Consider the following 57,241-nt stretch of genomic DNA (forward strand, 5'->3'; position numbering starts at 1 on the left):
ACGATCGCGAAGCTGCCGCCGATATCGTCGGTGAAGTGCTTGACCGACGCCTCGGGCGTCAGGTCGCCGAGCCGGCCGGTGACGGTTTCGACCATATAGCTGAGCGAAAACCCGGCGATCACCGAATAGAAGCTGAGCACGAAGAAGGCGCCGATGACCCCGATCCAGCCGAGCCAGGCCCAGCTTTTGTGCCGCTGCGAGCCGGCGGCCACCGTCTCGGCGGCGATCGGCGGGGCGGCGTGGCCGCGCCGGCCGACCAGCAATTCGGCGATCATCACCGGCAGGCCGATGGCGAACACGAACACCAGATAGATCAGCACGAAGGCGCCGCCGCCGCCGGCTCCCACCTCGTAAGGGAACTTCCAGACATTCCCCAGACCGACCGCGGACCCGACCGCCGCTAGAATGAACGCCGTTCGCGACGACCATGTCTTCTCCGGGGAACCAGCGGCACCGGCCATGGGCATTTCCTCCTGGGTGATTTGTTATGTTTGGTAGGGCGTCGAGACGGTAGCGTCCCGTTTCAGGCTGGGCAATGGTCGAGCGCAGCGAAACGCGGTGTCTTTCGTTGGTTGGGCAATCTTGTTGCGGGTGCTGACACAGCTCCTGGCGCGGCGGGGCATCAATCCGTTCGCCGCGCGGTCAGGCTGCCATGGTCGGGGCTGCCATGGTCGGGGCCGGTTTTGAGCGATGGTTGGTCGGTGGTCGGCGGTTGTGGCACCCGGCCGCCTGGCGTCATCGGGCCCGGGGGGTCAGCGACGCGACCCGCCGGTCTTGGCGGTTTTGGGCACCAGCCGGTCATAGGCGGCGCGCACGGCGTGAAAGCGTTCGCGCGCCGTGGCGTCGCCGGGGTTGCGGTCGGGGTGATATTGCTTGGCCAGGCGACGGAATTGCGCCTTGATCTCGTCGGTCGAGGCGCCGGGGTCCAGGTCGAGCGCATCATACGCCGCGCGGTCGGCGCGGCTGACGCCGTCGGTCTCGGCGCCGCCCCAGCCGTCGGACCAGGGGTTGGCACGGGCATAGCCAGAGGCCGAGCCATCGGCCTCGTCGGTGAACCGCCGTGCGTCCTCTTCCGAGACGCTGCGGAAGAAGTCCCAGTTGCGGTTGTATTCAGCCGCGTGGGTCTCGCAGAAATGCCAGCGCTCGTTGGAGAAGGGCGACTTGCGGGCCGGATGGTCGCCGCGTTCGGTGCAGCCCTCGGCGTCGCACTGCTGCACCGTGGCGGCGTCCTGGTCGCGGCCATAGCCGCCCCAGCGCGGGAACCCGAAATCGCTTTTCGCACGTGTGCGCGCCATGTCACCTCCGCCCTCGCGTCGCTCGGCGGTCGGGCCGCCGGGGCCGAACCATGATGGCCCCGACGGCGGGCTGGAACAAGGTTCGAGTGGCCGGTGCGCCCGCGTTATTCCGCAGCGGGGCGTTGGCCCTTGGTGGGCCCGGCGGCGCGCACGGCGTCGTCCACATGGGCTTCGAACACGGCGAAATTGTCGGCGAAGCGCGCGACCAGGTCGGCCGCCTTGGCGTCATAGGCTGCGGGGTCGGCCCAGGTGGCGCGCGGGTCGAGCAGCCGATCCTCGACGCCCGGCGCACGGGTCGGTACGTCGAAGCCGAAATGCGGGTCGCGGCGCATCGGCGCCTTGTCCAATTCGCCGTTGAGGGCGGCGGCGAGCAGCGCGCGGGTCGCCTGGATCGGCATGCGTGTGCCGGTGCCATAGGCGCCGCCGGTCCAGCCGGTATTGATCAGCCAGCAACTGACCCCGGCCTTGGCGATGCGGTCGCGCAGCAGGTTGCCATAGACGGAGGGATGGCGCGGCATGAACGGCGCGCCGAAGCAGGTGGAGAAGGTGGCGGTGGGTTCCTTCACGCCGACCTCGGTACCGGCCACCTTGGCGGTGTAGCCGGACAGAAAGTGGTACATGGCCTGCGCCGGGCTCAGCCGCGCAACCGGCGGCAGCACGCCGAACGCGTCCGCGGTCAGCATGATCACCGTGCTGGGCTCGCCGCCGCGGTTGGCGTCGCAGTGATTGTCGATGAAATCGACGGGATAGGCGCCGCGGCTGTTCTCGGCCAGGCTTGGGTCGTCCAGGTCGAGCGTGCGCCCTTCGGGCTCCATGACGACGTTTTCCAGCACCGTGCCGAAGCGTTTGGTGGTGGCGTAGATCTGCGGCTCGGCCTCGGCGCTCAGGCGGATCATCTTGGCGTAGCAGCCGCCTTCGAAGTTGAACACGCCGTCGTCGGACCAGCCATGCTCGTCGTCGCCGATCAACTGGCGCGCGGGGTCGGCCGACAGCGTGGTCTTGCCGGTCCCCGACAGGCCGAAGAAAATCGCCACGTCGCCGCGCGCGCCGATATTGGCCGAACAGTGCATGGGCATGACGCCTTGGGCCGGCAGCAGGAAATTGAGGATCGAGAACACCGATTTCTTGATCTCGCCGGCATAGCGGGTGCCGCCGATCAGCACCAGGCGGCGCTCGAAATCGACCGCGATCACGGTGTCGGACCGGGTGCCGTCGCGGGCCGGGTCGGCGGTGAAGCCGGGCGCGTCGATGACCGTGAAATCGGGCACGAATTGGGCCAGCTCTGCCACCTCGGGGCGGATCAACATGGTGCGCGCGAACAGCGAGTGCCAGGCCAGTTCGGTGATCACCCGCACGCCGATGCGATAACCGCGGTCGCTGCCGCCCCACAGGTCCTGGACGAACACCTCGCGCTCGCCCAGATAGGCCAACATGCGGCGATAGAGGCCGTCGAAGGCGTCGGGCGACATTGCCTGATTGACCGGCCCCCACCACACGGCGTCGCGGCTGGCGGCGTTGTCGACGATGTACTTGTCCTTGGCCGAGCGGCCGGTGTGGCGCCCGGTGGTCACCACCAGCGGCCCGTCGGCGGCCAATTGAGCCTCGCCGCGCGCCAGGGCGGCCTCGTAAAGCGGCGCCGTGGTCAGGTTCCAGTGGGCGGCCTTGGGCGTCAGCGGCAGGGTCGACAGGTCGTGGCGGCTCTTGCGCTCGGGGCTATGGGGCAACGGCTCTCTCCAGGTCGATCTGATCTGCCGGCCTCGCCCGTGGGTGGGATCTGTGGCCGGTCGAGGGCAAGGGGCGACCGCGCGGGGCGCCAGCCAGTTCAGGCGGTCGCCGGGCCGATGCAGCGCTCCGGGCCGACGGCCGGAGCAGGCGGTCGTAGTGCCAAGGCCTCACGATCATAGGTCAGTGTTGCTGGCGCAGGCTTACCACTCGAGTCCACAAAATCAAGGTCCAGGCCGGACCGACGACCGGTCCATGGCGTCTGTCGACTGCGTCCGGGCGTTGCGCGCACGGGTCTTTCGTCCTACTTTTGCGATCCGCATTTGTGCGCATCCGCCTCAAAATGGGCATGTTTCCTGCCAACGGTTGCCGTGGCCTTTCCGCAACCCGGACGCGGGCTCAACACGCCTTGCCGCCATCACGAACGGGATTTGGTATGACCGACACGATCGCCTTGGTGGACGATGACCGCAACATCCTGACCTCCGTGACCGTCGCGTTGGAGACCGAGGGTTTCCGGGTGCGGACCTATCCCGACGGCGAGAAGGCGTTGCAGGCGTTGACCGCGCGGCCCGCCGATTTGGCCGTGCTCGATATCAAGATGCCGCGCATGGACGGCGTCGAGGTATTGCGCCGGCTGCGTGAGACCACCGACATGCCGGTAATCTTCCTGACGTCGAAGGGCGACGAGGTGGACGAATTGCTCGGCCTCAAAATGGGCGCCGACGACTATATCGGCAAACCCTTCTCCCAGCGTTTGTTGATCGAACGGATCCGCGCCGTGCTGCGCCGGTCGCGCGCCCGCGACGGTGCGGCGGCCGACAATACCGACGAGGAACAGGAAATGCGGCGCGGTCAGCTGGTGCTTGACCCCGCCCGCCATAAGGTCACATGGAAGGAGGCGGACGTGGTGCTCACGGTTACCGAGTTCCTGATTCTGCAAACGCTCGCCCAGCGGCCCGGCCATGTGAAAAGCCGCGACCAACTGATGGATGCCGCCTATTCCGACGATATCTACGTGGACGACCGCACCATCGACAGCCACATCAAGCGGTTGCGCAAGAAATTCCGGGGCGTGGACCCGGACTTCGCGGCGATCGAGACGCTTTATGGAGTGGGCTACCGCTATAACGAAGACTGACGCGCGGGCGGGGCGACGGGCGCCGGGGGCCCGGCAGACGCTATACGACCCACGACGGGGCGCGCGATGAGCTGGCGGCGGGCCCCGGTGCCGGCGCCGCTTTTGGCCCCGCTTTTGATGGCGCGCCTGCGCTGGCTGCCGATTTCGCCGCTGACCTTGCGCATCCTGGCGGTCAATGTGTTGGCGCTGGCGATGCTGCTTGGCGGCGTGCTCTACCTCAACCAATTCCAGGACAAGATGATCGACCGGCGCATCGAGGCGCTGGCCGTGCGCGCCGAGATCCTGGCCGGGGCGATCGCCGAATCGGCCAGTGGTGGACCGGAAGCGGCGGCGGTGGACCCGACGGTGGCGCGCACGGTGATCGCCCGGCTGGTCGGGCCGACCCGGCACGAGGCGCGGCTATTCGCCATGACCGGCGAGATGATCGCCGACAGCCGGTTCCTGGGGCCGGGTAGCGGCGTGCGCGCCAACCCGCTGCCGCCGCTCGACCGGCCGCCGGATCTGGCGCAACGGTTCCGCAGCGCCGTCGACGGCGTGCTCGACGCGGTGCTGCCGGACCGCAACGCGCCGCCGTTTCCCACCGGGCTTGCCGTGCGCGCGGAAGACCTGACCGAGGTGACCGCCGCCCTCGAAGGCGATGCGGCGCGCAGCGTCCGGCGCATGGAGGACGGCACGCTGATGCTGTCGGTGGCGGTGCCGGTGCAGCGCTTCCGGCGCGTTCTCGGTGCCTTGCTGTTGTCGTCGGACACCCGCGATATCGAAACGGCGGTGCGCGACGAACAGATGCTGATCCTCTTGGTGTTCGGTGCCACGCTGGCGGTGACGCTGTTGCTGACCCTGTTCCTGGCCGGCACCATTGCGCGGCCGATCCGGCAACTGGCGGTGGCCGCCGAGCGGGTGCGCGGGGCCATCGGGCGCGAGGCGCGGATGCCCGAGTTTCCGCGCCGGCGCGACGAAATCGGCGAACTGGCCCGGTCGCTCGCCGCGATGACCGAGGCGCTGCACACCCAGTTGGACCGGGTCGAGGCGTTCGCCGCCGACGTGGCGCACGAGCTCAAGAACCCGCTGAGCTCGCTGCGCAGCGCCGTCGACTCGCTGCAACGCACCGATGACCCGGCGATCAAGCAGCGCCTTTATGACGTCATCCAGTCGGACGTGCGCCGGCTCGACCGGCTGATTTCGGACATCTCCGAAGCCTCGCGGCTCGACGCCGCCCTGAGCCGCGGCGATCTGGAGCCGGTGGACCTGGCCGGGCTGGCCGCCGCCACGGTGGACAGCTACCGCACCAGCGGCCGGGTCGATGATCAGACCCTGACGGTCACGGTGCCCGAGACCGGCGCGGTCACCGTGGCCGGCGTGCCCGACCGGCTGGCGCAATTGCTGTGCAATCTGATCGACAATGCGCTGTCGTTCACGCCGGCGGGCGGCGCGGTGCGTGTCGCGGTGTCGGGCGGGCGCCGGACCGCCCGGCTGACGGTCGAGGATGACGGCCCGGGTTTGCCCGTCGGGGCCGAGGAGAAGATCTTCAGCCGCTTCTATTCCGAACGGCCCTCGGACGAGGCTTTCGGCACCCATTCGGGTCTCGGCCTGTCGATCTGTCAGCAGGTGGTGGCGGCCCATGGTGGCACCATCCGCGCCGAGACGATCCGCGATGGCGACGGCAGCGGGGGCGGAAGCGGCGCTGGGGCGGCGCGGGGCGCGCGCTTCGAGGTGCTGTTGCCGCGTGCCGGGCGCGCCGGGCCATGACCGCGGCGGGGAAGGGGACGGCTCGGGCCCGGGCAGCGGTACACGGCACCGTGGTCGCCTGGCCGCCCGGTGGCGGCGTGCTGATCCTGGGGCCGTCGGGCGCCGGCAAGTCGGACCTGGCGTTGCGGCTGATTGACCGGGGCGCGCGTCTGGTCGGCGACGATTACATCCATTTGTTCGCCAGCGGTCCGGGGCTCTACGCCAGCGCGCCGGCGCCGTTGGCCGGTCTGCTGGAGGTCCGTGGCCTGGGTCTGGTCCGTCAGCGCTATCTGCCCCAGGCGCGGATTGCCCTGGTGGTTCACCTGGCCGCGCGCGAAACCGTCGAACGGATGCCGCGAATGCGCTATAAATTCTTGCGCGGCGTGCGCTTGCCCGTCATGTCGGTGGACCCGTGGGATCAGACCGCGGCGCCGAAGGTGGAACAAGCCTATCGCCGCTTCGGTGCGACCCGACGGCTGGGTTTGGCCGTCCCATCGCCAACGCCAACCAGGACGAGGTCATGACTGAGACCGATCTCCCTTCGCGGCCGCCGGTACCGGTCGTGCTGGTCACCGGCTTGTCGGGTGCGGGTAAGAGTACCGGGCTCAAGGCGCTGGAAGACCTGGGCTATGACGTGGTCGACAATCTCTCCATCGCGTTGGTGCCGAGCTTGATCGATCTGGCCCGAACCGACGCCGAGGCCGGCGCGCCGCAGCCGATGGCGGTCGGGCTCGACAGTCGCACGCGCGACTTCTCCACCGAACGGGTGGCGGCGCAGATCGACGTTTTGCGCGCGCGCGACGACGTGGATCTGAGCGTGGTGTTCTTCGATTGCGACGACGCCACCCTGGCGCGACGGTATTCCGAGACCCGGCGGCCGCATCCGATGGCCCATGACCGACCGATCCGCGACGGCGTCCAGCGCGAGCGGACCATGTTGGCGCCGATACGGGCGGTCGCCGATCTGGTGCTCGACACCACCGACCAGACCAGCCGGGCGACCCGGCAACGCATGGAATTGATGTTCAAGCCGGCGCCGGGGCCGGGGCTCATGGTGATGGTCATGTCGTTCGCGTTCAAACGCGGCGTGCCGCGCGACGCCGATCTGGTGTTTGACGTGCGCTTTCTGCGCAACCCCCATTACGACGACCGGCTGCGCGAACGCACCGGGCTCGAGGACGAGGTCGCGGCTTATGTCCAGGCCGACCGGCACTATCGGCCGTTCATGGACAAGCTGACCGACCTGGTGTCGTTTCTGTTGCCGCAGTACATGGCCGAAGGAAAACACTATCTGACCCTGGCCATTGGGTGCACCGGCGGCCAGCATCGCTCGGTGGCGATCAGCGAGGCGCTCGCCCGGGACTTGCGCCAGGCCGGTCATGCGGTTCAGATCATGCACAGGGAATTGGTCGACGCTGGCCGCGAGCGCGTCTCGGCGCCGGCCCAGCCCTGAACGAGATCGATGGCGGCCCGGCTTGACAGCGCCGGCGCCTGCCCAGCCCTTCGATTCAAAGGGAGACGGCCTGAATGATTGGTATGGTCCTGGTGACGCATGGCCGCCTGGCAGACGAATTCGTCGCCGCCACGGAACATGTGGTCGGCCCGCAGGAGCGCATGGCGGCGATCTGCATTGGCTCGGACGACGACATGGAAGAACGCCGTGAAGACATCGTCGCCGCCGCCAAGGCGGTCGATGACGGCGACGGTGTGATCATCCTGACCGACATGTTCGGCGGGACACCGTCCAATCTGGCGATTTCGTTGCTGGAAAAGGGCAAGCTCGAGGTGATCGCCGGGATCAACCTGCCGATGCTGATCAAGCTGGTCAGCGTGCGCGCCGACCTGCCGATGGACGACGCGGTCACCCAGGCACGCGAGGCCGGGCGCAAATACATCAATGTGGCCAGCCACGTGCTGTCGGGCGAGGCCGGCGACCCGTGACCGACCGCTGTGTGACGTTGTGCAACGAACGGGGCTTGCACGCTCGGGCGTCGGCCAAATTCGTCCGGCTGGCCGGAGAATTCGACGCCGAGGTGACCGTCGACAAAGCCGGCCAGAGCGTTGTCGGGACCTCGATCATGGGCTTGATGCTGCTGGCGGCGGCCTGCGGCGAGGCGATCCGCATCCGCGCCGAGGGCCCCGAGGCCGAGGCCGCGGTGGCGGCGCTCGCCGATCTGGTGGGGCGGGGCTTCGACGAATGAGACCGGCGGCCTGCACCATGGTCATGGTGGTGCAAAGCCCCGGTGTGCAAGGCGTCAAAGGGCGCAACATCAACACATAAAGATATCTTTATATCGCCCTTGTGAGGACCGGCGGGTACTGTTATAAGCCGCCCACGTGTTCACCGATTGGCCGGCGTCAGGCCGTTTTTGTCCAATAAGGAGCGATTGTATGAGCGACTACAAAGTTAAAGATATCAGCCAGGCGAAGTATGGCCGCCACGAGATCGAGATTGCCGAAACCGAAATGCCGGGTCTGATGGCGCTGCGCGAGGAATACGGCAAGTCGAAGCCGCTCAAGGGGGCGCGCATCGCCGGCTGCCTGCACATGACCATTCAGACCGCCGTGCTGATCGAGACGCTGGACGCGCTGGGTGCCGAGATCCGTTGGTCGTCGTGCAACATCTTCTCGACCCAGGACCATGCCGCCGCGGCGATCGCCGAGCGCGGCATTCCGGTGTTCGCCTGGAAGGGCGAGACGGAAGAAGAGTATGAGTGGTGCATCAAGCAGACGATCGAGGGGAAGGACGGCTGGCGTCCGAACATGATCCTCGACGATGGCGGCGACCTGACCGCGGCCATGCACAACGATTATCCCGACCTGATGAAAGACATCCGGGGCATTTCCGAAGAGACCACCACCGGCGTGCTGCGTCTCTATGAAATGGCCAAGAAGGGCACGCTCGGCTGCCCCGCCATCAACGTCAACGACAGCGTCACCAAGTCGAAGTTCGACAATCTCTATGGCTGCCGCGAGAGCCTGGTGGACGGCCTGAAGCGCGCCACCGACGTGATGATGGCCGGCAAGATCGCCGTCGTCGCTGGCTTTGGCGATGTGGGCAAGGGCTCGGCCGAATCGCTGCGCAGCCAGGGTGCGCGCGTGGTGGTCACCGAGATCGACCCGATCTGTGCGCTGCAAGCCGCCATGGAAGGCTATGAAGTCAAGACCATGGAAGAGATGGCGCCCAAGGCCGACATCTTCGTCACCGCGACCGGCAATAAGGACGTGATCACCGTCGATCACATGCGCGAGATGAAAGACCGGGCCATCGTCTGCAACATCGGGCACTTCGACAACGAGATTCAGGTCGAGGGTCTGCGCAACTACAAGTGGACCAACATCAAGCCGCAAGTGGATCAGATCGAGTTCCCCGACGGCAAGAAGCTGATCATGCTGGCCGAAGGCCGCCTGGTGAACCTGGGTTGTGCCACCGGCCACCCGAGCTTCGTGATGTCGGCCAGTTTCACCAACCAGGTGCTGGCGCAGATCGAACTGTGGAACAATCACGACAAGTACGAGCGTCAGGTCTATGTGCTGCCCAAGCACCTGGACGAGAAGGTCGCCGCGTTGCACCTGGAAAAGCTCGGCGTCAATCTGACCAAGCTGACCAGCGACCAAGCCGCCTATATCGGCGTCGAAGACGGTGGCCCGTTCAAATCGGACATGTATCGCTACTGATCGCTACATTGCGATTTACGCGCTTGTGCCCCGCCGGTTCCGCCGGCGGGGTTTTTTTGTCCGACAACGTGATCGCGTTGTTGTCAGCCCCGGTCGCGCGGCCTATCCGTTGGGCGCCGGGTGGCGCACCGGGGCAAGCGGTGCCCACACCGGGTTTGGGGCGTTCAAGGCCGCGCGACGATCAAATGGTGCGTTTCCACCCCATTGATTTGCGTGTGTTTTCTTGGGCAGTTTGTCATCGGGGAACAGGCGCGGTTGCGGGCGTGGGCACGGCAATAGGGGGCAGCAAGGGTGAACGGGACGATGGTGGCGATAGGCGCGATCCCATGGGGGGCGTCCGGTCACGCGCCGCTGTCGGTCCTGCTTGTCTCGGTCGGCTGTGTCGCGGTGATCGCCGCGTTGGTGTCGATTCGTCGACGCCGGGTGGCGCGCCGCCGCAAGGCGATGGACGCGGTCAAGCTGGACATGGTGCTGACCGCGCTCGACGCCAATCGCGCCGCCTTCGTGATCGCCGATTCCTGGGGCCGGCTGATCGACACCGGCGGCGACCTGACCCGCCTGTTGGGCCGCACCGAGCCGTTGTCCGAAGTGGATGCGATCGGCGCGGCTTTGGTCGCTGAGGCGCGCCCGGCGTTCGCCGAGCATCTGACGGCATTGGTCGACCGGGGCAAACCGTTTTGGCGCCGCTACGCCATGGCCGATGGCGAGCGCAGCCTGGACGTGCGCGGCCGCCGTTTGGCCGGAACGCCGAACACTGGGCCGTTTCTGGCGCTGTGGTTGCGCGATGTGACCGACGAGGCGCTTTGGGAGCAGGAGAACCGGGACCTCGTTGATCGTTTGCAGCAGGAGCGCGATCGGCTGCGCGCGCTGATGGACACCGCCGAATGCCCTATGTGGATGCGCGACCGGGACCTGCGTCTTACGTTCGTCAATCAAGCCTATGCCGACGCGGTCAACGCCGATGACGCCGATCAGGTGATCGCCCGCCAGGTGGAGTTGGTCAGCGACAGTGCCCGCAGCCCCGGCACCCGCGACGCCGCGGCAAGGGCGCGCGACCTGGCCACCCGCGTGGTCGAGACCCACGCGCTGGTGGTCCACGGCGAACGGCGCCATTTCGAGATGCAGCAGGTGCCGATGACCGGACAGGACGAGGCCGCGATCGCCGGCGCCGCCATCGACGTGACCGCCCGCGCGGCGGTGGAGGCGGATCTGGCCCGGCACCTGCGCAGCCAGTCCGAGACGCTGGATAATCTGTCGACGCCGGTCGCGCTGTTCGGCCCCGATCGGCACCTGGCGTTCTGCAACAGCGGGTTCGCCCAACAGACCGGGCTCGACGCGGCGTTTCTGGAGGCCAAGCCGGACCATGAACAGGTGCTCGAAGCCATGCGGGTGCGCCGGCGCGTGCCCGAACAGGCGGATTTCGCCGCCTGGAAGCTGGAGCGCCTGGACCATTACAAGACTCTGTGCGAGCCCCTGGAAGAGATCTGGCACCTGCCCGATGAGACCACCTTGCGCGTGGTCACCCAGCCGCACCCCTCGGGCGGCCTGTTGTGGGTGATGGAGGACATCACCGACCGGTTGGCCTTGCAGCGCTCCTACAACACCCAATTGGCCGTCCAGCGTGAGACCTTCAACAATTTGAGCGAGGGGATCATGGTGCTCGGCTCGGACGGCCGGGTCAAACTGCACAACCCCGCGTTCGATAAGCTGTGGGCGCTGGATACGGTCTATATGGACACCCAGCCCCATGTGAGCGACCTGTTGGACACGCTGCGCGGCCTTTTGGACACCGACGAAGCCGAGTGGCTGGAAGAGCGCGATATCTGGTTGAGCCGGCTGCTGTCGCGCGAGTTTCAAACCGGGCGCATGGTGCGGGCCGACCAGCGTGTGGTCGACTGGGCGTTCGTGCCGCTGCCCGACGGCCGGTTGCTCTGTTCCAACGTGGACGTGACCGATACGGTGGAGATTCAGCGGGCGCTGCGCGAGCGCAATGAGGCGTTGGAGACCGCCGACCGGCTCAAGTCCGAGTTCGTCGCCAATATCTCCTATGAGCTGCGCACGCCGCTCAACTCGATCATCGGCTTTACCGAGTTGTTGCAGGAACAGGTGTTTGGTCCGCTGAACACGCGCCAGGGCGAGTATCTCAAATATATCGGCGATTCGGCCGATCGGCTTAGGCTGCTGATCGACGATATCCTGGATCTGGCGGTGATCGAGGCGGGCGGACTGGAGTTGTCGGTCAGGCGCTTCCCCGTGGGCGAGTTGCTCGACAACATGACCGACCTGGCCACCGAACAAAGCCGCAAGACCGACAAGCGTTTCCGGCTGGACTATGACCGTGACGGCATCGGCCATATGGATGCCGACCGCAGACGGTTGTTGCAGTGCCTGTACAACATGGTCACCAACGCGCTGGCGTTCACCGAACCGGGCGGCACCGTGGTGTTGTCGGCGCGTCGCGAACCGGCCGACGACGCCCCTGACGGGCGCGAGGCGGTGGTCTTCGCCGTGCACGATTTCAGCCCCGCGCTGTCGGACCAGGATCTGGAAAAGATGATCGCCGGCATGATGACCAGCGTCAGCGTGGCCGGCGAGGGCAAGGCCTCGGGTCTGGGCTTGTCGCTGGTGCGCAATCTGGTCGACATGCACCACGGCACCTTGTTCGTCGAACGGACCGCCGACAATCGTACCGCCCTTGTCTGCCGCCTGCCTGCAACCCTGGATCTCGACCAGTTGGCGGTCGCGTCGCCGCTGGCGACGGCGGTCGCCGACAGGGCTGGCCAATCGGTCGGGGGAGCCGCCAAGCCATGACGTCGCCGGCTGGCTCGCGCCACCTCAGCCGCGGCTGCTGCCTGCCCGATGCCATGGCGACCGAGCGGGCCGGCGCGTCGCTTGGCCGGGCCGTGGCGACCGCGTTGGACCGGGCCATGGCCCTGGAGGGGGCGGCTGGGCCCAGTGCGGTGATCGGCCTGACCGGGCCGCTCGGCGCCGGCAAGACCTGCTTCGCCCGGGCGTTCGTGCGCGCTTATCTCGGCGACCCCGGCGCCGAGGTGCCAAGCCCCACCTTCACCCTGGTCCAGCACTATGAGCCGCCGGCGCCCAGCGGTCGGCCGCCGCTGTGGCACGCCGACCTTTACCGCCTGGGCGACCCGGACGAGATCCACGAGTTGGACCTGCTCGGCGCGGGCGAGGCGGCGGTGGTGCTGGTCGAATGGCCGGACCGGGCCGGGCCCTATTGGCCGGACGACGCGGTCGAGGTGGCGCTCGCCATCGCCGCCGACGACAGCCGGACCCTGACGCTGAGCGCGCCGCCGGCCTGGACCGCGCTGCTGGAGGCATTGCCGTGACCGACAACCCCGTCGACGCGCCACGCATCGCCCTGCTCGATCGGTTTCTGCATGGCCAGGGCTGGGCGGCGGCGGCGCGTGCGCCGATCGCCGGCGACGCCAGCTTCCGCCGCTATTGGCGCCTGACCGACGGCGCGGGCGGCCGGGTCATCGTCATGGACGCGCCGCCGGATCGCGAAGACACCCGGCCGTTCGCTGCGCTCGCCGGCCATCTGACCGACCAAGGCTTGAGCGCGCCGCGCGTGCTGGCCACCGACCATGACAATGGCTTTCTCTTGTTGGAAGACCTGGGCGACGACACCTTCACCCGCGTGCTGGCCGCAGCGCCCGGGCGCGAGGCGGCCCTTTACGAGGCGGCGGTGGACACGCTGGTGGCGCTGGGCCGGGCGCCGGCGCCCGAGGCCTTGCCGGTCCCGGGCGACGGCGGCCACCGGCTCGGCGCCTATGACCGCGCGGCGCTGCTCAGCGAGGCGGCGTTGATGACCGATTGGTACCTGCCCGAACTGGGCCACGGTCCCGACCCGGCCAGCGCACGCGCCGACTTGGCCGGGCTTCTGGCGCCGCTCATGCCCGCCATGGTCGCCGCCCGGCCGGTCTTGGTGTTGCGCGACTATCATGTGGACAATCTGATGTGGTTGCCCGACCGCGCGGCACCGGCGGGGGTCGGGCTGCTGGACTTTCAGGACGCGCTTCTGGGCCACCCGGCCTATGACCTGGTGTCGCTGTTGCAGGACGTGCGCCGGCCGATCCCGGCCGATCTGGAAGAGCGCTTGCTGGCGCGCTACATCGCGGCGAGCGGCGAGGACCCGGCGGCGTTTCGTTTGGCCTATCGGCTGCTCGGCGTGCAGCGCAACCTGAAGATCGCGGGCATCTTCACCCGCCTATGGCGACGCGACGCCAAGCCGGTCTATCTGCCGCTGATCCCGCGCGCCTGGGCGCTGGTCGCGCGCAACCTTGCCGGGCCCGAGACCGCCGCGTTAGAAGCGTGGCTCGATCGGGTTGTGCCACCCGATCGGCGTTCCCGTCCCTTTGTTCCGGATAGTGCCCATGGTGTCCGCCCCTAGCCCCGCCCCGACCGCTGCCCAAAGCGCCGCCCCCGGCGCTTCTCCCGGCACTGCCCCAAGTGCTGCTGGGCCGCGGGCGACAGAGACCGTCGCCACCACCCGCCCGCGCGAGTTGCGCCCGTCCTTGCGGGTCAAGGTGCCGCCCCGCGCCATGGTGCTGGCCGCCGGGCTCGGCCGGCGCATGCTGCCGCTGACCGAAACCACGCCCAAGCCGCTGGTCGAGGTGGCCGGCCGGCCGTTGATCGACCGCAGCCTCGACCGGCTGGGCGAGGCGGGCGTCAAGCAGGCGGTGGTCAATGTCCACCACCATGCGGGCAAGCTTGAAAAGCATCTGGCCCGGCGCAAGGGCCGGCCCGAGGTGATCGTCTCGGACGAGCGCAAGCAATTGCTCGACAGCGGCGGCGGGGTCGCCCACGCGCTCGACCACTTCAAGGGCAAGCCGTTCTGGGTGGTCAATGGCGACATCGTGTGGCTCGACGGCCTCAACAACACCTTCAAGCTGGTGGCCAATTATTGGGACAAGGGCCGCATGGACGCGCTCTTGCTGATCGTCGCTGCGGTCTCGGCCCATGGCTATCGCGGCCAGGGCGATTTCGACATGGACGCCGACGGCCGGCTCAAGCGCAAGGCCGAACGGACCATCACGCCGTTCGTCTATGGCGGCATCGCGATCCTGTCGCCCAAGCTGTTCAAGGGCATCGACGACCGGGTGTTTTCACTCAACCGGGTGTTCGACCGGGCCGAGGCGCACGGCCGCCTCTATGGCGTGATGCACGAGGGGCGCTGGGCCCATGTGGGCACCCCCGACGCGATCGTCGAGGCCGAACGCCGGCTGTTCGCCTGACCGGCCCCGGCGGCGAGCCGCCGCTCATGGGCCGCTGCCCGATGAGGTGTCGCCGATGAGCCACGCTGCGCCCGCCGTCTATACCATCCCCACCGGCGCGGGTTTTCTCGACACGCTGGCCGCCGGGCTGCTGCGCGAGGCCGGCGGCGATCCGCTGGCGCTTGCCGCCATGACCGTGCTGGTGCCCAACCGGCGCGCGGTGCGCGGCCTGCGCGAGGCGTTGCTGCGCGCCGGCGGCGGCCGGCCCATGGTGCTGCCGGCCATGCGCCCGGTGGGCGATGTGGACGAAGACGCGCTCGGCTTCGATGCCGCCGTCGCCGACGCCGCGCTCGACCTGGCCCCGGCGATCGAGCCGACGCGCCGGTTGATCCTGCTGTCGCGGTTGGTCGAGCGTTGGCGTGCCCGCGACGCGGCCGCCGGCGCCCGGACCGAAAACGGCGGCGGTGCGGTGGCGCCGGCGCAAGCGGTGGACCTGGCGCGCGACCTGGCCGGGCTGATCGACGCGCTGCACACCGAAGGCATCGACGCCGGCGCGTTCAAGCATCTGGTGCCCGAGGCCTATGCCAGCCATTGGCAGGTGACGCTGCGGTTTCTCGACCTGGTGACCGAGTTGTGGCCCGCGCTGTTGGCGGCGGAAGGCGCGCTCGACCCCGCCGCCCGGCGCGACCGGCTGGTGCGCGCGCTGGCCGACGCCTGGCGCGCCGCGCCGCCCGAAGGCCCGGTGATCGCCGCGGGCTCCACCGGCACCGTGCCGGCGACCGCCGACTTGCTGGGGGTGGTCGCGCGGCTGCCCCGGGGGCGGGTGGTGCTGCCGGGCTTCGACGCCGCCATGGACCGCGACAGTTGGGACGCCATCGACCCACAGCGCCACCCCGCCGCCGCGCTGCACCCGCAGGCCGCCATGCGCCAGTTGCTCGACCGGCTGGGCGTCGACCGCGCCGAGGTGCGGCCTTGGCCGCTCGACCCGGCGGCCGAGGCGCGCGCCCGCGCGGTCGCCGGGCGGGTCGAGATGCTGCGCGAGGCGCTGCGCCCGGCCGAGACGGTGGCCGCCTGGGGCCGGGTGGCGCCCGGTGACGCCGCCGACCCGTTGCCCGGGCTCAGCCGCGTCGACCTGCCCACCCTGCGCGCCGAGGCGGCCTATATCGCGCTCGCCCTGCGCGAGGCGTTGGAGACGCCGGGCAAGACCGCCGCGCTGGTCACGCCCGACCGGCGGCTCGGGCGCATGGTGGCGGCCGAATTGCGCCGCTGGTCGGTGACGATCGACGATTCGGCCGGCGAGCCCTTGGGCGCCACCGTGCCGGGTGTGTTCCTGCGCCTGCTGGTGGATGCGGCGGCCGGCGGTTTCCGCCCGGTGGCGCTGTTGTCGCTGTTGAAGCATCCCCTGGCCGCCGGCGGCATGGCGCCGGCGCGCTGCCGGGCGTTGGCGCGTGCGCTCGACGCCCGGGTGCTGCGCGGACCGCGTCCGGTGGCCGGGCTCGCCGCCGTTACCCGGCTGGTCGAGCGCGGCGACCTCGACGACCGCATCCGCGCCGACTGGGCGCGGGTGGCGGCGATCCTGGCGCCGCTCGAAGCGCTGTTGGCGCGCGGCTCGGTGGCACTGGCGGACCTGGTGGCGACCCATGTGCGGGTTGCCGAGGCGCTGGCCGCCAGCGATGCCGAGCCCGGCGCCGAGCGGCTTTATGTGGGCGAGGCGGGCCATGTGGCCGCCGACGCGCTGGCGCGGATCGGCGCGGCGGCGGATGCGCTCGAACCGCTCGCCGGCGACCGCTACCCGGCCTTGTTCACCGCCCTGATCGCCGACGCCACGGTGCGTCCGCGCTTCGGCCGCCACCCGCGGCTGTCGGTCTGGGGGCCCATCGAGGCGCGCTTGCAGCAGGCCGACCTGATGATTCTGGGCGGGCTCAACGAAGGCTCGTGGCCGCCCGACCCGGGCCACGACCCCTGGATGAGCCGGCCGATGCGCCACGATCTGGGGCTGCCGGCGCTCGACCGGCGGGTCGGCCAGTCGGCGCACGATTTCGTCGAGGCCGCCGCCGCGCCCGAGGTGGTGCTGACCCGGGCCGAGAAGGTCGACGGCGCGCCCACGGTGCCGAGCCGCTGGCTGGTGCGCCTGGACGCCATGCTCGGCGGGCTGCCGACCGGCGACGCCCGGCGCCGCGCCTGGCTCGACGCGCTCGACCGGCCGGCCGCCGTCGTCCCGCTCGACCCGCCGCGCCCGACGCCGCCGCCCGCCGCCCGGCCGGCCACCCTGTCGGTGACCCAGGTGGAGACCTGGATGCGCGACCCTTATGCGCTCTACGCCCGCAAGGTGTTGGATCTGGCGCCACTCGACGCCCTGGAGGCCGACCCGCAGGCGTCCGACCGGGGCGTGTTCATGCATGCCGGGCTTGAAGCCTATTTCGCCGGCGTCGGCCCCGACTGGCCCGACGACGCGGCCGCCGGCCTGATCGAGGCAGGGTGGCGGGCGCTCGACGCCCAGGGGCTCGCCGACCGGCCGGCGGTGGTGCAGTTCTGGTGGCCGCGCTATTGCCAGGTGGCGCGCTGGATCGACGCCGAGGAACGCCGCCGCCGGGCGGCCGGCCACGCGCCGCTGGTGATCGAGCGCATGGTGGCCCGCGAGGTGCTGCCCGGTTTCACGCTCAAGGCCAAGGCCGACCGGGTCGACCGGCTGGCCGACGGGCGGCTGGCGATCATCGACTACAAGACCGGCACGCCGCCGACCGACCCGCAACTGGCCGCCGGCTTCGCGCCGCAATTGCCGCTCGAAGGCTGGCTCGCCCAACTGGGCGCCTTCGGCGGCGTCGACGAGGTGGGCGAACTGGCATTCTGGCATGTGCGCGGCGGCGACCCGGCGGTGGCGGTCAAGACGGTCAAGAAGCCCGACGAGCGCATCGCTCAGGCGCGCGAGGGGCTGGCCCAACTGGTCGCCGCGTTCCGCGACCCGGCGATGCCCTACCTGTCGCAGCCCCGGCCCGACCGGGCGCGCGGCCACGATTACGACCATCTGGCCCGGGTCAAGGAATGGCAGGACCGGCTCGACAGCCAGGAGGACGCCCCATGAGCGCGCTGACGCCCGAACAGGCGCGTGCCGCCGATCCCGCCGCCAGCGTCTTCGTCTCGGCCTCGGCGGGCACCGGCAAGACCCATGTGCTGACCACCCGGCTGGTGCGGCTGTTGCTGGCCGGCACGCCGCCCGGCCGCATCCTGTGCCTGACCTTCACCAAGGCCGGGGCGGCCGAGATGAAGGACCGGCTTTACAAGGAACTGGGCCAGTGGACCCGGCTCGACGATGCCGGGCTGGCGGCGCGCCTGGCCAAGGCGGTGGGCGCGCCGCCCTCGCCCGACGAGATGGCGCGCGCCCGGCGCCTGTTCGCCGAGGTGATCGACCTGCCCGGCGGCTTCCAGGTCCAGACCATCCACAGCTTCTGCCAGTCGCTTTTGGGGCGCTTCCCGCTCGAAGCCGGCATGGTGCCGCGTTTCGCGCTGATGGACGACGCCGAGGCCGAGGAACTGCGCGCCGCCGCCACCCAGCGGGTGCTCGAAAGTGCCGGCGTCGACCCGCTCCTGGCCCATGCGCTCGACCATATCGCCACCGGCGAGAGCGAGTTCACCTTCTCGGGCCTGATCGACAGCCTGTTGTTCGAGCGCGCCGCCCTGCAACGGCTGTTCCGAACCTACGCGGATGACCGGGCGCTGGCCGCCGCCTTGCGCCGGGTCACCGAGGCCGACGAGGTTGCCAGCGAAACCGCGCTGATCGCTGACGGGCTGGCGCGCATCGGCACCGCCGACCTGACCGCCCTGGCGGCGATTTTCGCCCGCGGCGCGAAGACCGATCAGGCGCGCGGTGCAGCACTCGCCGCCGCCCTGGGGCCGGCGGACGCGGGCGCTGCCGGTGATGCCGGCGGGGACCCGGCGGCGTGCCTGGCGGCGCTTGACGCGGCGCTGCTGACCAGCACCGGCGAGCCGCGCAAGACCTTGCTCAGCAAGGGTGCCGCGGGCGCCCGGCCGGACGCCGAGGCGATCGCCGAGCGGGTCTGTCAGGGGCTGTTGGTGCTGCACGACCGGCTCAAGCGGTGGCGCACCCAGGCCAATAGTGAGGCGCTGTTGCGCGTCGGCCGGGCGATCCTGGCGGCCTATGAGGCGGACAAGGCGCGCGCCGGCCGGGTCGACTATGACGACCTGATCTTCAACACCGAGGCGCTGCTGACCCGCCCCGGTGTGGCGCCGTGGATTCTCTACAAGCTCGACGGCGGCATCGACCATATCCTGATCGACGAGGCGCAGGACACCAACCCCGAGCAATGGGGCGTGGTCGCCGCCCTGTGGGCCGAGTTTTTCGCCGGCGACGGTGCGGCCGACCGGGTGCGCACGGTGTTCGCGGTCGGCGACGAAAAGCAGTCGATCTTCGGCTTTCAACGCGCCGACCCCGAAGAATTCGACCGTGCGCGGTGTCAGGTGGCGCAACTGGCCCGCGACGGCGGCTATCGCTATGACCAGGTGCCCATGGACCGGTCGTTCCGCTCGGTCGACGCGGTGCTGGCGCTGGTCGACCGGGTGTTCGCGGGCGAGGCCGGGGTGGGGCTGTCCCATGTGGACGGTGTCATCCGCCACCGGGTCCACCGCGCCGGCCAGGCCGGCCGGGTCGAGTTGTGGCCGCTGATCCCCAAGCCCAAGGCCGAGCGCGCCGAAAGCTGGGAGACGCCCACCGACCAGCGCGCCGGCGTCGACGCCGAGGCGCGGCTGGCCGACCGTATCGCGCGCTGGGTGGCCGAGGCGGTGGCGGGTGGCGACCTGCTCGAAGGCCGTGGCCGAACGCTTCGTTACGGCGACGTGATGGTTCTGGTGCGCCGGCGCACCGGCTTCGTCGACCATCTGGTGCGCGCTTGTCGCGCCCATGGCGTGCCCATGGCCGGCGTCGACCGGTTCCGCCTGACCGAGCCCCTGGCGGTGCAGGACCTGATGGCGGCGGGGCGGGTGGCGTTGCTGGCCGACGACGACCTGACCCTGGCGGCGTTTCTCAAATCGCCGTTCGTGGGGTTGTCGGAAGCGGCCTTGTTCGACCTGGCCTATGACCGGGGCGGGGAGAGCCTGGCCGCTCGGCTCGGCGCGCGCGCGGGCGAGCCCGCCTTTGCCGAGGCCGCCGCAACGGTGGCGCGGTTGCGCGCCCGGGCGGATGCCCTGCGCCCTTATGAGTTCTTCACCGCGTTGCTGGCCGGCGACAGCGGGCGGCGGGCGCTGCGCGGCCGGCTGGGCCATGAGGTGGACGAGGCCATCGACGAGTTCCTGGCCCGCGCGCAGGAGGACGAACGCCGCCATCCGCCGTCGCTCGAAGGTTTTTTGCACCGGCTGGCCGCTACCGATACCGAGCTCAAGCGCGAAAGCGACGCCGGGCGCGACGAGGTGCGGGTGCTGACCGTCCACGGCTCCAAGGGCTTGCAGGCGCCGGTGGTGTTCCTGCCCGACACCACCGCCGAGCCGCGCGCCGACGACCGCTTGCTGGCGGTGGTACCGCCGGCGCCCGGCGCCGATGTGCCGCTGGTGGTCTGGCCCGGCCGGCGCGACAATGAGGTGGGCCGGGTCGCCGAGCGGCGCGCGGCGCTGGCCGCCAAGGCCGATCTGGACTATCGCCGGCTGCTCTATGTGGCGCTGACGCGGGCCGAGGATCGGCTCTATGTTGCCGGCTGGCAGCCGCGCCCCGGCGCCGAACCGGGCCCGACCAGTTGGTATGCGCGCGTCCGCTCGGCTCTCGCCGGTCTGGATGGGGTGGCCGAGACCGAAGACGGGCGGCTGGTCTATCGCACCGTGCAGCGCAGCCCGGCGCCCACCGCGCCGCCGGCCGCGCCCGCTGCCGCCGCCGCGCCGCCGGCGCCGGCCTGGCTGCACGCCCCGGCGCCCGACGAGCCGGCGCCGTCGCGGCCGTTGATGCCGTCGCGCCCGGCTGATGAGGAACCGGCCGCCGCCAGCCCGCTCGACCGGGCGGGCGAGGCGGTCTATCGGCGCGGCCAGTTGATCCACCGGTGCCTGGAGTTGGTGCCGGAACTGCCGGTGGCGGCGCGCGCGGCCGCCGCCCGGGCCTATCTGAGCCAGCCGGCGCACGGGCTTGACGCCGCCACCGTCGACGCCTGGTGGGCCGAGATCGAAGCCGTGCTCGACGACCCGGCGTTCGCGCCGCTGTTCGGCCCCGGCAGCCGCGCCGAGGTGGCGGTGGCGGGGGTGGTCGATGGCCAGACCATCGCCGGCCGGGTCGACCGGCTGGCGGTGCTCGACCGGCGGGTGCTGGTGGCCGATTTCAAGACCAACCGGCCGCCGCCCACCGACCCGCGCGACGTGCCGGTCGCCTATCGCCGGCAGTTGATGCAGTATGCGGCGGCGTTGGCCAGGGTGTTCCCCGACCGGCGCATCGAACCGGTGCTGGTCTGGACCGTGGGGCCGCGGCTGATGCCGCTCGAACCGCTGGAGCCGGCGGGCTCGCCCGATCTGTTCAACCTGCCGTGACAAGAAAAGCGGACCGTTTGTCTCGACTTTTCCGGGCGCGTGCTTGACGCTCGGGCATAGCGCTTCTACCTACTGGAACCATGTGCCGCACGACCGGGTCGGACGGCGGTCCGGCTTGCCGCGCCCGACCGCCGGTGCCCGCGCCTGACCGCCGGTACCCGTGCCTAACCCCGGTGCCCGTGCTTATTCGAGGAAAGGACCCTCCCCATGGCGACCACCCAGACCAGCGATGCCAGTTTCGAACAAGACGTCTTGAAGTCGGACAAGCCGGTGCTTGTGGATTTCTGGGCCGAATGGTGCGGCCCGTGCAAGCAACTGGGCCCGATTCTGGAAGACTTGGCGGCCGAGCGTTCGGACATCACCGTCACCAAGCTGAACATCGACGACAACCCGCAAAAGCCGGTGGAATTCGGCGTGCGCGGCATTCCCACCATCATGCTGTTCAAGGACGGCCAGTTGCAGGCGACCAAGGTGGGGCTGATGCCCAAGGGCGACCTCAACAAGTGGATCGACGACGCCATCGCCTGATCGGCTAGGCTTTTTTAAGCCGTAATCCGTATCGTTTGGCGGGCCCGCAGGCGCGCCATCCACCGCTCGCCCCGCTGCCGTCCGGCCGTGGGGCGAGATGTTTTTCGGCCACCGCGCGGTCGACGCGCGGTGTCGGCCGTCGGTTTTAGAACGAGAGGAAAGCGTCCCGTGTCCACGACCACCGCCGCCGAAACCCGCCGCCAGGCCGACGAAAGCCGCGTGGCCTGGATACAACGCCGGCTGGCCCGCCATGTGCCCGAACTGGTCCGGCTGGCGATCCCGGCCATGGGGTCGCGGCTCGGCATCTTGATGATGGCGTTTGCGGATACGGTGATCGTGGGGCGCTACAGCACCGATGACCTGGCCTACCTGACCATCGCCAACAATGCCCTGGTGACGCCGCTTCTGGTCATCGGCATCGGCTTGTTTATCGGGGTCATTATTTTCGCCGCCAACGCCTTCGGACGTGGTGACGAAGCCGAGGTGGGGCGGATCTTCCGGCGCAACCTGCCGTTCGCCGTCGCCATCGGGCTGATCATGCTGGCGCTGTGTTTCGCCGGCGAGCCGTTGCTGCGGCTGTTGGGGCAGACGCCGGTGATGGCGGCGGAAAGTGCCCCGCTGATCGCCGTGCTGGGGCTCGGGCTACCGGCGCATCTGCTGTTCTTCGTCAGCGCCGGCGTGCTCGAAGGCGTCAAGAAGCCGGCTGTGGCGGCGATTGCCATCGTGGCGGCCAATGTGCTCAACGCGCTGATGGATTATGCGCTGGTTTGGGGCGCCTGGGGCTTCCCCGAAATGGGGGCGATGGGGTCGGCCTGGACCACCACGATCATCCGATGGCTGATGGCCGGCGTGTTGGTGGCCTATGTGCTCTACGCCCCGGCCATGAAACGCTTCGGCGCGCGCGGTGCGGCGCGGCAGCGGTTCGACGAATGGACCGCGCAGCGGCGCATGGGCTATGCCTCGGCGATCAGTCTGGGCGCCGAGGTGTTCGCCTTCGGGATGCTGTCGATCGTCGCCGGCTGGATCTCCACCGTGGCGGTGGCGGCCATGGGCATCACCTTCAACCTGATGTCGATCCCGTTCATGCTGGCCACCGGCATCGGCTCGGCGACCAGCGTGCGCGTGGGCATCGCGCACGGGCGCGGCGTGCGGCCCGACATGGCGCTGGCGGGATGGACCGGGCTCGGTCTGTGCTGGGTGGTGACCCTGCCGCTCGGCGTGTTCATCGCCACCCACCCCGAGCTGTTCTTTGCGCTCTATTCGAACGACGCCGCCTTGTTGCCGATCGCGGTGTCGTTGATCGTCTATATCTGGATCGTGCTGCCGTTCGACGGCGGCCAGAACGTGGTCGCCATGGCGTTGCGCGGCGTCGGCGACACCTGGGTGCCCACCTTGATCCAGAGCATCGCCTATCTGGGGCTGATGATCCCCTTGTCCTATGCGCTGTCGATTCCGTTCGGGCACGGCCCCGTCGGGTTGATGCAGGCGACGCTGATCGCCTCGGTCTTCTCGATCGCGGCCCAGGGAGGACGCTTCTGGTGGCTGACCCGAACGCCGGCCTCGGCGGGCTCGCGGGCCGGAGCCCTATAGAGGCTTTCGCGGCGGCGCGGCGGCGATTAGGCTGCCGGCCCATGATGATCCGGTTGGCGATGATGGCCGCCCTGGTGGCGGGCCTGGCTCTGGGCGGCGGCGAGCGCGCCGCGGCCCAGGGGGTGTTTCTGCGCAGCGTCGACGTGCAGCCGCGCGTCGACGCGGCCCTGGCTACCGCGCGCGACCGAGGCGTGCCGATGGCGGGTCTGGCGGTGGCCAATGGCGGCCAGATCACGGCTCAGGGCGAAATCGGCGGACCCGAGGCAGGGCCGGCGGTGCGCTATCGGTTGGGGCGGGTGTCGTCGCTCTATCTGGTGGTCACGGCGCTCCACCTGGTGGAGGATGGCACGCTGGTGCTCGACCAGCCGGTCAACGCCTATCTGCCCGAGCCGTTCCGCCTGTCGGACCGCACCTATCGCCCGGTCAAGCTGGGCCATCTTCTGACCCACACGGGAGGCTTTGCGCGTCCCCATCCCTCGCTGTTGACCCGCGACCCGGCGGCCGTCGCCATGACCGACGCCGAGGCCGCGCGCCACGTGGCGCGCTGGCGCTCGCCGGGCATCGCGCCCGACTTCGACCCCATCGGCCTGGCGGTGCTCGCCAAGGCGATCGAGGCGGCGACGGGGGCGCCCTATGGCGAGGTGTTGCGCGCCCGGGTGCTCGACCCCCTGGGCCTGACCGACACCGGGCTCGACCTGCAGCGGGCGCCGCCATTGGCGGATTGCCTGATCGCTCCCGGCGATTGCGTGCCCTTGCAGACCCGGCAGTTTCTGGCCCCGGTGTTCGGCATGACTGCCAGCTTGGACGACCTGGCCCGCTTCGCCGCCGCCCTGACCCGGCGCGACTTTCCAGGTCGACGGAGCCGGTCCTTGCTGGTCGACCGTCAAGCGGCGCTCAACCCGGCGGCGCCCGGCTGGACCGCCGGGCTGATGGAGCAGGATCTGATGGGCCGGCGGGCCTTGTCGCTGGCCTCGAACGAGGTCGGCGCCAAGGCGCAACTGGACCTGATGCCGGCCGAAGGCATCGCCACGGTCAGCGTCGCCGCCACCGGCCCCGCCGCCGGGCAGGCGGAGGATCTGGCCGCCGCGCGCTTCGCGGCCGCTTTTTCCAGCGCCCTTGCCCAGGGCTTCGTGCCGCCGAGCCGCGATTGGCCGCCGGCCGCCGGTACGCCGCTCACCCTCGACGCGCTGCGCGCGGCCGCCGGGCGCTATGCCCCGGCCCACGGTTCACCCTATCTGCGCTTCGCCATGCTCGAACGGCCGATGCGCAGCCTGATGCTGGCGCCCGAGCCGGCGGCGGTCGGGGCTGGTGACAGGCCGCCGCTGCTGCGGCTTGGCGCGCGGCGGTTGCCGGCCAGCGGCGCCGGCGTCTATGAGGCGGGCGACGGCCGGCGCGCGGTGCTCGGGACCGGCGCGGCGGCGGGCTTTCTGGCTTGGGGCGATACGCTTTACGTCAAGACGCCGCTGGTCAGCGACCCGCTGTTCATGACCCTGCCGGTGCTGATCGCCACCGCGCTGATGGCGACCATGTTGGTCTATCTGTTGCAGCCCTTCGACGCCGCGTGGCTGCGGTTCGCGCGCATCGGCATGACCGGGTTCTTCTTTTATCTGCTGGGCGTCGGCCTCGACCTGCAATTGTGGCCCACGGTCTGGCTTGAGTGGGGCGCGGGCTGGCTGATCGTGGTGTGGCGGTTGTTCTTTACCGTCGGCATCACTCTGTTGCTGGCGGTGCCGCTGCTGGCGTCGAAGCTGGTGCAGAGCGCCGCCTTGCCGAAAGGGGCGGCGGCGCCGCTGGTGCTGGGTCATTTGACGGTACTGTCGGTCTCGGCGCTGGTGCTGGTCCTGACCAGCCTGGGCTGGGGCTACGCCGCCGACCTGTCGCCGTGACCGGGTCGCCTGGGGGGGGCGCGGCGGGGTGGCTTTGCTCTGGGCCGGCGGCGTCGCCGCGCTCAGTCCTCGGGCGCCACGGTGAGGCGCAGGCCGTCAAGCGCGTCGGTAACCGCGATCTGGCAGGATAGCCGAGACCGGGTTTCGTCATAGGCGTCGGTGTCGGCGACCAGATCGTCCTCGTCGTTGGCGCGCGGCGGCAGCGTGTCGGCCCAGTCGGGATCGATCAGCACATGGCAGGTGGCGCAGGAACAATTGCCGCCGCAGATCGCCTCGATGCTGTCATAGCCTGCGCCGCGCAGGGCTTCCATCAGGGTCAGGCCCGGGCGCGCTTCGAACGAGGACTGGCTTCCGTCGCGGTCGGTGACATGGATCGTCGGCATGCGGGGGCACCTCATTGGTGAATTCAGAGTGGGTTAGTCTTCGTTCGTGTAGCGAAGCGTTGTCGCGCTTGGCAAGATGGCTGCGGATCGGAACGGAGGCTGGGTCATGACATTCGCCCTGGATGCGGCCGGGATCGAGCACGCCTGCCGGGTGCTCGCCGCCCGGGCGCCGGTGCTTGCGGAGGTGATGCGGCAAACCGGGCCGCCGCCGGTGCGCCGTCTGGCCCCGGGCTTCACCAGCCTGGCGCGTCTTGTCGTCGGCCAGCAGGTCAGCGTGGCGGCAGCGGCCGGCATCTGGGCCCGGCTGGAGACCCGGCTGGGTGCGGTGACCCCTGAAGCGCTCGCCGCCGCCGATGACGCCGCGCTCCGCGCGGCCGGTCTGTCGCGCGCCAAGGTGCGGTATTTACGCGCACTGGCGGCGGCGGTGAGGGACCGCACGCTCGATCTGGCGCGGATAGCGGCGGCCGACGACGTCACGGCCAGTGCGACGCTGCGCCAGGTGCCGGGTATCGGCGCCTGGACGGCCGAACTCTATTTGATTTTTGCGCTTGGCCGCCCCGATTTGTGGCCGGCGGGCGACTTGGCCGCGCGCACCGCGCTCAATCGCATGCTGACCGGGCCGGGGCCGCGTCCGACGCCGCGACAATCGGCCATCCAGGCGGCGCCGTTTGCCCCGCACCGAAGTGCTCTCGCCTTGTTGTCCTGGCATGTTTATACGGCGAATCCGTTTTAACAAGCGATTGTTCGTGTTCGTCCAGAAACCGCGGGGTGTGATAAAATTGACAGAAACCCCGTTGTCTTGTGATATCTTCCTGGCCACTCTTGCCAACACAGTAGGAGCAGGACGGAGTATAGGCGTTTGGCTGCGGTTATGGATCTTGGTGATTATATTTCGGCGATGGCGCAGGCCGGCGATACCGCCACATTGCAGCGGGTGTTTGTCTCGGCCTTGGCGCGTGAGGGCGTCGATTGGTTTGCCTACGCCCGGTCGTTCGATCCGTCGAATCCGGACATGAACGAGGCCGATTATCGGCTTGGCAACTTCCCCGAAATGTGGGCGGAGCGGTACTTCGATGCCGGCTATGACGCCAGCGATCCGGTCCGGCTTTATGCCTTTCGAACCGCCCAGCCCTTCACCTGGGGCGAGGCCGAGGCGCGCATCGGCGCCGAACGCCCGGTGCCGCCGATTCTCGACGAGGCGGCCAATGTGGGCTTGTCCGCCGGGGCGACCATCGCCCTGTTCGGGCCCGGCGGCCGGCTCTACTCCGTCTCATTCGGTGCCGCGCAGCCGGGTGTGGAACGCGAATGGGATCTCAATCGCTTGGGCATTCTGGCCCATCAACTGCATCTGACCTATGAGCGGTTGACCGAACCCGACCCGGTCGCCAGCACCACCCTGACCGTGCGCGAGCAGGACGTGCTGCACTGGTGCGCCCGGGGCAAGAGCAACACCGATATCAGCGAGATCATGGGCATTTCCCCCAATACGGTCGATTATTATATGCGCCGTATATACAACAAGCTGGGCGTCAATTCCCGGACGCCGGCCGCTTTGATGGGGATCATGACCGGCATCATCCAGCCCTAGCAAGTCAGACGGTTTTCACGATACTACGCAGGTCCGTAGCTGACATGAACCGGCGTTATGCGGTTCTATCGTCAGGTCGGAAATGTTGATCGGCCCCCTTTTCTCGGGAACCGCTGATCGGCATGGCGTCGGGGGTATGGGTGACCTCCGATTTCTCTCCTTGCTGGGGTGGGCGTCCTGGACGTCCACCCCCTTTTTTTGTGGCGAGCCGGGCGGGGCGGATCAGCCCGATGCCTCAGGGGCGAAAGCCGTCAGGATGAAGGCATATTCTTCCGCTGACTCGCGCAGGCGTTCGTAGCGGCCGGATTTGCCGCCATGGCCGGCGTCCATATTGGTCTTCAACAGTACCGCATTGTCGTCCGCCTTGAGGGCGCGCAGCTTGGCGGTCCACTTAGCGGGCTCCCAATAGGTGACCCGCGGGTCGCTGATCCCGGCGGTGACCAGCATCGGCGGATACGCCTGGGCGCGGATCTGGTCGTAGGGGCTGTAGGCGCGAATCGTCGCGAACGCCCGGGCGTCGTCGATCGGGTTGCCCCATTCGGGCCATTCGATGGGCGTCAACGGCAACTCGGCGTCGAGCATGGTGTTGAGCACATCGACGAACGGCACATGCAGCACCGCCGCGCGCCACAGGTCCGGCGCCTGATTGACCGCCGCGCCGATCAAGGTGCCGCCGGCCGACCCGCCCGAGATTGAGATCCGGCCATCGCGTGCCCAACCGGCCTTGATCAGCGCCCGGGCGGCGTCCTCGAAATCGTTGAAGGTGTTGGTGCGACGGTTGAGCTTGCCGGCCAAATACCAGGCGCGGCCCAATTCGTCGCCGCCGCGGATATGGGCGATGGCGACGGCGAAGCCCCGGTCGAGCAGCGACAGCCGCGCCGGCGAGAAAAACGGCGGCGTCCCGAGCCCATAGGCGCCATAGCCGGTCAGATGCAGGCGCGGCGCGTCGGCATTGTAGCGATCCTTGCGATAGACCAGCGAGACCGGGACCATCGCCCCGTCGCGCGCGCGGGCGTGCAGGCGCCGGGTTTCGTACAGCGCGGGGTCGTAGCCCGACGGAATCGCGCGCACCTTGCGCACCTGTCGGGTGCGGGTGTCGACCGAATAGTCGACGATGCTGTCGGGTGTGACCATCGATTCGTAGACGAAACGAATCGTGTCCACGTCATACTCGGCGTTGCGCCCCAGTTCGGCGGCATAGGCTTCCTCGTCGAAGGCGATGCGGTGGCTTTCGCCATCCTCGCCGTGGAAGCGAATCCGGATCTGGTCCAAGCCGTCGACCCGTTCCTCCAGCACCAGGAAGCGTTTGAACACCGCATGGCCGGTGATGTAGAGCCCCGGCTCGGCGGGCACCAGTTCCCGCCAGTGGACTTCCTGCGGGTGGTCTTCGGGCGCCGCGACGATGCGGAAATCGGCGTCGCGGTCGTTGGTGCGGATGAAGAAACGCCCTTCGCCATGGTCCACATAATATTCATGGCCGCGCCGGCGTGGCGCCACCAGCACCGGCTCGCCGTCGGGCGCGTCGAGCCGAAGCACCCGCGCTTCCTGCGTCACATGGTCGCCAGCGGTGATGACCAGGAAGCGCCGGCTTCGCGTGCGGTCGATGCCGACGAAGAAAGCGCCGTCTTTCTCCTCATAGACCGTTCGGTCGGCGGCCGGATCGTCGCCCAGCCGGTGGTAGCGCACCCGGTAGGGCCGCCAGTTCTCGGTCACTTCCACATAGAAGAAGCCGTCGCCCGCCGCGTCCCAGACCAGTCGGCCCACGGTGCCTTCGATGGTCAGGTCGTGCAGGGTGTCGGTGTCCAGGTCGCGCACCTGCACGGTGAAGCGTTCGTCGCCGTTGAAGTCGCAGGCATAGGCGGCCCGGCGGCCGTCCGGGCTGACCGCCAGCGCGCCGAGGCGGAAGAAGGCGTTGCCCTCGGACAGCGCCACTTCGTCGAGAATGCACTGTGCGTCGCCGGCATCGCCGTCGGCCGGCCAGCGGTACCAGCGCAAGTATTGCGCGCCGACCTCGAAGCGCCATTGGTACATCCAGGCGCCGTCGCGCCACGGCACCGCCGCGTCGTCTTCCTTAAGGCGCCCCTTCATCTCTTCATAGAGCGTCTCGACCAGCGGCGCATGGGGCGCCATGACGGCCTCGAAATAGCGGTTTTCGGCTTCGAGATAGGCCAGCACGTCGGGGTCGGTGACCTCGGGATAGGCCGGGTCCTTGAGCCAGGCATAGTCGTCTTCGAGCGTCTGGCCGTGGTGCGTGGTGCGGTGCGGTCGGCGCGCGGCCTGGGGCGGTTGCGGGTCTGCAGGGGCTGGCAGGCGGGTGGTCTGGGCCATGGCGTCCCTCGATGCAATTGCGATTTGGTCTCTCGCCTATACCCTGTGCGCCCCTTTCACAAGCCGCCGACGGCGCGCTATGACCGAAACACCGATCCACGCGCGGGCCTCAAGCCCCGGTCCGCGCCCATTCAGGAGATTGCCGCGATGACCGCCGCGCCCGCCCTTGCCCCGGCCGCCCACGACGCCCGCCTCGCCGCCCTGCGCGCCGAACTCGCCGCCCGCGGTCTGGACGGCTTTCTGGTCCCGCTCACCGACGAGCATATGAGCGAATACATCCCCGACTGTGCGCAGCGGCTGCGCTGGCTGACCGGTTTCGAGGGCTCGGCCGGCAGCGTGGTGGTGTTGGCCGACCGGGCGGCGATCTTCGTCGACGGGCGCTACACCATCCAGGTGATGGATCAGGTTTCGGGCGACCTGTTCGAGCGTGTGTTCCTGGCCGACCAGTCGCCGACCGAGTGGTTCGCCCTGGCAAGCGGCGCGGGCGTGGCGCTCGGCTACGACCCGCGCCTGCACACGCCGGCGCAGGTGGAGCCGTGGGCCGACGCGGTGGCGGCCAAGGGCGGCACGCTGCGCGCCGAGGCCGACAACCCGGTCGACGCGGTCTGGACCGACCGGCCGGCGCGGCCGCAACAGCCGGTGACCGTCCACCCCGAGCGCTTCGCCGGTCGTTCGCCCGCCGACAAGCGTGGCGATATCGGTGCCGTGCTGGCCGCCCGGGGCGCCGACACCCTGGTGCTGACCATGCTCGACTCGGTCGCCTGGGCGTTCAACATCCGCGGCGGCGACGTGGTCCACAATCCGGTCACCCTGGCCTATGCGCTGATCGATGCGGACGGCCGGGCGCGGCTGTTCATCGACGACGCCAAGCTCGACGATGCGGTGCGCGGCCATCTGGGCGATCAGGTCAGCCTCTCCGCCTATGACGATTTCTACCCGGCCCTGGCGGCGCTCAACGGCCGGCGGGTGTTGGTCGACCCGGCGAGCAGCCCGCAGGCGGTGGTCGCGGCACTCGACACCGCCGGCGCGCAGGTGGTGCGCGCGAGCGAACCCGTGCAGGCCCTCAAGGCGATCAAGAACCCGGTCGAGCGCGACGGCGCGCGCGCCGCTCATTTGCGCGACGGCGTCGCCATGACCCGGTTCCTGCACTGGTTGACCGAGACCGCGCCCGCAGGCGGCCTCGATGAAGTGTCGGTGGCCGATCGGCTGGCCGCCTTGCGCGCCGAGGGCGAGGGCCTGCGCGGGCTCAGCTTCGACACCATCTCGGGCGCCGGGCCCAATGGCGCCATGTGCCACTATCGGGTCACCGCCGAGACCAACCGGCCATTGCAGCCGGGCGAATTGTATCTGGTCGACTCGGGCGGCCAGTATGACGACGGCACCACCGACATCACCCGCACCATCGCCGTCAGCGCGCCCGACGCCACCCAGCGCGGCCACTATACCCTGGTGCTCAAGGGCTATATCGCGCTCGCTACCACGCGCTTTCCGCGTGGCACCACCGGCCACCAACTGGACGCCATCGCGCGCCGGCCGCTGTGGCAGGCGGGGCTCGACTACGACCACGGCACCGGCCACGGCGTCGGCAGCTATCTCAACGTCCATGAGGGGCCGCAGCGGATCGCCAAGCAGGCCAATGGCGTGGCGCTCGAACCCGGCATGATCGTCTCCAACGAGCCCGGCTATTACCGCGAAGGCGCCTATGGCATCCGGCTCGAAAACCTCGAACTGGTTACCGAGGTGGCGGACGGCCCCGGCGAGATCGACCTGCTGGGCTTCGAGACCCTGACGCTTGCCCCCTATGACCGCCGGCTGATCGACGCCGCGGCCCTGACGGCCGATGAACGCGCCTGGGTCGACGCCTATCACGCCCGGGTGCGCGCCGCGCTCTCGCCCCATCTGCCCGCCGATACCGCCGCCTGGCTGGCCGAACAGACCGCGCCGCTCGACTGACCGTCGCCCGGTCTCGCCCGGTCTCGTTCCGGGCGGAGGGGGCCGGGCCGGTGCCGCCGCTTGTGGCGGCCCGGCGCGGTTCCTACATGACCGGTTCGGTCCCCAATCGCCCGTTCGTCCGCCAGCAGGAGCACACCCCATGGCCCAGCAAGACGCCGCCATCGAGATCCGCAACCTGGTCAAGCGCTACGCCCCGCCCAAGGGGGGCGAGGCCAAGGTGGCGCTCGACGGTATCGACCTGACGATCCCGCGCGGCTCGATCTTCGGGCTTCTGGGCCCCAATGGGGCGGGCAAGTCGACGACCATCAACATCCTGGCCGGCTTGGTGAACAAGACCTCGGGCGGGGTCCGCATCTGGGGCTTCGACATCGATCGCAACCCGCGCAACGCCCGCGCCAGCATCGGCATCGTGCCCCAGGAACTGGTCTTCGACGCCTTCTTCACCCCGGCCGAGATGATGGAGGTGCAGGCCGGCCTCTACGGCGTGCCCAAGGCCGACCGGCGGACCGAAGAACTGCTCAAGGCGGTGCGCCTGTGGGACAAGCGCGACGCCTATTCGCGCACCCTGTCGGGGGGCATGAAGCGCCGGCTATTGGTGGCCAAGGCGATGGTGCACAATCCGCCGGTGCTGGTGCTCGACGAGCCCACCGCCGGCGTCGACATCGAGTTGCGCCAACAGCTTTGGGACTATGTGCGCGAATTGCACGCGCGCGGCACCACCATCGTGCTGACCACCCACTATCTCGAAGAGGCCGAGGAATTGTGCGACACCATCGCGATCATCAACCACGGCCGGGTGCTGTGCTGCGAGCCGACCCAGGACTTGCTGGCGCGCATCGACGAGAAGACCCTGACCATCGATGTGGCCGAGACGCTGGACACGGTGCCCGATCCGGTCAAGGCTTGGTCGGCGTCGCTTGAGGGGCCGCACCGCCTGGCTGTGCGGCTCGGCGGCGGCCAGGGCGAAACCGGCCGGGTGCTCGCGGCACTGGCGGCGGCGGGGCTGACCGTGCAGGATATCTCCACCGACGAGACCGACCTGGAGGATGTGTTCCTGCAATTGACGCGCGCCGAGCCGGCGGCCGGGGCGGTGCCAACGCCGGCCGACGCGTAAGGGGCGGCCGGGCGCGCCGGGCGCCGATGGTCGCGCCGGGCAATTCAAGGAGGGTGGCATGGGCGACGAGACGGATGTGCTGGTGATCGGATCGGGGGCCGCGGGGCTGACCGTGGCGCTCACGCTGCCGGCGCATGTGCGTGTCACCGTGATCTCCAAGGGCCGGCTGTCCGACGGGTCGACCAATTGGGCGCAGGGCGGTATCGCCGCGGTGCTGGAAGAAACCGACAGCATCGACAGCCATATCCACGACACGCTCGTGGCCGGTGCCGGGCTGTGCCACGAGGACACGGTGCGGTTCGTGGTCGAACGCGGCCGGCGCGCCATCGAGGGGCTGATCTCGCGCGGCGTGCCGTTCACCGCGTCGGAGCGCGAGGACGGCTATGGCTATCACCTGACCCGCGAGGGCGGCCATTCGCACCGCCGGATCATCCATGTGGCCGACGCCACCGGCAAGGCGGTGCAGAAGACGCTTCAGGAACGCGCCGCCGAGGCGCCCAATATCGACGCGGTCGAACGCCATGTGGCGGTCGATCTGGTCACCAACCGGCACCTGGAAGGCGCTGCCGCCGGGCCCGACCGCTGCCACGGCGCCTATGTGCTCGACCGGACCACCGGCCGGGTGCGCGCGGTCCGGGCCAAGGCGGTGGTGCTGGCCACCGGCGGCGCGAGCCGGGTCTACATGTACAGCTCCAACCCCGACGGGGCCACCGGCGACGGCATCGCGCTCGGCTGGCGCGCCGGCTGTCGGGTCGGCAACATGGAGTTCAACCAGTTCCACCCCACCTGCCTCTACCACCCCGAGGCGAAGAATTTCCTGATCACCGAGGCGCTGCGCGGCGAGGGCGCGATCCTGACCCTGCCGTCGGGCGAGCGGTTCATGCCGCGCATCGACCCGCGCGCCGAACTGGCGCCGCGCGACGTGGTCGCCCGCGCCATCGACCATGAGATGAAGCGCCTAGGTCTCGACCATGTGCTGCTCGACATCTCGCACAAAGACCCCGATTTCATCGTCGGTCATTTTCCGAACATCTACCGCCGGCTGCGCCGCTTCGGCATCGACATCACCGAGCGGCCGATCCCGGTGGTGCCGGCGGCCCACTATACCTGCGGCGGCGTGGTCACCGACTTCCACGCCCGCACCGACCTGACCGGGCTCTATGCGGTTGGCGAATGCGCCCATACCGGCCTGCACGGCGCCAACCGCATGGCCTCCAATTCGCTGCTGGAATGCCTGGTGTTCGGCACCGCGGCGGCCGAGCATATCGCCGCCGGGCTCGACCGCATGCCGGCGCCCGCGGCGATCCGGCCGTGGGACGAAAGCCGGGTGACCAATTCCGACGAAGAGGTGGTGGTGACCCACAACTGGTCGGAACTGCGCCGGGCGATGTGGAACTATGTGGGCATCGTGCGCACCCAGCGGCGGCTGGAACGGGCCAAGCGGCGCATCGATATGCTCGCCGACGAGATCGACGAGTATTACGGCAATTTCCGCATTACCGCGGACCTGCTGGAACTGCGGAACCTGGTGACCGTGGCCGATCTGATCGTCCGGTCGGCGCTGGCGCGGCGCGAGTCCCGCGGCCTGCACTACATCGCCGATTTCCCCGAACGCGCCGGCGACACCCGCGACACCATCCTGTCGCCCACCGCCGCACCGCTGCGCGCCGCCGGCACCGCCTGACCGCGCCCGATCCGCCCCGGCGTTTTCCAACGCGGATGCTGTTCGCCCGTTGTCATGTCCGGCGGGGCCGGTGCGTGGGCGTTGGGTCGTCTGTGGTTGGCGGCGGCTTGCCATGACCGCTGCGGGCGCCGCCACTCAGCCGGGCGGGAAGCGCAGGCGGAACGTGGTGCCCTGGGCGTCGGAGCGTTCGAGCGTCACCTGCCCGCCATGGATCAGCATCAATTCGTGCACGATGGTCAGGCCCAAGCCGCTGCCGCCCTTGGCCTGGGTGCCGGCGAACGGCACGAACAGGTTTTCGCGCGCCTCGCGCGGCAGGCCAGGGCCATTGTCGGTGATGCGGACGACCACGCCGCCCTCGCCGTCGCGGTGACCGGTCAGGGTGACCCGGCCCGGTTTGGGCGCATGGCCCGCCGCTTGTCGCGCCTCGGCCTTGGCGGTCAGCGCCTGGGCGGCGTTGCGCGTCAGGTTCAACAGCATGCGGTAGAGATGGTCGGGGTCGGCATAGGCCGTCAGGTCTTCGGGGATCTGATTGTCCCAGGTTACGCCGGGGCTGGGCTCGGTGGCGGCGATCACCTCGGCGGCGACCGCGTGCACGGGCGTGTCGGCCTTGCTGGGCAGAGGCTCGTCCGCGCGGCCATAGGCGAGCGTGCGCTCGCACAAACCGATCGCCCGGTCGATGGCCCGGACCATGCGCGTCGACGCCTTCTGGGCGCCCGGATCGTCCACCTGCTGCAAGCGTTCGGACGAGAGCTGGGCGGTGGCCAGGATGTTGCGCAGATCGTGATTCACCTTACCGACCGCCTGACCGAGCATGGCCAGGCGTCGGCGTTGGCCGAGCGCCTGGCGCAGATCCGCTTGCATGCGCGCCAGTTCACGCTCGGCCATGCCGATCTCGTCGCGGCGGTCCGATGGCGCGAGACTCGTCGTCGGGTCGTCAGGGCGGTTTCGAAACGCCACCATGGCCGCCATGATGCCCCGGATCGGCCGCACGATGCTGCGAAACAGGACCCAATAGACCACCAATCCGGTCAGCCCGGCGATCAGCAGCGAAATCATCGCAATGTTGCGCGTGTAGACCAACATGGCGGCATGCAGTTCGGTCTCGTCCATGACCACCGACAGCGACATGCCGTCGATGTCGAGCGGCGCGCCCTGAACCTCGATCCGGCCCTGCCCGCCACGCAGCAAGGTTTCGAGCGCGTGGACGATCAGTTGTACGGGCGTTGCTGTCTGGATGCTGTAGCGGGCGTCGATGGGCGCGTCGGCGTCGGCGTCGCGCAGGATCAACGCGCGGCGCTCGCCCAGATCGAGCACCACGCCGTCGACGCCGGCGGTGCCCAACAGCGTCTCCTTGAGCGCCTCGGATACCGCATGGCCCGGCATTTCGGTCAGCGACAGCGCGGCGATCTGGGCGGCGGCCATGCGTTGCGACAGGAAATCGCGCCGGAACTTGGCCACCGACGGCAGATAGACCAACACATCGATGACCAGAATGGTCGACACGATCAGCGCCAACAAGCGCAGGCTGAGCCGGCTTGCAACGCTCGCCGTCGGTTCTGTCCGGGCCTTGCGCCCTTGCCTTGCCGCCGGAAGGTCGCTCACAAGCCGCTCGATCCTTCGCGCCAAGCAGCTGAAAAGCCGCTAGAATTTCTGCAAAAGGCGGACCAGCGCCCGCGTCTTCGCCGAAAAGAGCCTATCGGCATAGACCAATCCCGCAAGACGTTTGTTGATTTCGCCAAGCGTCGGATAGGGCGCGATCATGCCGGTCAGCGCCTTGGGCCCGAGCCTTGCCGACAGGGCGACCAGCCAGGGTTGCAGAAGCTCGCCCGCATGCGCGCCGGCGATGCCGACGCCGGCGATCCGGCCGTGGGGGTCCAGCACCAGCTTGGCCAGGCCCTCGCCCTGGCGCTCGGCGCGCGCGCGGTCATTGTCGGCCATGGCGGCGCGGAACACCCGGATGCGGTCGCCGTGAAGGCGGCGCGCCTCGGCTTCGGTCAGGCCGGCCTGGGCCAATTCGGGCTCGGTATAGGTGACCCGTGGGTGGCTGCGGTCGGTGGCCTTGGCGGGCAGGCGGAACAGCGCGTTGCGGATCACGATACCGCCCTCGTAGCCGGCCATGTGGGTGAACTGGCGGCCGCCGGTGCAGTCGCCGATGGCGAACACCCGGCGGTTGCTGGTGCGCAGCCGGGCGTCGACGCGGATGCCCTCGGCGCCGTGGTCGATGCCGGCGGCCTCCAGGTCGAGCCCGTCGAGCGTCGGGCGCCGGCCGGTGGCGACCAGCAAATGGCTGCCGTCGATGGTCCGTGACCGGCCGTCGGCGTCGGTCAGCACGACACGCACGCCGCCGGCGCGGTCGTGGTCGACCCGGTCGACCCGGACCCGTTCGTGGATCGCCACGCCCTCGGCGCGCAGCCGATCGACCACCGGTTGGGCCAACTCCGGGTCCTCGCGGTTGAGCGCGCGATCGGCCTCCAGCACGGTGACGCGGGCGCCCAGGCGGCGGTGTGCCTGGGCCATCTCCACGCCGATGGGCCCGCCGCCGAGCACGATCAGATGCTCGGGGCAGGCGGTCAGGTCGAACAGGGTCTCGTTGGTCAGATAGGGCCCGTCGTCGAGCCCGGGGATCGCCGGCACCGCCGGGCGCGAGCCGGTGGCGACGACGAAGCGCCGGGCGCGCACCCGGGTGTCGCCGGCGACCACCGTGCGCGGGTCGGCGAAGCGGGCATGGGCCTGGATCACCGTGCAGCCCAGGCCCTCGAACCGCTCGACCGAATCGTGCGGCGCGATGCTGGCGATCACCTCGTGGACATGGGCGTGGGCGCGGGCGAATGGCAGCGGGGCCGGCCGGGGGGCGGTGTCGGGTGCGCCGGCATCGGCGAAGGCGGCGCCGGCGGTGGCCGATTTGGCCGCCGCCAACAACGCTTTGGACGGTATGCACCCGTGGTTCAGGCAATCGCCGCCCATGGCGTCGCGCTCGATCAGCACGGTGCGCGCGCCCAGTTGCGCCGCGCCGGCGGCCACATAGAGCCCGCCCGAGCCGCCGCCGATGATGCACAGGTCTGCCTTGATCGTCTGGGCCATGGGCCGAAACTCCGTGGTTTGGGGGGGAAGGCGGTGCGACCGGGGTGGCCGCCGCCCGCGCCGACGCGTTCAATCGCCGTCGGCGGTGCCAACCGGGGCCGGGGCTGGCGCCGGGCTGCCGCGCCAGCGCTTCCACGCCACCGGCAGCAGCGCCAAGGCGACCAGGGCGGCCATGGGCCCCCAGATCGCCGGGTCGGCGAACAGGCCGCCAAGCTTCAGATCCTCGCCGCGGTCGATCACCGCGCCGGCGCCGGCGCCGACGCTGGCATAGACGAAGGTGCCGGGCGCGATGCCCAGGGCGGTGGAAATCAGATAGTTGCGCGGGCGCACGCCGAGAAACGCCGGCGCGATATTGACCAGCCAGAACGGAAACGCCGGCACCAGCCGCAGGACGAACAGATAGCTCAGTTCGCCCTCGGCGAAACCGCGCTGGAAGCGGTCGAGCCACGGGCCGGCGCGCTGGCGCAGCGGTTCGCCCAGCGAGGTGCGCGCGGCCAGGAAGATCGCCGTGGCGCCCAGGGTGGCGCCGATCAACGCACCGAGGCCGCCAAGCCCGGTGCCGAACATGAAGCCGGCGAAGATGGTCATCAGACTGGCGCCGGGGAAGCTGACCGCCACCAGCGCCGCGTACAGTACCACCAGGGTGGGAAACGCCAGCCAGAAGCGGTCGTGCGCCACGTCGGCCAGGTCGGCGCGATAGGTCTTGAGCGTGTCGAGCCGGATGTAGGCGTCCAGGCCGGTCACAAACACCGCCGCCAACCCGGCCGCCACCAGGGCGAGCGGCAGAAGCCGGCGCCAGAGCGGGCTTTGGACGGCGGCGTCGGCGTCGGCGTCGGCGGAACGTGGGTCGTCGGTCATGGGCATTAACCTTGTTGATCTGCTCCTGTTTCGTATCGGCCAGCCGGACGGATCGCTGCGGGCGTACGCGCGGGGCGTGCACCGGGGGCGGGCGGGGCGCCGCCGGCCGGCCCGCGGTACCCGTGAGCCGGCCGGAGCGCGCTTGACGGGGGCGCCGCCCGCGCGTATAGGGTGCCGCTCGACTTTCCGCCAGGAGCGCCGGCGTGCCCCTGGCCCTGACGATTCGGAGCATTGCCGTGAAACGTACATACCAACCGAGCCGGCTGGTCCGGAAGCGCCGTCACGGCTTCCGGGCGCGCAAGGCGACCCAGGCCGGTCAAAAGATTCTTAACGCCCGCCGTCGCAAGGGCCGCAAGAAGCTGTCCGCCTAAGGCGCGGACCGCGGCTATCGCCCGCGATGCCGCTGAACCCGATCACCGAGCGGCGCGATTTTCTGCGTGCCGCCCGTCAGGGGCAGAAGGCCGCACGACCCACCGTGGTCGTGCAGGCCGTGCCCAACCGCCTGGGCGCGGCGCCCGTGCGTGTCGGCGTGACCGCGACCAAGAAGCTCGGGGGCGCCGTAGTGCGCAATCGTGTTAAGCGCCGCCTGCGCGAGGCCGCCAGGGCGGTGCTGTCCGAGCGCGGCGAGGCAGGTACGGATTACGTCCTGATCGGACGCAAGGACACCGCCGCCTGCGACTATGGTCGCTTGGTGCGCGACCTGCGGGCGGCCGTCGAGCAACTGGCCGGGCGCGCGCCCGAGCGCCGGCCGCGGCATGGAAGCCACCCCCGCCGATGAGCCCGCTGGCCCGTCTCTTGTGCCTGCTCGTAACCGGCTATCGCCGGCTCATTTCGCCGTTTCTACCCGCCACCTGCCGGTACCAGCCGACCTGTTCGGCCTATGCGATGGACGCCGTGCGCCGTCACGGTGGACTTAAAGGCGGGTGGCTGGCATTAAGGCGCGTGTTTCGGTGCCATCCCTGGGGCGGCTATGGCTACGATCCGGTGCCCGACCCGGCCTCCGACGCCGGAACCGATGTCGGAACCGGGGCCGAACCGGTCGCCGCCCGCCCTCACCCCCGATCGGCTGAGTAGCGTCATGGACGACTCCAAGAATTTTCTGCTGTTTATCCTGCTGTCGCTGGTCCTGTTTCTGACCTTCGACGCGTTCTTCTGGGGCCCGCAGCGAGAGGCGGCGCGCCAAGAGACCACCGCCCAAGCCCCGGCCCAATCCGCTCCTGCGCCCGCGTCGGCGCCCGACATGGCCGATGGGACGACCGAGGACATGCGCCCGCAAGCCGCGGCCGGCGCCGTGCCCCAGCCCGGTGACACGGCGCCCGATGCCGGCGTCGCCGCCGCCGCCGACTCGGTCAGCCTCGCCAAAGCGCTTGAGGGCAGCGACCGGATCGTCATCGACACCCCGAGCCTGGCCGGCAGCATCGCGCTCACCGGCGGTCGCATCGACGACCTGACGCTCAAGGACTATCAGGTGTCGGTGGACGAGGGCGCGCCCAATGTGCGGTTGTTGCAACCGCGCGGCACGCCGCGGGGCTATTACGCCAACACCGGCTGGATCGCGTCGGGCAGCGGCCAGGCGGTGCCCGACGAGGGCACCCGTTGGCAGGCCGACGGCACGCGTCTGACGCCCGACAACCCGATTACGCTGACCTGGGACAATGGCCAGGGGCTGGTGTTCGAGCGCCGCATCGAGGTGGACGAGGACTTCCTGTTCACGGTCACCCAGCGGGTGCGCAACACCACCGGCGAGCCGGTGACGCTGGCGCCTTATGCGCTGGCCAATCGCCGTTCCAAGCCCGATACGCGCGGCTTCTTCATCCTGCACGAAGGCGCAGTCGGCGTGCTCGACGGCACGCTCGAAGAAATCGGCTACGACAAGATGGCCAAGGAAGGGCCGATCAACCTGCAAAGCACCGGCGGCTGGCTCGGCATTACCGACAAATACTGGCTGGTCGGGCTGGTCCCCGACCAGGACATGGCCGTCAGCGCGCGCTTCGTCTACAGTGCCGCCGGGGGCGTGCCGCGTTATCAGACCGATTTCGCCGGCCCGGCGCAGACCGTCGCACCCGGCGGCGACGTGCATGTGACCACGCGGGTGTTCGCCGGCGCCAAGGAAGTGGACATCCTGCAACGCTACCAAGAGGCCTATGGCATCGACGGCTTCGATCAGGCGGTCGACTGGGGCTGGTTCTACTTCCTGACCCGGCCGGTGTTCTGGGCGCTGCACCATATTCACGCCCTGGTCGGCAATTTCGGCGTTGCCATTCTGCTGTTGACCGTGCTGATCAAGGCGCTGCTCTACCCGCTGGCCAGCAAGTCCTACAAGTCCATGGCCCGGATGCGCGAGGTGGCGCCCAAGCTCAAGGAACTGCAGGAGCGCTACAAGGACGACCGCCAACGCCTCAACCAGGAGATGATGGCGATCTACCAGAAAGAGAAGATCAATCCGGCGGCCGGCTGTTTGCCGATCCTGGTCCAGATCCCGGTGTTCTTCTCGCTCTACAAGGTGCTGTTCGTAACCATCGAGATGCGCCACCAGCCGGGGCTGTTCTGGGTCAACGACCTGTCGGCGCCCGACCCGGCGCGGATCATGACCCTGTTCGGCTATGTGCCGTGGGACGTGCCGGCGATCCTGCAATTGATCAATGTGGGCGTGTGGCCGATCCTGATGGGTATTTCCATGTACCTGATCACGGCGCTGAACCCGCAGACGGCGACCATGGACGCCATGCAGAAGAAGATCTTCCTGGCGCTGCCGATCTTCATGGTATTCGTGCTCAACAACTTCCCCGCCGGACTGCTGATCTACTGGACCTGGAACACCATCCTGTCGGGTCTGCAACAGTGGGTGATCATGCGCCGGACTCACCAGGAAGCGCTGCGGGCGCGCGGCGCTTGATACGCGGCCCGGTTCCGGGCGTCTGCGACAGTGAGTGGGAGTGGGACCGATGACGGCGCCTGAGCCGGAGACAGTCAAGAGCGGGTCCGGGGCGGTGGTGTTTCGCCGCCCGGCCCGGTTCGTCAAGGGCGTGGTCGACCTCGCCGGCCTGCCCGACGCCGAGATGACCGAAGTGGCCATGGCCGGGCGCTCCAATGTGGGCAAGTCGAGCCTGATCAACGCCCTGACCGGCACGCGCAATCTGGCGCGCACGTCGAACACGCCCGGCCGCACCCAGGAGATCAACTTCTTCGACCTGGACGGCCACGGCTATATGGTCGACCTGCCCGGCTATGGCTATGCCAAGGAATCGAAGACCAAGGTCGCGGCGTGGAACGTGCTGATCCGCGATTATCTGCGCGGCCGGCCGACCCTGATGCGGGTGTTTCTGTTGATCGACGCCCGCCACGGGCTCAAGCCCAATGACGAAGAGATCATGAAATTGCTCGACCAGTCGGCGGTCAATTACCAGATCGTGCTGACCAAGACCGACAAGATCAAGCCGGGCGAGCGCGAAGCGGTGGCCGAGCAGACGACGGCGCGGACCCGGGCCTTCGCCGCCTGCCACCCGGTGGTGCTGGCCACCTCGTCGGAAAAGCGCTGGGGCCTGGAGGCGGTGCGCGATGCGGTTGCGGCCGCGTTGAAGCCTGCTTAACGTGCGCCCCATGGAATCGGATTTGCCCCATATGGCCCATCCCGAAGCGACCCTGCGGCTCGCCAAATGGAAATCCGGCGTGCTCGCCGAAGCCTTGCCGTTCATGCGCCGCTATGCCGGCTCCACCTTCGTGGTCAAGTATGGCGGCCACGCCATGGGTGACGCCCGGGCCGCGCGCCACTTCGCCGAAGACGTGGTGTTGCTGCGCCGGGTCGGCATCAATGTGGTGGTGGTGCACGGCGGCGGCCCGCAGATCGGCGCCATGCTGCAACGGCTCAAGATCCAGAGCGAGTTCGTCGACGGCCTGCGGGTTACCTCGGCCGAGATCGTCGACGTGGTCGAGATGGTGCTGTCCGGGGCGATCAACAAGTCGGTGGTCGCCGGCATTTCGGCCGCCGGCGGCAAGGCGGTGGGCCTGTCGGGCAAGGACGGCGCGTTCGTCACCGCGCGCAAGCTGCGGCGCACCAAGAGGGATCCGGACAGCCAGATCGAGCGGGTGCTCGACCTTGGCTATGTGGGCGAGCCGACCCATGTGGACGCCAGCTTCCTGCGCCATTTCATGCAGTCGGACCTGATCCCGGTGATTGCCCCCATCGGCCTCGGCGCCGACGGTGAGACTTTCAACATCAACGCCGACACCATGGCCGGCGCGGTCGCCGCGGCGCTCGACGCCGACCGGCTGCTGCTGTTGACCGACGTCAAAGGCGTGCTCAACGGGGCCGGCGAGTTGTTGCCCGAGCTCGACGCGGGCCACGCCGCCGAGATGATCGCCGACGGCACCATCTCCGGCGGCATGGTGCCCAAGGTGGAGACCTGCCTCAAGGCGACCCGCGAGGGCGTTGGCGCGGCGGTGATCCTGGACGGCCGGGCGCTGCACGCGCTGCTGCTGGAGATCTTCACCGAGGCCGGCGCCGGCACGCTGATCCGGTGACCGCCGGGCGCCCGCGTCAGACCGGGGGATTTCGTTCGATGGCTCAACGGGTGTAGGGACATAGCGAAGCGCGATGCTGTCACCGTCCCGAGGGGTCATGCGCCAGGACATCACAGACCTGACTGCCTTCTACGCCACGCCCATGGGGCGCATGGCGGCGACGCTGATCGCCCAGCGGCTGGCGGCGATCTGGCCGCGGCTCGACGGGCGCCATGTGGCCGGTCTGGGGTTCGCGCCGCCGGTATTGAGCCAATTGTCCGACCGCGCCGCCAGCCGGGTCGCGTTCATGCCGGCGCCCCAGGGCGCCTGTCTGTGGCCCGACCCCGGCCCCAATGCGGTGGCCTTGGTGGACGAACGCGCGCTGCCCTTGCCCGACGGCGCCTATGACTATGTGGTGCTGGTGCACGCGCTCGAAGTGTCGGAGGACCGCGACGCGCTGCTGCGCGAGGTCTGGCGCATCCTCAATCCCGGCGGTCGGCTGGCGGTGGTGGTGCCCAAGCGGCGCGGTGCCTGGTCGAGCGCCGAGTCGACGCCGTTCGGCCACGGCCAGCCCTTTTCCACCACCCAGTTGAACCGGCTGCTCGGCGACCATCTGCTGCCGGTCAGCCGGGTCATGACCACGGTGTTCGTGCCGCCGGTGCGCCACGCCCAGGTCTGGAAGACCGCCTGGTGGGCGGAAGGACTGGGCCAGAGGATGATCCCGCAGTGGGGGGGCATTCTGGTCGCAGAGGCGGAAAAACGCTTTGACCTGGGTCGGCCCAAACGGGCAAGGCCCATCGAGATAGTGCAACCGAGCCCGGTGCCGGCCGGGGCGGTGCAGCGACGCACGCCGGCCCAGACCGAAAGGACCCCGCGGTGAGCACAGGCCCGACCCCCAACCCCTGGATCGCCGATCTGGCCCCCTACAAGCCCGGCCGGGCCAAGCGCGCCGGCGGCGGCCCGGTGGAGAAGCTGTCGGCCAACGAGGCCGCGCTGGGCCCGAGCCCCAAGGCGGTCGCTGCGGTCGAGGCGGCGGCGGAAGACCTGTGGCACTATCCCGACCCCGGTGCTGCTCACCTGCGCGCGGCGATCGCCGAGGCGCACGGCCTTGACGCCGACCGGATCGTCTGCGGTGCGGGCTCCGACGAGGTCTTGTCGCTGCTGGCCCATATCTTCGCCAAGCCGGGCGACGAGATCGTCCACAGCCAGTACGGTTTCGCCATGTATCCGGTGATCGCGCGCGGGCTCGGCGCGCGCGCGGTGCCGGTGGCCAATGCGGCGACCCTGGTCGCCGATGTGGACGGGATCTTGGCGGCGGTCACCGAGCGCACGCGGCTGGTCTATCTGGACAACCCCAACAATCCCACCGGCGCCATGCTGCCCTGGGACGAGGTGGTGCGCCTGCACCGGGGCTTGCCGGGGGGTGTGATCCTGGTGCTCGACGGCGCCTATGCCGAAGCGGTCACCGACCCGGCGTATGAGGCCGGGGCGGCGCTGGTGGACGCGGCCGACAATGTGGTCATGACCCGGACCTTCTCCAAGCTCTATGGGCTTGCCGGGCTGCGGCTCGGCTGGGCCTATGCGCCGCCGGCGATCGCCGACTGGCTGAACCGCCTGCGCCCGCCGTTCAACGTCAACACCACTGCCCAGGCCGCCGGCGTCGCGGCGCTGTCGGATCGGGATCACCTGGCCCGCGCGCGCGACCACAACACCCGCTGGCGCGACTGGCTGACCGCGGCCTTGATGGCGGCGGGGATCGAGGTGGTGCCGAGCCAGACCAATTTCGTGCTCGCCCGGTTCCCGCGCGTCGCCGGTCGCACCGCCAAGGATGCGCTCGACTTCCTGGCCGACAATGGCGTGCTGGTGCGGTGGTTACCCGACCAGGGGCTCGACGCCTATCTGCGCATCACCGTCGGCACCGAGCAGCAGATGCACGCGCTGGCCGAATTGCTGGCCATGTTCATGGAGGGCTGGACCCGGGCCGCCGAGGGCTGAGCCCGGCGGCCGGCCATGCCTGAGGGCCGGGGAGGGCGCCCATGCGGTATTCGATCTTCGCGGCTTGCGTGGTGCTGGCCGGCCTGACGGTTGGGCTGGCCTTGGCGGTCAGCCCGTGGTGGTGGCTGGCGGCGGCGCCCTTGGTCGCCCTGGCGTCGCTCGGGCTCTATGACGTGGCGATCCAGCGGCGCCATTCGGTGCTGCGCAACTATCCGGTGATCGCCCGCCTGCGCTATGTGATCGAGGCGTTCCGCCCGGAACTGCGCCAGTATCTGTTCGCCTCCGACAAGGCGGAAACGCCGTTCAACCGCGACCAGCGCACGCTGGTCTATCAGCGCGCCAAGGATATCGAGGACCGGGCGCCCTTTGGCACCAAATACGACGTTTACGCCGCCGGCTATGCGTTCATGACCCACTCCTTGGCCGCCAAGCCGCGGGCCGGGACCGCGCCGCGGGTGGCCGTTGGCGGCGACCAGTGCGACCGGCCCTATGCCGCCTCGTTGCTCAACATCTCGGCCATGAGCTTCGGCGCCCTGTCGCCCAACGCCATCATGGCGCTCAACCAGGGGGCGGCGCGCGGCGGTTTCTTCCACGACACCGGCGAGGGCTCGATCTCGCGCTATCACCGGTGCGGCGGCGACCTGGTCTGGCAGTTGGGCACCGGCTATTTCGGCGCCCGTCGCTCGGACGGCCGGTTCTGCGACGACACCTTCCGCGACACCGCCGCCGACGACTGCGTCAAGATGATCGAGATCAAGCTGAGCCAGGGCGCCAAACCGGGCCATGGCGGCGTGTTGCCGGGCGAGAAGGTGTCGGCCGACATCGCCGAGGCGCGCGGCGTGCCGGTGGGCCGGGACGTGCTGTCGCCGCCGAGCCATCCGGAATTCTCGACGCCGGTGGAGATGATGGTGTTCATGGCCCGGGTCCGCGCGCTCGCCGGCGGCAAGCCGGTGGGCTTCAAGCTGTGCCTGGGTCATGACTGGGAATTCGCCGCCATGGCCAAGGCGATGCGCGCAACCGGGCTCTACCCCGACTTTATCGTCGTCGACGGCGCCGAGGGCGGCACCGGGGCCGCGCCGCTCGAATTCTCCGACCATGTGGGGGTGCCGCTGGCCGAGGGCTTGGCGTTCGCGCACAATATTCTGGTGGGTGCGGGCCTGCGCGACCGCATCCGGCTCGGTGCGTCGGGCAAGGTGGTCACCGGGTTCGACATTCTGCGCCTGATCAGCCTCGGCGCCGATTGGTGCAATGCGGCGCGGGCGTTCATGGTCTCGGTCGGCTGTATCCAGTCGCTGACCTGCCACACCAATCGCTGCCCGGTGGGCGTGGCGACCACCGATCCCTGGCGCGCCCGGGCGCTCGATGTGGCCGACAAGGCCGACCGGGTCTACCACTTCCACCGCAACACGATCGCCGAGTTGATGGACGTGACCGGCGCGGCGGGGCTCGACCATCCGGGCCAGATCCGTCGCGACATGGTGTTCCGCCGGCGCGGCGACAGCCGGGTGGTGTCGTCGGCCGAGCGGTTCGACTGGCTTGACGCGGGCGAGTTGTTGGCCGGCAGCGGGCACGAACGCTACCGCCGGGCTTGGGCGCGGGCGCAGGCCCATAGCTTCCGCCCGGCGCTGTGAGCCGCGCGGGCGGCGCGCCGTTCAGAGCGACAGCCAGATGCCCATATTGAGGTAGAAGGCGAAGCACAACCACGCCATGTAGGGCAGCAACAACATGCCGGCGATCGGTCGGATGTACCAGAAACGCGAGATCAGCACGCCGACGATGGCGATCAGCGCGATCAGCACCAGAAGCGCGATACCGACCATCTGAAGGCCGAAAAAGACGATCGGCCAGGCGGCGTTGACCACCAGATGGGCGCCGTAGAGTTCCAGGGCCTCGCGCCGGTGGCGGATCGACCGGGTGACGGTGCGGTGGACGAACCACGCGCCCCAGCCGATCAACAGAAAGATCAGCGTCCAGGCGATGGGAAAGATCAATGGCTTGGGCGTGCCGGGGGGCTTGGGCAGGCTGTTGTACCAGTCGCCCGCCTCGGTGATGCCGAAGAGCGTGGGCGAAAAGCCCGCGATCATGGTCAGGCCGACGATGATGGCCCAGGATAGGTAGCCGCGGTTTTCTTGCTTGATCGCCATGGGCGCTGTTGGTCCTCCGGTACTCGACCCGGACGGCGACGCGCACCGGCGTCGCCGTCACCGCTTATACGCCTAATCCCGCCGGACCACAGCGTAAACCCCAACGAGCCTTAGAAGCGCGGTCGGGCCTCGTAAAGGTCGGGCAAATTGTTCTCGAACAGCACCGCGTCGCCGGCGTGTGCGTGGGTTTTGACCCAGTTTTCCGCGTCGCTTTGCCGCTCGAACCGGTGCAACGCCACGCCCGGGGCGGCGGCCAGCGGTTCGACGAAGCTCGGGATGCGTTGGGGGGTGACCACACAGGCCACGTCGACGCTGTCGGCCGCCAGCCGGCCCAATTCGGCGTGGGCGTCGTCGTGGCGCGCGCCCATCTCGACCATGCCCGGGGTCACCAGGATGCGCCGGCCGCCGGGGCCGGTGAGCACGCCCAGCGCTTCGAGCCCGGCGGCGAACCCGGCCGGGTTGGAGTTATAGGCGTCGTCGACGATGGTCGGGCCATCGGCGCGCTTGAACACCTCCAGCCGGTGGCGCACCTGGGGCAGGGTCGCCAGCGCCGCCTTGATGGTCGCCATGGGCAGGCCCAGCCGCCGCGCCGCCGCCACCGCGACCACCACATTGCCGGCCTGGTGACGGCCCCAGACCGGCACGGTGAGCGTGGTGGTCGCGCCGGTCTCGGCCTCGGTCACGTCGAGCGTCAGCCCCTCCGCCGTCACCGCCGTGCGGGTCAGGCGATAGGCCATCTGTTCCTCGGTGCCGGTCTGGATATAGGTCTCGGCCCCCTGCGCCAGGCGCGGGTCGAGCAGCCGAGCGGGGATCATGTCGCGGTTGAGGATGGTCACGCCGCCTTGCGCGGCGGCCGCCTCGGCGATCTCGAACTTGGCCTGGAACACCGCGTCCACCGACTTGAAGCGCTCATAGTGCGCCCAGCCCACGGCGGTCACCAGCGACAGCTTGGGCGGCGTCAGCCGGCACAGCCGGGCGATCGAGCCGGGGCCATAGGCGCCCATCTCGACGATGAAATACTGGTGCTCGGGGGTCAGCTGCTCGCGGATCACCCGGGTGATGCCCATCTCGGTGTTGACGCTGCCGGGCGTCGCCAGCGTCGGCGCGGCGGCCGACAGGATGTGCTGGAGGATCTGCTTGGTCGAGGTCTTGCCGTAGCTGCCGGTGATGGCGATCACCTGCGGGTCGAGCCGGGCCAGTTTGTCGACCGCCTCGGCCCGGTAGCGCGCCTTGATCCGGGTCTCGAACGGCTTGAGCACCCGGTCGGCAAACACCAACAGATAGGGCGCCACCTGCGCCAAGGCGAGCGTCGCCAAGGCTCCGGTGCCGCCGTCGATTGGCCCGCCGGCGGCCAGGCCCAGCACCCAGATGGCCAGCGCCAGCGCCAGCGCCAGCCAATAGAGCCGCCGGGCGCGCTCGGTCATCACCAGGGGTTTCTTGGACCGGTCGAGCAGGCGCTGGCTGGCCAGGGCGCCAAGCCCCAGGCCGCCGATCAACAAGGCCACGGCGGCGCCGCGCAGGCCCAGGTCGAAGGCCGGCTGATGGCCGACCATCAAGGTCAGCGCGACCGCGCCGACCGCGGCCAGGCTCGCCCAGTGGTCGCGCGCGCCGGCCGCCACCAGCCAGTGGCGGAAGCGGGGCGCGTCATATTCTTCCTGCTGGAAGAACATCAGATAGGCCTTCAGCCGGGCCAGCGCGAAAACCGCCGCCACGCCACTGACCAGACCGATGAGCAGGCCGTCGAGCAGGGAACCGTTCATGGGCAAATCTCGTCCAGGATGCGGGTGATGTGCCGGGCGCACTGATGGGCGCCGCGGCTGAGAATATCCAGATGGCCGAAGCCCGGCAGTACCTTGAGCCGGCCGTGGGGCAGGGCGGCGGCATAGGCCTCGCCGACCGCGGGCGGGGTTTCGGTGTCCTCGGCGCCATAGAGCAGCAGCACCGGGCAGTCGATGCCGGTGGCGGGTTCGGTGAGGTTTTCGTTGACCACCGCGACCAGCGTGGCGCGCAACGGCCCGGCCTGGGCATAGTCGGCGCTGCCGAAGCGCCGGCGCAGCCGCTCCTGCGTCGCCGGTCCGGCCAGCCGGCCCAGCTTGACCAGCCGTCCGATCGTCCAGGCGCGCAGCCGCCGGGGCCAGGGGCGCGGCGGCCGGATGCCGGCGCCGCCGATCAGCACCAGGGCGTCGCAGGCGGCGGCGTCGGCGGCGGCCAGGCGCACCGCCACCCGCGCGCCAAAGGAATGGCCGATCAACACCCGCGGCCCGGTCTTGGGCCCCAGATGGGCGGCGAGCGCGGCGGCATAGTCGGCGCTGCCGGCGCCGGGCGCCAGCATGGGCGTGGCGCCGAAGCCCGGCAGATCCAGCAGCCGGTTGGTGGCGCGGGTTTCAAAACCGCGCGCCAGCCCCACCAGGCTGTCATGGCTCAGGCCCCAGCCGTGCAGCCACACCATCTCCACCGGGCCCTGGCCCAGGGTGCGTTCGTAAAAGCGTGCCGGTGCGCGGTCGTCGGCCACGGCGGCTCAGCCCCGGTTGAACAGCGTGGCCCCGCCGGCGTCGGCCTGGGTGCTGCCGCCGCGCCCGGCGGACAGCGCCTGGCCTTCGCGTACCAGGGTCTCGGCCAGGTCGGTGAAGCCGAGCGCGGGCGTAGCCGCCTGCCACAGATAATAAGCGAACGAGCCGGGGATGGTGTTGAGCTCGTTGAGCCAGATCTCGCCGGTCTCGCCATTGCACAGAAAGTCGACGCGCACCGAACCGGCCAGGTCGAACAGCGCGAACGCGGCGGCGGCGTCGCGGCGGATCTGCGCGGCTTGGGCGTCGGTCAACTCGTCGGGGTCGAGCGCCCGGCCGGCCGCCGCCATGCCCTCGCCCGGGCCGTCGTCGAGCTTCGGCCCGCCGCCGCCGGCGCGATACTTGGCCGCGAAGTCGAGCGTCGGGCCGTCGTGCAGCGGCCGTTCGATGGCCGAGGTGACGGGCCCGGTTTCGGTCGCCCGCACCGCCACATTGTATTCCACCAGATTGGCCACCAGGGGCTCCACCAGGGCGGCGTCGTCAAGCCGGAACGCCTTGGACAGCGCGGCCATCAGCGCGTCCATGTCGGCGGCCGGGGCGACCCCGACGCTCGACCCCAGGCGGCGCGGCTTGACCAGCAGCGGGAACGCCCAGCCGGGCATCTGCTGGTCGAGCGCCGCCTTGACCGGCTCTTCGCTCAGGAAGGTGCCGCGCCCCGGCCGGGCGACCAGCGCGTGGGGCAGGGTGGCGATATCGGTGGCGCCGAGCGCGCGCTTGGTGAAGTGCTTGTCCATGGTGGCGGCGGCGCCGAGCGGCCGGCAGCCGGCGTAAGGCACGCGCAGGAATTCGAACAGGCCCTGGATGGTGCCGTCCTCGCCGTTCGAGCCGTGCAGCGCCGGCACCGCCACGTCGAAGCCGATGGTCTCCACCTTCGACCGGCCCATCAGCCCCTTGCGCGCCACCATCAGCCCCGGTCGGTCCCCGAGCGCGGTGCCCACCGGCAGGGTCACCGGTTCGATGCCCAGGGCCTCGGGCTCGCCGCTCAAGGGATAGCTCGACCGGCGGCGCAGCGCCTCGCCGCACCACCATTGGCCCTGCGGGTCGATATAGACGGCCAGGGGCTCGAACAACTCGGTGTCGAGGGCGTCGAGGAATTGCAACCCGGTCAGGATCGACACGTCGTGTTCGACGCTGCGGCCGCCGAAGAAGACGGCGACGGTGGTCTTGGGGGCGGGCGCTGTCGCCATGGACTTCACTCACTGGTTTCGAGAAAACAGGCGCCTTCGTCATAGCGAATTGACGCGGCGGAACAAAGGCCCGATGGCGGCGCCCGCATGACGGCGCCGGGGCGGGCCCGCGGCGCGCTTTCGCCGGCCCCGGCGATGGTCTATACCCGCGAGCCCGAGGGGCGCGCTTCGGGGCTGCCTGCCATCGCCGCTTTTCACCGCCGCTTTTCGACGAGATCGCCCATGCGTTCCTTTCTGTTCGCCCTGATCTATTTCCCGCTGACGGTCCTGTGGACCCTGTCGCTGTTTCCCCTGGTGCTGTTGCCGAGCGACAAGCCCCTGGTGCGCTGGGTGATCGCGTGGATGGATACGGTATTGTGGCTGGCGCGCACCATCGTCGGCATTCGTATCGAGTATCGCGGCTGGGAGCGGCTGCCCGACGACCGGGCCTATGTGTTCCTGGCCAAGCATATGAGCTATCTGGACGTGATCGCGGTGTTCCGGCGCCTGCCAACCCTGACCGCGCTGGCCAAGACGGAGCTGTTCTCGATCCCGGTGATCGGGCTGATCCTGAAAAAGCTGGAGGTGGTGCGCGTCGACCGGGGCTCGGGGCGTGCGCACGAGCAGATGCCCCGGGTGATCGACCGGGTGGTGGCGACCCGCCGGCCGCTCCTGGTCTATCCCGAAGGCACCCGCGCCCGCCCGGGCGAGCGGCGGCCGCTGCGCTCGGGCGCCTATCACCTGCAACTGGGCGGGCGCCTGCCGGTCTATCCGGTGGCGACCAATTCGGGTCTGCACTGGCCCAAGAAGGATCTGCGCAAGCGCCCCGGCACCGTGGTCGTCGCGGTGGGCGAGCCGATCCCGCCCGGTCTGCCCAAGGACGCCTTCATGGCCGAGGTGGAGGCGCGGGTGATCGAGGCGTCGGACCAACTGATGCGCGAGGTCGACGGCGTCGACCCGGCCGCCTTGCCGGGCGCCGACCCGCGCGAACGCTCGCTCGCCCGGCCCGGTCGCGGCGGGCGCTAGGCGCTGCGCCCTTGTCAGCGGCGCTGCCGGCGCTTAACTCAAGGTGCACCCCATTCGCCATGACGGAGCATCGCCCATGCCCGTATCGCTGCCCAACCGGCTGGATTTGAGCCCCATCGCCCGCCGGCTTCAGGACCATTACAGCGCCTTCGGACACATCCCCAATCTGACCCTCGCCGAAGCCGGGCGGTTTCTGACCGACTGCATGGCGTTGATGTTTCCCCATTTCGCCGACCACAAGCACCAGTCGGGCCCCGAACTCGAAGCCCGGCTGATGACCCTGGCCGGCCGGCTGCGCTTCATTTTGTGTGAGGTGCGACCGGAGAATTGCCCCCGGACCGACCAGATCGTCTCGGACTTCATCGAGGCGCTGCCCGACATTGCCGAGGAAATCCGCCTCGACGCCCAGGCGATCCTGGACAATGACCCGGCGGCGGCGTCGATCAACGAGGTGATCTTGGCCTATCCGGGCCTGCGCGCGGTCGCTGCCTATCGGGTGGCGCATCGCCTGGTGCGTCACGGCGTCGGTGAGTTTCCGCGCCTGGTGGCCGAATTCGCCCACAAGGAGACCGGCGTCGATATCAACCCGACCGCCGAGATCGGCCGCTCGCTGTTCCTTGACCACGGCACCGGCATCGTCATCGGCGGCACCGCGGTGATCGGCGACAATGTGAAGATCTATCAGGGCGTCACCCTCGGCGCCCTGCGGGTCCGGCGCAGCGAATGCGCCAAGAAGCGCCACCCGACCATCGAGGACAATGTGACCATCTATGCCAATGCCACCATCCTGGGCGGCGAAACGGTGGTCGGGCGCAACAGCGTCATCGGCGGCAATGTGTGGCTGACCAAGTCGCTGCCCGCCGACTCGGTGTTGATGTACAAGTCCGGCCTGCAAGGGTTCGCCGAACCCGACGCCGAGAGCGCCGACCATTACTCGATCTAAGGCGCGGACCGGGGCCGGCCGTGAAACGAGCCGCCCGCCCGCCCGAGCCATTCTTGAAGGGGAGAGCAACGATGCGCGCCAATACCTATCTTGAGGCCATCGGCAACACGCCGCATGTCCGCGTCAACCGCCTGTTCGGTGACGACCATGAGGTCTGGTTGAAGATGGAGCGCGACAATCCCGGCGGCTCGATCAAGGACCGCATCGCGCTCGCCATGGTCGAAGACGCCGAGGCGCGCGGCCTGCTCAAGCCCGGCGGCACGATCATCGAGCCGACCAGCGGCAATACCGGCATCGGCCTGGCCATGGTGTCGGCGGTCAAGGGCTATAAGCTGATCCTGGTGATGCCCGAATCCATGTCGGTGGAGCGCCGGCGGCTGATGCTCGCCTATGGCGCCAGCTTCGACCTGACGCCGCGCGAGAAGGGCATGTCGGGGGCGGTGGCCCGCGCCAAGGAGTTGCAGGAAGAGACGCCGGGCGCCTGGATGCCGCAGCAGTTCGAGAACCCGGCCAATGTGGCCGCGCACCGGGACCGCACCGCAAACGAGATCCTGGCTGACTTCCCCGAGGGCCTCGATTACATGATCACCGGGGTCGGCACCGGCGGCCATATCACCGGCTGCGCCCAGGGCTTGCGCGCGGTCTGGCCGGAGCTCAAGGTGTTTGGCGTCGAGCCCTCGGGTTCGGCGGTGATCGGCGGCGGCAGCCCCGGCCCGCACCCGATCCAGGGCATCGGCGCGGGCTTCATCCCCGGCAATCTGGAGGTCGACCTGCTCGACGGCGCGATCGCCGTGGACCCCGCCGACGCCATGGAGATGGCGCGCCGCGCGGCGGCCGAAGAAGGCATGTTGATGGGCGTGTCGTCGGGCGCCACGCTCGCCGCCATCGCCGCCAAGCTGCCCGATATCCCCAAGGGCGGGCGCATCCTGGGCTTTTGCTACGACACCGGCGAACGCTATCTGTCCATCGACGGTTTCCTGCCCGCCGAGTGATCCGGCACGCGCCGGCCCCCGAGCGATGTCGGGGCGGGCTCAGAACGACCTCGGGGCGACCTCGGGGCGAGGTCGCGGCGACCTTGGGGGCGGCGTCGGCCGGCGTCGCCCGGCTGTCTCGGCGGCGCAGGGCCGGGCGCGGCCTAGCCGCGCGCCAGGGCGTCGAGCGTGTCGAGCACGGTGTCCCAGTCGGCGTCGTCGGCGCGGGCGCGGGCCTCGTTCTGCGCCTCGATCCACAACGGGATTGCCTGGCGCAGCTTGTCGACCCCGGCGTCGGTCAGGTGCACCAGCTTGTGCCGGCCTTCGCCCATCTGGAAGGCCAGCAGCCCGCGCGCCTCAAGCGGTTTGAGGTTCCGCGACAGGGTCGACTTCTCCATCACCAGAAGGTCGGCCAGTCGCGACAGGGTCGCCGAGCCGTGATAGGCCAGTTCCAGCAGGATCACCAACTGGGTGGCGCGCAGGCCGCAGGGGTCCAATATCTCGTCATAGCGGCGGGTCACCGACCGGGTGGCGCGGCGGAGCGCAATGCACGCGCAATTCTCCCGCCCCAAACGGATGCGTTCCTTTTCGCCGGGAGAGAAGGCTTGGGACATGACCGGGCCTCGCGGTTGGTGGCAGGTGATATGATATCGCGTGTACTTGGGATGCAGATGCATTGACACTACGTAAGACTAGCAGGGCAGCGCCCGGGCCGGCAAGGTCGATGGACAGGCCATCGGCCCTGGTCTATGCCCGGTTGAGGCACGAAAGGAAGACCGCATGACCGATACCCCCGTGGCCGACCGCCGCAGCGACAGCGCCGATCTGACCGACCTGGTGGCCGAGGCGCTCGACCGGGTTCTCGCCGCCGGCGCCGACAGCGCCGATGTGATCGCCAGCGCCGACCGGGCGTTGAGCGCCCATGTGCGTCTGGGCTCGTTGGAGAGCGTCGAGCGGGCCGAGCAGCGGGAATTGGGCGTGCGGGCGTTCGTCGGCCAGCGCCAGGCGACGGTGGCGACCGCCAAGGTGGACGCCGAGACGCTGGCCACGGTGGCCGAGCGCGCGGTGGCCATGGCGCGCCAGGCACCCGAGGACGCCTATGCCGGCCTGTCGCCCGACGGCTGGACCCGCGACACCGACAGCAGCGGCCTCGACCTCTACGACGCCACCGACCCCGACGCCGACACCCTGGCCGACCGCTCGCGCGCGGCCGAAGACACCGCCCGCGGCTTCGACGGCATCACCAATGCCGAGGGTGCCGAGACCGTGGCCACCCATCGCCAGGTCGCCCTGGCCACCAGCGCCGGCTTCGCGGGCAGCTATTGGGGCAGCAGTTTCTCGCTCTATGTGTCGACGCTGGCGGGCGCGGACGACGCCATGGTGCGCGACTATGCGTTCACCCGCGCGCGCCACTGGGACGATCTGGACGCCGCCGAGGCGGTCGGCCGGCTCGCCGCCGAGCGCACCCTGGCGCGGCGCAACGCCCGCAAGGTGGGCTCGCAGAAGGTGCCGGTGGTGTTCGACGCCCGCGTCGCCCACTCGCTGTTGGGCCATCTGGCGCAGGCGATCAACGGCGCGTCGGTGGCGCGCGGCACCAGCTTCCTGGCCGACAAGAGGGGCGAGCGGGTGTTCGCCCCCGGCGTGCGCGTGGTCGACGACCCGCACCGGGTGCGCGGGCTCAAGTCGCGGCCGTTCGACGGCGAGGGTCTGGCGACCCGGCAGCGCGCGCTGATCGACGACGGCGTGCTCACCGGCTGGCTGTTGAACCTGTCGCACGCCCGGCAATTGGGGCTGGAGCCCACCGGCAACGCGTCGCGCGGCATCGGCGGGCCGCCGGGGGCGGGGGCCAGTAACCTTTACCTAACCCCTGGCGACCACACTCCGGCCGAGTTGATCGCCGACATCGCGTCGGGTCTCTATGTGACGGAGTTGATGGGCATGGGGGTGAACCCGGTCACCGGCGATTATTCGCGCGGCGCGGCGGGCTTCTGGATCGAGAACGGCCAGATCGCCTATCCGGTCCATGAAGTGACCATCGCCGGCAATCTCAAGGACATGTTCGCCAGCCTGACGCCGGCCAATGACCTGACCTTCCTGTGGGGTACCGACGCGCCGACGGTGCGCATCGACGCCATGGCCGTGGCGGGCACATGAGCACGCGGCCGGCGCCGACCGATCTGCCGCCGCTCGCGGACGAAACCCGCCTGATGGCCGAGGCGGTGCGCAAGGCCGGCCGGGTGGCGCTCGGCTATTTCCGGCATCGCCCGAAGATGTGGGAGAAGCGCCCGAACGATCCGGTCAGCGAGGCCGATCTGGCGGTCAACGAGTCGCTGCGCGAGACGCTCGGCCGGATGCGGCCCGATTATGGCTGGCTGTCGGAGGAAGACGCCGACGACACCGCCCGGCTCGGCGCCCGGCGCACCTGGGTGGTGGACCCCATCGACGGTACGCGCGCGTTTCTTCAGGGCCGGGACTGTTTCGTGGTCTCGGCGGCGCTGGTCGAAGACGGGCGCCCGGTGGCCGCAGCGATCTGCCGGCCCACCCATGACGACCTCTACAGCGCCTGGCGCGGTGGCGGGGCGTGGCTGAACGACCGCGCTATTCGCGTGTCGGACACCGACCGGCTGGACGACGCGCGCATCCTCGGCGACGAGGACTGGATGCACTCCAAGCGGTTGTGGCCGGTGCCGTGGCCGCGGCTGCGCTGCCGGGGCGACTGCAACGCCATCGCCCTGCGCATCTGCCTGGTGGCCGCCGGCGACTATGACGCCACCGTGTCGCTGCGGCCCAGCAACGATTGGGACGTGGCGGCGGCGGAATTGATTCTCGAAGAAGCCGGCGGCGTGTGCATCACCGGCATGAAGCACCCCCACGCCTATAACGGCCCGAAGCCCAAACCGCCGTTCGTGGTCGCCGCCGCGCCGGGGGTGAGCGACGCGGTCATGGCGCGGATGGTGCCGGCGCTCGAACGGCGCGCCGAGCGCAAGGCCAAGGGGCGCAACTGATCCGCAACGGCGGTCGCTGGGCCACTCACCGTGGCCGCCAGAGCGGCGCTTAGAAGTACAGCCGCAGCGCGGCGACGGCGCGTGCGCGCCCAAGCCGGCCGCGCGGGCCCTGGGCGCCGCTGGTATCCACATAGCGCAGGCTCAATTCGGCCGGGCCGCGGCTGGCGGCAAACCCGGCGAACCAGTCGCCGCGCCCGGTGCGGCCGCCGTCGTCGCCCTTGACCGCGCTATAGCCGCCGCCGGCCAGCACGGTCAGCCAGGGCAGCCTTGGCACCGGCACCTGCAGCTCGGCGAAGGGGTAGGCGACCAGCCCATCGGGGTCCGACCAGCGCCCGTCGGGCGCCAGCGACAGCCCGCCGCGCACATAAACGAGCCCGATATCGCGGGCGACGCTGACCCGGGTGTCCACATAGGCGCGGCTCGACCCCTCGCCGTGGAAGCTGTCGGCATAGACCGTGACGCTCAGGTCATAGGCACCGCCCAGTCGTCGCGCCCAGCCCGCATAGCCCGACACCTGCGCGTTGCGGCCGTCCAGGTCGCGCACATAGCCGCCCTGGACGCCCATGAACAACTCGCCCGCCCGGCCGGTAAGCGTCCGCGCGGCTTCCAGGGCGGCAACG

At 69.7% G+C, this 57,241-nt stretch carries 49 protein-coding genes (2 of these 49 only partly in view); 35 read left to right on the forward strand and 14 right to left on the reverse strand.

The window, feature by feature from the left end:
• The 3 genes from EV659_RS05895 to EV659_RS05905 all read right to left on the reverse strand — a co-directional run.
• Positions 1-461 carry the beginning of a sodium-dependent transporter gene (locus EV659_RS05895; RefSeq protein WP_200287644.1) on the reverse strand. It extends 1,213 nt beyond the left edge of the window, so the window shows 461 of its 1,674 coding nt (coding positions 1-461); its start codon is at positions 459-461; its stop codon lies beyond the left edge, outside the window.
• Between the two features lie 291 nt (positions 462-752).
• Positions 753-1,295 carry a J domain-containing protein gene (locus EV659_RS05900; protein WP_132707921.1) on the reverse strand — a complete coding sequence of 181 codons (543 nt, stop codon included), beginning with the start codon at positions 1,293-1,295 and terminating at the stop codon, positions 753-755.
• A gap of 104 nt (positions 1,296-1,399) precedes the next feature.
• The gene (locus EV659_RS05905; protein ID WP_132708050.1) at positions 1,400-2,983 is read right to left on the reverse strand and encodes a phosphoenolpyruvate carboxykinase; all 1,584 of its coding nucleotides are present in this window, start codon (positions 2,981-2,983) and stop codon (positions 1,400-1,402) included.
• Positions 2,984-3,453: 470 nt separating this feature from the next.
• On the opposite strand from EV659_RS05905, the gene EV659_RS05910 reads away from it, so the two are divergent.
• From EV659_RS05910 to EV659_RS05985, 16 genes are all read left to right on the forward strand, one after another.
• Positions 3,454-4,158 (forward strand): response regulator transcription factor, encoded by a 705-nt coding sequence (locus tag EV659_RS05910; protein WP_132707922.1) that lies wholly within the window; start codon positions 3,454-3,456, stop codon positions 4,156-4,158.
• A 66-nt stretch (positions 4,159-4,224) separates the two neighbouring features.
• Positions 4,225-5,904, forward strand: a complete 1,680-nt coding sequence (locus EV659_RS05915) for a stimulus-sensing domain-containing protein (RefSeq protein ID WP_132707923.1) — start codon at positions 4,225-4,227, stop codon at positions 5,902-5,904.
• The gene (locus tag EV659_RS05920) at positions 5,901-6,407 is read left to right on the forward strand and encodes an HPr kinase/phosphorylase (RefSeq protein ID WP_132707924.1); all 507 of its coding nucleotides are present in this window, start codon (positions 5,901-5,903) and stop codon (positions 6,405-6,407) included. Before EV659_RS05915 ends, EV659_RS05920 begins: the two co-directional genes overlap by 4 nt.
• The gene (rapZ, locus tag EV659_RS05925) at positions 6,404-7,336 is read left to right on the forward strand and encodes an RNase adapter RapZ (protein WP_132707925.1); all 933 of its coding nucleotides are present in this window, start codon (positions 6,404-6,406) and stop codon (positions 7,334-7,336) included. Before EV659_RS05920 ends, rapZ begins: the two co-directional genes overlap by 4 nt.
• 74 nt (positions 7,337-7,410) lie before the next feature.
• Positions 7,411-7,824: a PTS sugar transporter subunit IIA gene (locus tag EV659_RS05930; RefSeq protein ID WP_132707926.1), complete on the forward strand. Its 414-nt coding sequence runs from the start codon at positions 7,411-7,413 to the stop codon at positions 7,822-7,824.
• Positions 7,821-8,084, forward strand: a complete 264-nt coding sequence (locus EV659_RS05935; protein ID WP_132707927.1) for an HPr family phosphocarrier protein — start codon at positions 7,821-7,823, stop codon at positions 8,082-8,084. Before EV659_RS05930 ends, EV659_RS05935 begins: the two co-directional genes overlap by 4 nt.
• A 190-nt stretch (positions 8,085-8,274) precedes the next feature.
• Positions 8,275-9,561, forward strand: coding sequence for an adenosylhomocysteinase (ahcY, locus tag EV659_RS05940; RefSeq protein ID WP_132707928.1), 1,287 nt, complete (start codon positions 8,275-8,277; stop codon positions 9,559-9,561).
• A gap of 303 nt (positions 9,562-9,864) precedes the next feature.
• Positions 9,865-12,372, forward strand: a complete 2,508-nt coding sequence (locus EV659_RS05945) for a PAS domain-containing sensor histidine kinase (RefSeq protein WP_132707929.1) — start codon at positions 9,865-9,867, stop codon at positions 12,370-12,372.
• Positions 12,369-12,908: a tRNA (adenosine(37)-N6)-threonylcarbamoyltransferase complex ATPase subunit type 1 TsaE gene (gene tsaE / locus EV659_RS05950; protein WP_200287639.1), complete on the forward strand. Its 540-nt coding sequence runs from the start codon at positions 12,369-12,371 to the stop codon at positions 12,906-12,908. Before EV659_RS05945 ends, tsaE begins: the two co-directional genes overlap by 4 nt.
• Positions 12,905-13,972 carry an aminoglycoside phosphotransferase family protein gene (locus tag EV659_RS05955; protein WP_200287630.1) on the forward strand — a complete coding sequence of 356 codons (1,068 nt, stop codon included), beginning with the start codon at positions 12,905-12,907 and terminating at the stop codon, positions 13,970-13,972. The genes tsaE and EV659_RS05955 overlap by 4 nt, the downstream gene beginning before the upstream one ends.
• Positions 13,956-14,816 carry a nucleotidyltransferase family protein gene (locus tag EV659_RS05960; protein ID WP_207894060.1) on the forward strand — a complete coding sequence of 287 codons (861 nt, stop codon included), beginning with the start codon at positions 13,956-13,958 and terminating at the stop codon, positions 14,814-14,816. Before EV659_RS05955 ends, EV659_RS05960 begins: the two co-directional genes overlap by 17 nt.
• A gap of 55 nt (positions 14,817-14,871) precedes the next feature.
• Positions 14,872-17,877, forward strand: coding sequence for a double-strand break repair protein AddB (gene addB / locus EV659_RS05965; protein ID WP_132707930.1), 3,006 nt, complete (start codon positions 14,872-14,874; stop codon positions 17,875-17,877).
• Entirely contained in the window at positions 17,874-21,311 is a 3,438-nt protein-coding gene (gene addA / locus EV659_RS05970; RefSeq protein ID WP_165878753.1) for a double-strand break repair helicase AddA, read from the forward strand. The genes addB and addA overlap by 4 nt, the downstream gene beginning before the upstream one ends.
• 207 nt (positions 21,312-21,518) lie before the next feature.
• The gene (gene trxA, locus EV659_RS05975; RefSeq protein WP_132707932.1) at positions 21,519-21,839 is read left to right on the forward strand and encodes a thioredoxin; all 321 of its coding nucleotides are present in this window, start codon (positions 21,519-21,521) and stop codon (positions 21,837-21,839) included.
• A gap of 168 nt (positions 21,840-22,007) precedes the next feature.
• A complete protein-coding gene (locus tag EV659_RS05980) occupies positions 22,008-23,429 on the forward strand; it encodes an MATE family efflux transporter (RefSeq protein WP_132707933.1) in 1,422 nt (473 codons plus the stop codon).
• A gap of 41 nt (positions 23,430-23,470) precedes the next feature.
• The gene (locus tag EV659_RS05985) at positions 23,471-25,315 is read left to right on the forward strand and encodes a serine hydrolase domain-containing protein (protein ID WP_132707934.1); all 1,845 of its coding nucleotides are present in this window, start codon (positions 23,471-23,473) and stop codon (positions 25,313-25,315) included.
• A gap of 62 nt (positions 25,316-25,377) precedes the next feature.
• Here EV659_RS05985 and EV659_RS05990 read toward each other — a convergent pair whose 3' ends face one another.
• Positions 25,378-25,698, reverse strand: coding sequence for a 2Fe-2S iron-sulfur cluster-binding protein (locus tag EV659_RS05990; RefSeq protein ID WP_132707935.1), 321 nt, complete (start codon positions 25,696-25,698; stop codon positions 25,378-25,380).
• Between the two features lie 106 nt (positions 25,699-25,804).
• Here EV659_RS05990 and EV659_RS05995 point away from each other — a divergent pair, with 106 nt between their 5' ends.
• Both EV659_RS05995 and EV659_RS06000 read left to right on the forward strand, forming a co-directional pair.
• A complete protein-coding gene (locus EV659_RS05995; RefSeq protein WP_132707936.1) occupies positions 25,805-26,431 on the forward strand; it encodes a DNA-3-methyladenine glycosylase family protein in 627 nt (208 codons plus the stop codon).
• Between the two features lie 138 nt (positions 26,432-26,569).
• Entirely contained in the window at positions 26,570-27,286 is a 717-nt protein-coding gene (locus EV659_RS06000; protein WP_132707937.1) for a LuxR family transcriptional regulator, read from the forward strand.
• A 222-nt stretch (positions 27,287-27,508) separates the two neighbouring features.
• Here EV659_RS06000 and EV659_RS06005 read toward each other — a convergent pair whose 3' ends face one another.
• A complete protein-coding gene (locus EV659_RS06005; protein ID WP_132707938.1) occupies positions 27,509-29,614 on the reverse strand; it encodes a S9 family peptidase in 2,106 nt (701 codons plus the stop codon).
• 147 nt (positions 29,615-29,761) lie between these two features.
• Here EV659_RS06005 and EV659_RS06010 point away from each other — a divergent pair, with 147 nt between their 5' ends.
• The 3 genes from EV659_RS06010 to nadB all read left to right on the forward strand — a co-directional run bounded on the left by EV659_RS06010 (position 29,762) and on the right by nadB (position 34,365).
• Positions 29,762-31,567, forward strand: a complete 1,806-nt coding sequence (locus tag EV659_RS06010; RefSeq protein WP_132707939.1) for an aminopeptidase P family protein — start codon at positions 29,762-29,764, stop codon at positions 31,565-31,567.
• 139 nt (positions 31,568-31,706) lie between these two features.
• Complete coding sequence (locus tag EV659_RS06015) at positions 31,707-32,681, forward strand: ABC transporter ATP-binding protein (RefSeq protein ID WP_132707940.1); 975 nt, start codon at positions 31,707-31,709, stop codon at positions 32,679-32,681.
• A 58-nt stretch (positions 32,682-32,739) separates the two neighbouring features.
• The gene (gene nadB, locus EV659_RS06020; protein WP_132707941.1) at positions 32,740-34,365 is read left to right on the forward strand and encodes an L-aspartate oxidase; all 1,626 of its coding nucleotides are present in this window, start codon (positions 32,740-32,742) and stop codon (positions 34,363-34,365) included.
• A 135-nt stretch (positions 34,366-34,500) separates the two neighbouring features.
• Here nadB and EV659_RS06025 read toward each other — a convergent pair whose 3' ends face one another.
• The 3 genes from EV659_RS06025 to EV659_RS06035 form a co-directional block, all read right to left on the reverse strand.
• Positions 34,501-35,967 carry a sensor histidine kinase gene (locus EV659_RS06025; protein ID WP_132707942.1) on the reverse strand — a complete coding sequence of 489 codons (1,467 nt, stop codon included), beginning with the start codon at positions 35,965-35,967 and terminating at the stop codon, positions 34,501-34,503.
• A 39-nt stretch (positions 35,968-36,006) separates the two neighbouring features.
• Positions 36,007-37,446 (reverse strand): dihydrolipoyl dehydrogenase family protein, encoded by a 1,440-nt coding sequence (locus EV659_RS06030; protein WP_132707943.1) that lies wholly within the window; start codon positions 37,444-37,446, stop codon positions 36,007-36,009.
• Between the two features lie 69 nt (positions 37,447-37,515).
• Positions 37,516-38,304, reverse strand: coding sequence for a TVP38/TMEM64 family protein (locus EV659_RS06035; RefSeq protein WP_132707944.1), 789 nt, complete (start codon positions 38,302-38,304; stop codon positions 37,516-37,518).
• A 236-nt stretch (positions 38,305-38,540) separates the two neighbouring features.
• Between EV659_RS06035 and rpmH the strand changes: the two genes are divergently transcribed.
• The 9 genes from rpmH to EV659_RS06080 all read left to right on the forward strand — a co-directional run bounded on the left by rpmH (position 38,541) and on the right by EV659_RS06080 (position 46,430).
• The gene (gene rpmH, locus EV659_RS06040; protein ID WP_132708054.1) at positions 38,541-38,675 is read left to right on the forward strand and encodes a 50S ribosomal protein L34; all 135 of its coding nucleotides are present in this window, start codon (positions 38,541-38,543) and stop codon (positions 38,673-38,675) included.
• A gap of 26 nt (positions 38,676-38,701) precedes the next feature.
• A complete protein-coding gene (gene rnpA, locus EV659_RS06045) occupies positions 38,702-39,082 on the forward strand; it encodes a ribonuclease P protein component (RefSeq protein WP_132707945.1) in 381 nt (126 codons plus the stop codon).
• Positions 39,079-39,378 (forward strand): membrane protein insertion efficiency factor YidD, encoded by a 300-nt coding sequence (gene yidD / locus EV659_RS06050; RefSeq protein ID WP_132707946.1) that lies wholly within the window; start codon positions 39,079-39,081, stop codon positions 39,376-39,378. Before rnpA ends, yidD begins: the two co-directional genes overlap by 4 nt.
• 4 nt (positions 39,379-39,382) lie before the next feature.
• Positions 39,383-41,200, forward strand: coding sequence for a membrane protein insertase YidC (yidC, locus tag EV659_RS06055; protein ID WP_132707947.1), 1,818 nt, complete (start codon positions 39,383-39,385; stop codon positions 41,198-41,200).
• Between the two features lie 49 nt (positions 41,201-41,249).
• Positions 41,250-41,894 (forward strand): ribosome biogenesis GTP-binding protein YihA/YsxC, encoded by a 645-nt coding sequence (yihA, locus tag EV659_RS06060; RefSeq protein ID WP_132707948.1) that lies wholly within the window; start codon positions 41,250-41,252, stop codon positions 41,892-41,894.
• Positions 41,895-41,904: 10 nt separating this feature from the next.
• Positions 41,905-42,825: an acetylglutamate kinase gene (argB, locus tag EV659_RS06065; protein WP_200287875.1), complete on the forward strand. Its 921-nt coding sequence runs from the start codon at positions 41,905-41,907 to the stop codon at positions 42,823-42,825.
• A 73-nt stretch (positions 42,826-42,898) separates the two neighbouring features.
• Positions 42,899-43,684 (forward strand): class I SAM-dependent methyltransferase, encoded by a 786-nt coding sequence (locus EV659_RS06070; RefSeq protein WP_132707949.1) that lies wholly within the window; start codon positions 42,899-42,901, stop codon positions 43,682-43,684.
• Entirely contained in the window at positions 43,681-44,799 is a 1,119-nt protein-coding gene (gene hisC / locus EV659_RS06075) for a histidinol-phosphate transaminase (RefSeq protein ID WP_132707950.1), read from the forward strand. Before EV659_RS06070 ends, hisC begins: the two co-directional genes overlap by 4 nt.
• A 41-nt stretch (positions 44,800-44,840) precedes the next feature.
• Positions 44,841-46,430: an FMN-binding glutamate synthase family protein gene (locus EV659_RS06080; RefSeq protein WP_132707951.1), complete on the forward strand. Its 1,590-nt coding sequence runs from the start codon at positions 44,841-44,843 to the stop codon at positions 46,428-46,430.
• Between the two features lie 21 nt (positions 46,431-46,451).
• Here the strand turns inward: EV659_RS06080 and EV659_RS06085 are convergent, their stop codons facing one another.
• The 4 genes from EV659_RS06085 to EV659_RS06100 all read right to left on the reverse strand — a co-directional run bounded on the left by EV659_RS06085 (position 46,452) and on the right by EV659_RS06100 (position 50,697).
• Positions 46,452-46,943 (reverse strand): TspO/MBR family protein, encoded by a 492-nt coding sequence (locus EV659_RS06085; protein WP_132707952.1) that lies wholly within the window; start codon positions 46,941-46,943, stop codon positions 46,452-46,454.
• A gap of 110 nt (positions 46,944-47,053) precedes the next feature.
• On the reverse strand, positions 47,054-48,703 hold the full coding sequence (locus EV659_RS06090) for a Mur ligase family protein (protein WP_132707953.1): 1,650 nt from the start codon (positions 48,701-48,703) through the stop codon (positions 47,054-47,056).
• The gene (locus EV659_RS06095) at positions 48,700-49,455 is read right to left on the reverse strand and encodes an alpha/beta fold hydrolase (protein WP_132707954.1); all 756 of its coding nucleotides are present in this window, start codon (positions 49,453-49,455) and stop codon (positions 48,700-48,702) included. Before EV659_RS06095 ends, EV659_RS06090 begins: the two co-directional genes overlap by 4 nt.
• Before the next feature lie 6 nt (positions 49,456-49,461).
• Positions 49,462-50,697 carry a D-alanine--D-alanine ligase gene (locus EV659_RS06100; protein WP_132707955.1) on the reverse strand — a complete coding sequence of 412 codons (1,236 nt, stop codon included), beginning with the start codon at positions 50,695-50,697 and terminating at the stop codon, positions 49,462-49,464.
• 222 nt (positions 50,698-50,919) lie between these two features.
• Here EV659_RS06100 and EV659_RS06105 point away from each other — a divergent pair, with 222 nt between their 5' ends.
• From EV659_RS06105 to cysK, 3 genes are all read left to right on the forward strand, one after another.
• On the forward strand, positions 50,920-51,702 hold the full coding sequence (locus EV659_RS06105; RefSeq protein WP_165878754.1) for a lysophospholipid acyltransferase family protein: 783 nt from the start codon (positions 50,920-50,922) through the stop codon (positions 51,700-51,702).
• Between the two features lie 76 nt (positions 51,703-51,778).
• Positions 51,779-52,645: a serine O-acetyltransferase EpsC gene (gene epsC, locus EV659_RS06110; RefSeq protein ID WP_132707957.1), complete on the forward strand. Its 867-nt coding sequence runs from the start codon at positions 51,779-51,781 to the stop codon at positions 52,643-52,645.
• Between the two features lie 71 nt (positions 52,646-52,716).
• Positions 52,717-53,637: a cysteine synthase A gene (gene cysK / locus EV659_RS06115; RefSeq protein WP_132707958.1), complete on the forward strand. Its 921-nt coding sequence runs from the start codon at positions 52,717-52,719 to the stop codon at positions 53,635-53,637.
• Between the two features lie 143 nt (positions 53,638-53,780).
• Here cysK and EV659_RS06120 read toward each other — a convergent pair whose 3' ends face one another.
• Positions 53,781-54,230 carry a MarR family winged helix-turn-helix transcriptional regulator gene (locus EV659_RS06120; RefSeq protein WP_165878755.1) on the reverse strand — a complete coding sequence of 150 codons (450 nt, stop codon included), beginning with the start codon at positions 54,228-54,230 and terminating at the stop codon, positions 53,781-53,783.
• Positions 54,231-54,396: 166 nt separating this feature from the next.
• Between EV659_RS06120 and EV659_RS06125 the strand changes: the two genes are divergently transcribed.
• Positions 54,397-55,770 carry a TldD/PmbA family protein gene (locus EV659_RS06125; RefSeq protein ID WP_132707960.1) on the forward strand — a complete coding sequence of 458 codons (1,374 nt, stop codon included), beginning with the start codon at positions 54,397-54,399 and terminating at the stop codon, positions 55,768-55,770.
• The gene (locus EV659_RS06130) at positions 55,767-56,621 is read left to right on the forward strand and encodes a 3'(2'),5'-bisphosphate nucleotidase CysQ (protein ID WP_132707961.1); all 855 of its coding nucleotides are present in this window, start codon (positions 55,767-55,769) and stop codon (positions 56,619-56,621) included. Before EV659_RS06125 ends, EV659_RS06130 begins: the two co-directional genes overlap by 4 nt.
• Before the next feature lie 49 nt (positions 56,622-56,670).
• Here the strand turns inward: EV659_RS06130 and EV659_RS06135 are convergent, their stop codons facing one another.
• Positions 56,671-57,241, reverse strand: partial view of a hypothetical protein gene (locus EV659_RS06135; RefSeq protein ID WP_132707962.1) — the 3' portion only. 209 nt of this gene lie beyond the right edge of the window; 571 of the gene's 780 nt are visible here — the last part of the coding sequence; its start codon lies beyond the right edge, outside the window; the stop codon is at positions 56,671-56,673.

This window comes from Rhodothalassium salexigens DSM 2132, from assembly GCF_004341375.1.
Classification (GTDB): Bacteria; Pseudomonadota; Alphaproteobacteria; order Sphingomonadales; family Rhodothalassiaceae; genus Rhodothalassium; species Rhodothalassium salexigens.

Excerpts from the sequence above, each read along its gene's own strand:
- argB (WP_200287875.1), top strand. The coding sequence starts at position 41,905 with ATGGAATCGGATTTGCCCCATATGGCCCATCCCGAAGCGACCCTGCGG.
- EV659_RS06085 (WP_132707952.1), bottom strand. The coding sequence starts at position 46,943 with ATGGCGATCAAGCAAGAAAACCGCGGCTACCTATCCTGGGCCATCATC.
- tsaE (WP_200287639.1), top strand. The coding sequence starts at position 12,369 with ATGACGTCGCCGGCTGGCTCGCGCCACCTCAGCCGCGGCTGCTGCCTG.
- yidC (WP_132707947.1), top strand. The coding sequence starts at position 39,383 with ATGGACGACTCCAAGAATTTTCTGCTGTTTATCCTGCTGTCGCTGGTC.
- yidD (WP_132707946.1), top strand. The coding sequence starts at position 39,079 with ATGAGCCCGCTGGCCCGTCTCTTGTGCCTGCTCGTAACCGGCTATCGC.
- EV659_RS06030 (WP_132707943.1), bottom strand. The coding sequence starts at position 37,446 with ATGGCCCAGACGATCAAGGCAGACCTGTGCATCATCGGCGGCGGCTCG.
- ahcY (WP_132707928.1), top strand. The coding sequence starts at position 8,275 with ATGAGCGACTACAAAGTTAAAGATATCAGCCAGGCGAAGTATGGCCGC.
- EV659_RS06005 (WP_132707938.1), bottom strand. The coding sequence starts at position 29,614 with ATGGCCCAGACCACCCGCCTGCCAGCCCCTGCAGACCCGCAACCGCCC.
- nadB (WP_132707941.1), top strand. The coding sequence starts at position 32,740 with ATGGGCGACGAGACGGATGTGCTGGTGATCGGATCGGGGGCCGCGGGG.
- EV659_RS05930 (WP_132707926.1), top strand. The coding sequence starts at position 7,411 with ATGATTGGTATGGTCCTGGTGACGCATGGCCGCCTGGCAGACGAATTC.
- EV659_RS05945 (WP_132707929.1), top strand. The coding sequence starts at position 9,865 with ATGGTGGCGATAGGCGCGATCCCATGGGGGGCGTCCGGTCACGCGCCG.
- EV659_RS06125 (WP_132707960.1), top strand. The coding sequence starts at position 54,397 with ATGACCGATACCCCCGTGGCCGACCGCCGCAGCGACAGCGCCGATCTG.
- addA (WP_165878753.1), top strand. The coding sequence starts at position 17,874 with ATGAGCGCGCTGACGCCCGAACAGGCGCGTGCCGCCGATCCCGCCGCC.
- EV659_RS06035 (WP_132707944.1), bottom strand. The coding sequence starts at position 38,304 with ATGACCGACGACCCACGTTCCGCCGACGCCGACGCCGACGCCGCCGTC.
- rnpA (WP_132707945.1), top strand. The coding sequence starts at position 38,702 with ATGCCGCTGAACCCGATCACCGAGCGGCGCGATTTTCTGCGTGCCGCC.
- EV659_RS05995 (WP_132707936.1), top strand. The coding sequence starts at position 25,805 with ATGACATTCGCCCTGGATGCGGCCGGGATCGAGCACGCCTGCCGGGTG.
- EV659_RS06120 (WP_165878755.1), bottom strand. The coding sequence starts at position 54,230 with ATGTCCCAAGCCTTCTCTCCCGGCGAAAAGGAACGCATCCGTTTGGGG.
- EV659_RS06070 (WP_132707949.1), top strand. The coding sequence starts at position 42,899 with ATGCTGTCACCGTCCCGAGGGGTCATGCGCCAGGACATCACAGACCTG.
- EV659_RS06000 (WP_132707937.1), top strand. The coding sequence starts at position 26,570 with ATGGATCTTGGTGATTATATTTCGGCGATGGCGCAGGCCGGCGATACC.
- EV659_RS05985 (WP_132707934.1), top strand. The coding sequence starts at position 23,471 with ATGATGATCCGGTTGGCGATGATGGCCGCCCTGGTGGCGGGCCTGGCT.
- EV659_RS06100 (WP_132707955.1), bottom strand. The coding sequence starts at position 50,697 with ATGGCGACAGCGCCCGCCCCCAAGACCACCGTCGCCGTCTTCTTCGGC.
- EV659_RS05960 (WP_207894060.1), top strand. The coding sequence starts at position 13,956 with ATGGTGTCCGCCCCTAGCCCCGCCCCGACCGCTGCCCAAAGCGCCGCC.
- yihA (WP_132707948.1), top strand. The coding sequence starts at position 41,250 with ATGACGGCGCCTGAGCCGGAGACAGTCAAGAGCGGGTCCGGGGCGGTG.
- epsC (WP_132707957.1), top strand. The coding sequence starts at position 51,779 with ATGCCCGTATCGCTGCCCAACCGGCTGGATTTGAGCCCCATCGCCCGC.
- EV659_RS06105 (WP_165878754.1), top strand. The coding sequence starts at position 50,920 with ATGCGTTCCTTTCTGTTCGCCCTGATCTATTTCCCGCTGACGGTCCTG.
- trxA (WP_132707932.1), top strand. The coding sequence starts at position 21,519 with ATGGCGACCACCCAGACCAGCGATGCCAGTTTCGAACAAGACGTCTTG.
- EV659_RS05990 (WP_132707935.1), bottom strand. The coding sequence starts at position 25,698 with ATGCCGACGATCCATGTCACCGACCGCGACGGAAGCCAGTCCTCGTTC.
- EV659_RS05915 (WP_132707923.1), top strand. The coding sequence starts at position 4,225 with ATGAGCTGGCGGCGGGCCCCGGTGCCGGCGCCGCTTTTGGCCCCGCTT.
- EV659_RS06130 (WP_132707961.1), top strand. The coding sequence starts at position 55,767 with ATGAGCACGCGGCCGGCGCCGACCGATCTGCCGCCGCTCGCGGACGAA.
- EV659_RS05910 (WP_132707922.1), top strand. The coding sequence starts at position 3,454 with ATGACCGACACGATCGCCTTGGTGGACGATGACCGCAACATCCTGACC.
- rapZ (WP_132707925.1), top strand. The coding sequence starts at position 6,404 with ATGACTGAGACCGATCTCCCTTCGCGGCCGCCGGTACCGGTCGTGCTG.
- cysK (WP_132707958.1), top strand. The coding sequence starts at position 52,717 with ATGCGCGCCAATACCTATCTTGAGGCCATCGGCAACACGCCGCATGTC.
- addB (WP_132707930.1), top strand. The coding sequence starts at position 14,872 with ATGAGCCACGCTGCGCCCGCCGTCTATACCATCCCCACCGGCGCGGGT.
- EV659_RS05920 (WP_132707924.1), top strand. The coding sequence starts at position 5,901 with ATGACCGCGGCGGGGAAGGGGACGGCTCGGGCCCGGGCAGCGGTACAC.
- EV659_RS06080 (WP_132707951.1), top strand. The coding sequence starts at position 44,841 with ATGCGGTATTCGATCTTCGCGGCTTGCGTGGTGCTGGCCGGCCTGACG.
- EV659_RS05900 (WP_132707921.1), bottom strand. The coding sequence starts at position 1,295 with ATGGCGCGCACACGTGCGAAAAGCGATTTCGGGTTCCCGCGCTGGGGC.
- EV659_RS06015 (WP_132707940.1), top strand. The coding sequence starts at position 31,707 with ATGGCCCAGCAAGACGCCGCCATCGAGATCCGCAACCTGGTCAAGCGC.
- EV659_RS06090 (WP_132707953.1), bottom strand. The coding sequence starts at position 48,703 with ATGAACGGTTCCCTGCTCGACGGCCTGCTCATCGGTCTGGTCAGTGGC.
- EV659_RS06010 (WP_132707939.1), top strand. The coding sequence starts at position 29,762 with ATGACCGCCGCGCCCGCCCTTGCCCCGGCCGCCCACGACGCCCGCCTC.